This is a genomic window from Flavobacterium sp. BFFFF1 (assembly GCF_002256285.1).
Classification (GTDB): Bacteria; Bacteroidota; Bacteroidia; order Flavobacteriales; family Flavobacteriaceae; genus Flavobacterium.
On sequence record NZ_NKJE01000015.1, the window covers coordinates 1 to 57,671 of the forward strand.

Here is a 57,671-nt window from a genome sequence, read left to right on the forward strand (position 1 = left end):
AAAGCACGAAGAAACCGACGATGCCCAGATTGAGAAAAACATGAACCCGATTATCCCGCGCGTTTCCGGCTATATCACTAAAGTGTATGTTGCTGACAACGCTATGGTTAAAAAAGGAGATACACTTTTCACCATCGATAACAAGGATTACATCGTAAAATTGGAAGATGCCAAGGCAGCATTGGCCGCAGCAGAGGGAAATTTTGAAGTTTCTAAAGCTGATGTCGGCAGCGCGCAGGCAAACGTTTCCGTTTCAGAATCCAACGTGCTTTCCGCCGGTGGCAATATCGAAACAGCAAGAATCAGGCTGTCACGTGCGACAAATGACTTTGAGCGCTACAATAACCTCTACAAAAACCACTCGATCACCAAACAGCAGTTTGAACAGGCTGAAGCTGCGAAACTCGAAGCCGAAAACCAGTTGAAAATACTTCAGCAGCAGCAGCGTGCGAGCAACTACCAAAAATCGGTAACTGTTGCGAAATCGAATGTCACCAACAAACAGACGCAGGTAGCATTGGCCAATATCAAAAGAGCACAGGCACAGCTTGAGGCGGCAAAGCTGAACCTTTCGTATACCGTCGTTACGGCTTCTATTGACGGCCAGATTTCAAAAATTGGAATTCAGCCGGGTCAATTGGTACAACCAGGACAATCCTTATTTTATATCATTAACAATCAGGAAGCCTGGGTGATTGCAAACTTTAAGGAGACCCAATTGAACAAAATGGTAGTCGGACAAAAGGTGACCATCAAAGTAGATGCGTATCCTGATACCGATTTCAAGGGGACCGTGGCGTCATTTTCACCCGCTACCGGAGCCCGTTTTTCAGTCCTGCCTCCGGACAATGCCACAGGTAACTTTGTAAAGACAATCCAAAGGCTTCCGGTGAAAATCACGATCGATGCCGACAATGATCCCGAAAAATTGAAAGTACTGCGTCCAGGCATGAATGTAGATGTGGATGTACACCTGCAATAATTGATAAAATATGGTTCAGGAAGAAAATGATTTAGTAGAATACGGTTTCCGCCGCGTGATCATCACGATTACAGCGGTGCTGTGCGCCCTGCTCGAAATCGTCGATACCACGATTGTCAATGTTGCGCTGACAAATATGCGGGGCAGCCTCGGGGCGACGCTCACCGATGTAGCGTGGGTAATCACGGCATATGCTATCGCCAATGTCATTGTAATTCCGATGACCAGCTGGCTCTCCCAGCAGTTTGGCCGTCGCAATTATTTTGCGGTTTCCATTGTCATTTTTACCGTTGCCTCGTTCCTTTGCGGCAATGCGGACAACATTTGGGAACTCGTGATTTTCCGTTTCATCCAGGGGCTTGGCGGTGGTGCTTTGCTGGTTACGGCACAGACGATTATCACAGAAAGTTATCCCGCTGCAAAACGCGGCATGGCCCAGGCCATTTATGGAATGGGTGTCATTGTGGGCCCCACGCTGGGACCGCCTTTGGGTGGCTATATCGTAGAGAATTATTCATGGCCCTATATCTTTTACATCAATATTCCGATCGGGATCATTGCGGTAATCCTGACCATGAGTTTTGTACGAAGTCCAAAATATGGCGAAAAACTCAAGGCCAACCAAGTGGACTGGATCGGAATCATATTGTTGGCCGCCTTTATTGGCTCGCTTCAATTCGTGCTGGAACATGGGCAACAGGATGATTGGTTTGACAACATCTGGATCACCACGCTTAGCGTTGTCTCGCTGTTTGGGCTAATTCTGTTCATCTGGCGACAGCTCACCTATGCCCACCCTATCGTAAATCTGGGTGTTTTAAAAGACCGGAACCTGCGTGTAGGTACTTTTATGTGTTTTATCCTTGGATTTGGATTGTACGGCTCCACATTGGTCATCCCGATTTATACCCAGCAGATTCTTGGCTGGACTGCCACCGAAGCAGGATTGTTGTTGATTCCCGGATCTATTACCACGGCGTTTATGATGCCAATCGTAGGAAATCTAATCCAAAAAGGCGTACCACAGCCCTATCTTGTGGCAGTAGGGTTCCTTATTTTCTTTTTCTTCACGTTTTGGATGCACAATGCGATGACGCCAGATACTGGTGCGGAACATTTGTTCTGGCCATTGATCCTTCGAGGCATTGGTCTGGGACTGCTTTTCGTCCCCATTACCACGATGGCATTGTCTACTTTGAAAGGGAGAAGTATCGGTGAAGGTGCTGCATTTACGGGAATGATGCGCCAATTGGGGGGCTCGTTTGGCATTGCGATCATTACCACCTTTATCACAAGATATACTCAAAAACACCGCGTTGATATGGTTTCCCATCTTGACGGCAGCCGTATCGAGGTACAGCAAAGGCTTCAAATGACGCAACGTGCGTTCGAATCCAAGGGATTTTCAACGTCGGAGGCCATTGCTAAAGCAAATCAGGCACTTGATTACACTGTCTTGAAACAAAGCACCGTTCTGTCTTATATGGACATCTTTTTGTACCTCGGCATTTTGTTCCTTTGCTGTATTCCGATCATTTTATTTGTCAAAAGGGGAAAAACAAAAGTTGATATGTCTGAAGCGATGCATTAAACTAAAAAAAAGCATTACAAAAAACCGGGTCAATGCCCGGTTTTTTCGTTTCATCAATTGCCGATTTCCCTGATATCCGGAGCCGTATCTTCCCAAAGTTCAATCTTATTGCCTTCAGCGTCCATGATATGCACAAACTTTCCGTATTCATACGTAGTGATTTCGTCCAGAATATTAACCCCGTTTTTTCTGAGGTTCTCGACAAGTGCTTCAATATGCTGGACCCTATAATTCACCATAAATTCTTTTTTCGAAGGTAAAAAGTGACCGTCTGCTGTTTTAAAAGAACACCATTGGAGGGAATTTATTTCTTCCGGCCTGTCAAGATTCCGCGATTCGAAACTGGATGTGCCCCATGCACTGATTTCGAGTCCCAGATTCTTTGCGTACCACTCTTTGATTTCTTTCGGGTTATCCGAATAAAAGAAAATACCCCCAACCCCTGTTACTTTTGGTGTATCATCTGGTGAAAGATTAGCCCTGCCGTTTTCATTTTTTTTGTCTTCCATCATTGTGTTTATTTTTCTATAAGTTGCGTTTCAAAATTAAAGAACTAATCATGGTGACGAATAATTCTACAAGCAAAATTACTGCTCAGGACATGAGCTTATCAAGTTATTTCTTAATTCCCGATAGTTCGCTTCAGGAAGTCGCACGATTTTTATTGGCTAAGGTAAAAAAAGCACGATGCAAAAATGAAGCGGGTGGTACGATATTTTTCAATTTTGCTGCATCTCAGAATCAAAATCCCGCTGTTTACATCGATGTAAACAAAATCCATATCTTAAAACTTATTTAAAACTTTATCCCAATTCATAAAATAATGTAAATTCGCAGGGATTTAGCGGACATCGATAAATCCAGCAAAATCAGTAACTATTTGCAGATGAACAACGAAGATATACGGGGCATCAAGCAGTTGCTTTCCGAACCAAGACGGATCGCCATCATACCCCATAGAAGTCCTGACGGAGATGCCATGGGATCTACACTCGGACTTTGGCATTACCTGATTGGACTGGGGCACCAACCATTTGTTATTGCCCCAAATGAATTTCCCGATTTTCTTGCCTGGCTGCCTGGTTCGGAGCGTGTGATCATCTATGAAAAAGATAAAGAAGCAGGGACAAAATTGCTGCGTGCCGCAGAGATCGTCTTTACACTCGATTTCAATGCGCTGCACCGAACGGGAGAAATGGAACATGTGCTTGCGGCATTAAAAGTGCCTTTCGTTATGATTGACCACCACCAGAAACCCGATGGTTATGCGGAATATAGGTACTCGGACACCGCATTTGGGTCAACCTGCGAAATGTTGTACAATTTTATCGGGATGATGGGTGATGAAACACGCATCGATACAAAAATCGCAACATGCATCTACACTGGAATCGTAACGGATTCGGGGTCATTCAGATATCCATCTACAACAAGTGCGACACACCATATTGTAGCCGACCTGATTTCGAAGGGAATCGACAACAGCGAAATACACACGTTACTTTTCGACAACAATTCGTTTGACAGGCTCCAGCTGATCGGTTGTGCGCTGCAAAATATGAAGGTGTTTCCGGAATATAAAACCGCCTACATCACGCTGTCACAGAAAGAACTTGACCAGCATCACTACGTCAAGGGAGACACTGAGGGAATCGTAAATTATGGCTTGACTATAAAAGGGATTATTTTTGCTGCGATATTCATAGAACATAAGGACGAGAATATCATCAAGATTTCGTTCCGTTCGCAAGGCGACTTCGATGTCAACCAATTTGCCCGTGACCATTTCAATGGAGGCGGACATATCAACGCTGCCGGGGGAAAATCCAATCAGTCGTTGAAGGAAACAATACTTAAATTTGAAACCATAATTAAAGGCCTGTAATATGAAAAAGATACACATGATGGCATTAACGCTGGGGATTTTATTCACAGCATGTTCGCAGCAGCAGGCGCGCAAACCGATTTCAAATTCGTCCGGAACCTTCATGAAGGAATCGGTGGAACGAAATAAAAAACTGGTAGCAGGCGAGGAAGCGCAAATCGATTCCATTATCAAAAGCAATCCCGGAACCAAGTATATTGCCTCCAAAAAAGGGTATTGGTACTACTATATCGCCCAAAATACCAAAGATACCATTCACCCGAAGAAAGGAGATATCGCCTATTTCGACTACGAACTGAAAAGCCTTGATGGCAACGTAATCTACTCCGAAGTCGAGCTGCGCCCGCAGGTTTACCATGTCGACAAACAGAATATTATGATGGGATTGCGCGACGCCATCAAGCTGATGAAAAAAAATGAAACAGTGACATTCCTCTTTCCATCGCACATGGCCTACGGTTATCACGGCGACAATAAAAGCATCGGCCCAAAAACATCTTTGATTTGCACCGTGACACTGAACGACATCAAACCCGACACAGAAGCAAAGGCAAGTCCTACAGCAAAAACCAACAAACCACTCTTAACACCAGATATACCCGTAAAACAAGAATAATCCATGAACAAAAAACTCATTTTAATTTTGCTTGTGATCACAAGCTTTTTTTCGTGCGGAGACGAACACAGCAAACTTCCGGACGGACTTTACGCAGATATTGAAACCGTAAAAGGACACATTATTGTAAAACTTGAATTCGAAAAAACCCCGGTAACGGTCGCAAATTTTGTCTCGCTTGCCGAAGGTAAAAACACCTATGTAAAAGGCGACCTCAAGGGAAAGCCGTTCTATGATGGCTTAAAATTCCATAGGGTCGAGAAAGGATTTGTGATCCAGGGAGGTGATCCCGATGGTAATGGAAGCGGCGGTCCGGGATACCAATTTAAAGATGAAATCACCGATTTGACACATAACCGCGCCGGGACATTGTCGATGGCCAATTCAGGCCCCGCTACAAATGGCAGCCAATTTTTCATCACGCTGAGCGAAACCCCGCATCTTGACGGAAGACACACCGTCTTTGGATATGTCGTGGAGAACGGGATGGACGTTGTGAATAAAGTGGTAAAGGACGACGGAATCATCTCAGTGAAAATTATCCGAAAAGGCGAAAATGCGAAGAAATTCGACGCACCAAAAGTGTTCGCGGAATATTACGCAAAAGAGGCCGAAAACCGGAAGAAACAAGCCGAAATCAACGCCCAGAAACAGCGCGAGTATGAGGCAAAGTACAAAGACGTGATCGCGGCGAAGAAGACCTATTTCGACGGACTGAAAGCTACTGCCCAGAAAACCAGCACGGGATTGCAGTATAAGATCGTTAAGAAAGGAACTGGTGCAAAACCGGCTGCAGGAACGACGATATTTCTTTACTATGCCGGCTATTTTACAACCGGTGTTCCTTTTGACACGAATATTGTCACGGTAGCAAAAGAATTCGGACTGTATGATCAAACCCGAGAAATGCAGGGCGGTTACGGTCCAATGCCATTTCAGGCCGGAAAGAAAACAGGACTGGTACCGGGTTTTATCGAAGGGATTGAAAACATGTCCATCGGTGACAAAGCAGTTTTATATATGCCGTCAATTTTAGGATTTGGCGAGGCCGGTGCCGGTGATGGTTTTATCCCGCCAAATTCGGACCTGATTTTTGAACTGGAAGTTTTAGAAGCCCCAAAAAAATAAATATATCAATGGGACAAACTCCTGAAAATCCCGCAGTTGCAAACAGAGTAAGGAAATTAAACGTTGAAAAATGAAAATCAGATTGATTGCTTTATGCTTTTTGTTAATGTCTGGCGGCATCTTTGCACAGACCAAAAAAACCGTTGCTAAAAAATCCGCAGCAACTACAAAGGTGGTTACAAAAACGCCTTTAAAGGTGGCGGAAAAAACGGCAGTAAAAAAACCGATTGTACCATCGGCGGAATCTGACGGAATCTTTGCCCAAATGGAAACCGCAAAAGGAAAAATCTACCTGAGACTTGAATACCAAAAAGTACCGTTGACTGTAGCGAGTTTTATCTCTTTGGCAGAAGGAACAAACCCATATGTCACCATTGCCGAAAGAAAAGGAAAGCCATTCTTTGACGGATTGAAATTTCACCGCGTGATCCCCGATTTTATGATTCAGGGTGGCGATCCTATGGGTAACGGATCTGGCAGCCCAGGCTATAAATATAAAGACGAAGAAACAACAGACGTATTTGACAAACCGGGTGTACTGGCCATGGCAAACTCAGGCCCTGCAACCAATGGAAGCCAGTTTTTCATCACCCATAAAGAAACGCCGTGGCTGAACCACAAGCACACCATTTTTGGCCATGTCATTACCGGGCAGGATGTCGTAAACGCGATCAGGCAGGACGATGTAATCAACAAAGTAACCATCATCCGAAAAGGTGCTGCCGCAAACGCATTTAACGCTGTCAAAGTTTTTACCGATTATTATGGCGGTAAAGCTGACGAAGAAAAAAAACAAGCTGATTTGGAAGCCCAGGCCAGGAAAAAACAGGAAGAAGAAGCTGCATTGGCTAAAAAAGCTTATCGCGACCAATACAGTAGCGTATTTGCAGCAAAAGTGGCAGAACTGAATGCCTTAAAGGTAAAATCTACAAAAACAGAGAGCGGGCTGCAATATATTCTTACCAAAGGAACTGGTACCAAACCCGCTGACGGGACCAATGTATTCGTTCATTATTCAGGATATTTTGAAGATGGATCATTATTTCAAAGCAGCCATGCAGATGTAAGTAAACGGTACGGCATGTATGAGGAGGCAGCTGCCGCCAATTACCAGCCTTTCCCATTTTCATATGGTGCGAAGCAAGGATTAATACCGGGTTTCCTGGAAGTATTAAATCTGATGTCGTTTGGTGATAAGGTTACTGTTTTTATTCCGGCGAAACTAGGTTATGGTCCCCGGGGCTACGGTGGTGCTATTCCGCCAAATACTAACCTTATATTCGAAATTGAATTGCTGGAGAAGCAAAACTAAATAAAAAAGGGCTTACGTTGGTAAGCCCTTTTTTTAATATTCTAAACTTCCTGAAAAAAAATTAACGGCAAACAGGTTCTATTTCACCGGGAATTTCCAATCGAATTCATCCTTATCATTGATAATGGCACCTATCTCTACTTTAGAGACCACGCCAAATTCCGCCTGTAAAATGAGCCAATGGGTTTCGTCGAAATACTGTTCAGTAAGATCATAATCCTCCCGTTCCCATTTTGCAAATCCATGTGCCTCCAAATTTGACTTCACGTCTTCAATGACTACTCCAACGACTTTTTTTCCAAACAGTTCCGCTGATGGATGGGAACACATGGCATAACCCAGCCTGAAATCTTCATCCTGATAAAAGGTCAGCCTCCATTTCAGCGCATTGTAAATATAAATCACGTTGTCTTCATCATCGCGGAATTCCTTATCGGGTTTGCCACAAATGTCAACAACATTCCCCTGTTTCATCCCAAATAGTAATTTTCCAACGCCAAACTTCGGTGTAATCGTCATAAAATAGTTTTTCACAAAGGTAATCAAGCTTATAGAATTTCAGGAAAGTTTACAGAATTTCCATCTCTAAAAACCGTACGGGCATTTTCACCGTAATTTTAAATAACATATCACTATTAACCTTATAAATTAAGTATTATGCAACAAAAATCCTTTTCTAAAAAATTATGGTTTGGATCGGCGCTACTGCTAAGTTGTTTCTTCATGGAAGCCCAAATCGTTACAAGCGGAGCAGATGACGGTTCTGACGGTACACTGCGGTCAGAAATCGCCGACGCCCCGCCTGGTGGTATCATCACATTTGGACTTACGGTTACAAATGTCACCTTGACCATGGGACAAATCACTATTGACAAATCACTCACCATTACAGGAAATTTGATTTCGAATACTACTATCGATGGCGGTGGCAACAGCAGAATTTTCGAAATTACTTCCGGAAATGTATTGATTAATGACCTTATACTGACCAATGGACTAGCGGACAACGGCGGCGGTATTTATGTATCTGGCGCAACGCTGACAATGAATAATACCACACTGTTGAACAACGTCGCCAATGGCGCGAGTGGGAGCGGCGGCGGAATTTTCGCCGGTACCGGATCAACATTAAACTTAACGGGATGCACGGTTTCCGGAAATCAGGCCAATAGGGCTGGTGGCGGAATCGAAGCTATAGCGGGAACAACCTTAACTTTGAACAATGTCAGTCTGAACACAAACAACGCTGGCGTTGCCCCTGCTACGGCAGCTCCAGGGAATGGTGGCGGATTGCACGTGACAGGAAATGCTACCGTAATGATCACCGGAGGCACGGTGAACAATAATAAATCCGCGGCAGAAGGCGGTGGTTTGTGGAACGGTTCCGGAACGATGGATATCAACGGTACAGCAATTATCGGAAATACCGCGTCGGGTGCGTTATCAGACAACGGCGGTGGCGGAATTTACAACCTCAATGGGGGAACGCTTACGATAGAAAATGCAAATATTGCCGACAATGATGCCGATGGCGCAGCGGGTAGCGGCGGCGGAATCTTAAATGATGTTGGCGCATCGCTGACAATCACCAATTCATTTATTACCGGCAATACGTCCAACCGTGCGGGTGGAGGTATCGAAAATAACGTTGGGACGGTCACCCTGAACAACGTGAACCTAAATGGAAATACGACCAATACATCACCTGGAAACGGAGGAGGGCTGCATGTAACCGGAGCAGGAACCGTGGGAGTTAATGGCGGTACCGTCAATACCAATACTGCTGGAGCTGAAGGTGGCGGCTTGTGGAACGGTACTGGGACAATGACCGTCATCGGCACAACGATTTCAGGAAATTCTGCAGCAGGCGCCGGAGCAGATCAAGGAGGCGGCGGAATTTACAACCTGAACGGAGGAACCTTAATTGTAGAGAATGCTTCTATCAGCAACAACATGGCTACCGGAACCGCAGGCAGCGGCGGTGGAATCTTAAACGACGTTGGCTCGCATCTCACCATTACCGATTCTTCAATCACAGGAAACTCAGCAATTCGAGCCGGTGGTGGAATTGAAGACAATTCAGGATCAGGTACCATCATACTCGACAACGTGAATTTAAATGGAAACAGCGTATCAGGGCCTCCAGGAAATGGCGGTGGACTGCACATCACCGGTGGCGGAAGCGCGATGATTACCGGAGGAACTGTGAATAATAACACCGCTGCGGCTGAAGGCGGAGGTCTGTGGAATGGAACCGGTACGATGACAATTGACGGCACCGTTATCGGCGGAAATACCGCTAGTGGTGCTGGTGCTGACCAGGGCGGTGGCGGCGTTTATAACCTCAATGCCGGAACATTGGTGATCATGAACGCTACAATCAGCGGCAATAATGCCAATGGTACTTTGGGAAGCGGCGGTGGAATCTTAAACGATGTCGGCTCGCAACTATCCATTACCAATTCCGAAATAAGTGGAAATACCGCTGTTCGCGCTGGAGGAGGCATTGAAGACAATTCTGGAAACAGCACCATCATACTTACCAATGTCAGCCTAAATGGAAATACCGTTTCAGGCCCTCCGGGAAATGGTGGGGGCTTACACATCACCGGAGCCGGAAACGCAACGATTACAGGTGGAACCGTAAATGGAAATACGGCGGCGTTAGAAGGCGGCGGCCTATGGAACGGCTCCGGAATTATGACCGTTTCAGGAACCGAAATTAATGGCAATACTTCAACAGGTGCTGCTGCAGACGATGGTGGTGGCGCAATCTTTAATACTGCAGGAACCCTAAATATAACCGATTCCACCATTGCAGGCAATAGGGCGACTGGAACCAGCGGAAGCGGAGGTGCAGTTTTAAGCCTTGCGGGAACGGTAACGATAACAAATACTATTTTTGACACCAACAGCGCAAACCGCGCTGGCGGGGCTATTGAATTGGTTAACGGCACACTGAATGTAACTGATTCCGATTTAACCAACAACGATGTCGATGGTACCGCAGGAACACCAAACCCTGGAAATGGTGGTGCATTGCATATCACAGGCGCAGTGACCGCAACGATCACCGGAGGTACTGTTAATGGCAATGATGCAAGACGTGAAGGCGGCGGTTTATGGAATCAGGCTGGAAGCATCATGACCGTAAATGCAGTGACTATTGATTCCAACACGGCCAGCGGACCTGATGTAAATCACGGCGGCGGAGGTATCTTTAACAACGGAGGTGATCTTGTAGTCAACAATTCTACAATCTCCAATAACGTTGCAGACGGTACACTCGGAAACGGCGGCGGACTTCACGTTAAAGCAGGAGTAGCGACGGTTTTACTCAGCACGTTCTCCGGGAATTCTTCGCTGAACAACGGTGGTGGACTGTACAACAACACCGTATTAACCGTAAATGCCTCAACGATTGCTGATAACAGTGCGGCAGTCAATGGTGGTGGCATCGCAAACAACAGTACGCTTGCGGTAAGCCTTAAAAACAGTATTGTCGCTACAAACACCGCTACAGCCGGTTTTGATATTTCAAATGCTATAGGAACATTCACTTCAAATGGTTATAATTTAATTGGCCAGGATGATACAAACATTTTCCCAAGCCAGTCCACGGACCTCGAAGGGACGGCGACTGTTCTGATTGATCCATTAGTCGGAGCGCTTTCGGACAACGGAGGCAATACCTTCACGCATGCTTTGCTTGCAAACAGTCCGGCTTATAATATGGGCGACCCTGCAGACCTGTTTAATGACCAGAATGATAATGCTGTTTTCGCTGGGCGAAGAGATATCGGTTCGTCTGAAGCACAAACCATGCTGGGAATCGACGATGTGACCTTGAGCAATTCCAAAAGAAGCATGGTGTATCCGAATCCTTCAAACAGTGGCATTATCAACATTGCCCTCGCATCTTTGGGTACGGTTTCTGCATCGATTGTTGAAGTGGGATCCGGAAAAACAGTACGACAGTTGCAATTGAATAATATATCAACCCAGATCAGCGTAAGCGATTTCTCAACAGGCGTGTATATTGTACAGCTGGTTGGAGATGATTTTACCGAAACGCACAGGCTGATTCTCGGAAAATAATATTTGGTTAGTTAGTTTGAAAGGCCCCTGACACAGCAATGTTCAGGGGCTTTTTTACATTTTCAGTTCGAGTGCTTCTCTTACCTCCGGCCATTCGGATTTGAGTATGCTGAGTACGATGCTGTCACGGCGGCCTCCATCCGCTTTTGGCATATTCGAGCGCAACACACCGTCAATTTTACATCCGATACTTTTCATGGCAGCGATACTTCGGTGGTTATCGTTATCTGCACGAAATTCGACGCGTTCCATCCCCAGCTGTTCAAATGCGTAGGACAGCAACAGGTACTTACAATGTTTATTAAGCCCGGTCCCCTGAAAATCCCTGCCATACCAGGTGTACCCCAGTTGTAAAGTAGCCAACTGGAACTGAATATCGTAAAAACGCGTGCTTCCGGCATAACGCTGTGATTGCTTATCAAACACGATGAATGGAAACTCAGTCCTGTTTTCCCTCGCCGCCATAGCGATATTGATATAATTTTCGAGGTTTTTCCGTCCGTTGGCGCGTACCAAAGAAAAATGCCAGATTTCCGGTTCATTTTCCGAAAAACCCAACAGGTTCTCGACGTCATCGTAGCGCAAAGGCCGCAACAGCACACGCTCATCTTCGAGAATCAATTCCTGATTGAAGTCAAAATGGTGATTCATGGGATATTTTTTTAGCCCGGATGGGAGCGGCATCCTTTTTTCCCGTTTTTCAGGGAAAAAAGATACAGCGGACAGCCGGATCAGCTCCTAATATTCGAACGTGCCAAACTCACTTTGTATCGTCAGCTTTTTGTTGTCGGCGGCTTCTACCCTACCCACGACTTTAGCGGCGATATCGAATGATTTCGAAATGGCAATGATGTCATCGGCGATCGCTGCGGGTACATAGAGTTCCATGCGGTGCCCACAGTTGAATACCTGGTACATTTCTTTCCAGTCGGTTGCCGATTGCTGTTGGATTAACCTGAACAATGGCGGAACCTCAAAAAGATTGTCTTTAATGATGTGGAGGTTCTCTACAAAATGCAGGATTTTAGTTTGGGCGCCGCCGCTGCAGTGCACCATGCCGTGAATTTGTGTCGCGTTGTATTGTGAAAGTATTTTTTTGATCACCGGCGCATACGTCCGCGTGGGTGAAAGCACCAGTTTTCCCGCGTCCAAAGGGCTTCCTTCGTCAGCTTCGGTGAGTTTCAAACTTCCGGAATACACTAGTGCTGACGGAACAAGCGCGTCAAAACTCTCGGGATATTTTTCGCTAAGGTATTTGGAAAACACATCGTGGCGTGCGGATGTGAGTCCGTTGCTGCCCATGCCTCCATTGTATTCCTTTTCATAAGTCGCCTTACCAAACGACGCAAGCCCAACGATCACATCGCCTGGCCGGATGTTTGCGTTGTCAATCACATCGCTGCGTTTCATCCTTGCGGTTACGGTTGAGTCCACGATAATTGTCCGGACAAGATCACCGACATCAGCGGTCTCGCCTCCCGTGGAATGGATCGTGACGCCGAATTTCGACAATTCATCGATTAGTGATTGGGTTCCTGTTATGATTGCGGCGATTACTTCCGATGGGATCAGGTTTTTGTTGCGTCCTATGGTGGATGAAAGCAGGATATTGTCAGTAGCGCCTACGCATAGTAAATCGTCGATATTCATGATCAGTGCATCCTGTGCAATGCCTTTCCATACAGAAAGATCTCCTGTTTCCTTCCAATACAGGTACGCCAATGAAGATTTAGTGCCGGCACCATCGGCATGCATGATAATGCAATGGTCGCCATCGTTGGTTAAATAATCAGGGATAATTTTACAGAAAGCTTTCGGGAAAAGGCCTTTGTCGATGTTTTTAATGGCGTTGTGTACGTCTTCCTTGGAAGCGGAAACCCCGCGCATGGCGTAGCGTTTACTGGTATCGGAACTCATCTTGACGGTTGTGTTGTTGTGTGGCAAAGGTAGGTATAAAAAAAAAGCCTTCCAAGCCAGATTGGCTTAAAGGACGCTTTTCATTTCCAGCTTAAATTTCAGGATGGTATTATCCCGCTGCACTTCGAGCAACAACTTCCGTCCGTCATCGGATTTGAGCATTTCGTTAATTTCTTCCAGGGTGTACCGATAGCTTTGGGAATTATTAATCGTGAGCAGCACATCACCCTGCTTTATTCCGACAACATCGGCCGGCGAACCTTTCCGTACGGAAGCAATTTCATACACCGGTTTAAGTTCAAACTGGTACTTGATATCCATTTCGTTGCCGCTGCTAAATTCAATTTTAACGGAACTGGACGTACCATTCCGCTGTTTTTTTTCCTGAACCATTTTCAGCCCCACGTGATGCAATTCAATGCCGCTGGTATTACAGTGAAACGGCAGATCAAAATTGGCATTTTTCCGGAGATAAAACTTACTGTTTTTGTAATCCAAAATCACATGAAACCGTTTGAGCACTTCACCTCCAATGGATCCGAGCCTGTCATCAACCATCTTTACATTGCGCAGCGAAACGGTATCCGGGAATGACACTACCGGCCTGGTAAAATGGAAGTCATCCAGTTTGAAATCGGTAATGCGGGCCTTTTTCCCAAATACCGGACCGCTGAAGCCACGACCCAGAAAGTCATCAAAATTACGCTCCGGAATATTAATTTTATCCGACTTTTTATCAAACAGCCAAATCGCGTCGCTGTTACCGGTATCCAGAAGTAATTTGGCGTTGATCTGATCGTCTCCGGTCTTCACCGACGAAATGACATAGGGCTTATTGCGTTCAATCGTGATATCAAGCGGTGTGTAGTCTTTCGTTAGCTTACCGATATTCGTTTTTGCACGGTTGTATATCACGAGCTTTTTCCGGGCATAATTAATTTTCACGAGATAATCCCTGAAAAACTGATAACCGATAATGCCGTTTACGGGCATCCCAAGACTCGAAGACAAATTCATTAATTCGTCGATGACAATTAATATTTCCTGGTGTTTAAATCCAAGTCCGCCTAACTCAAGTGTATTGTTTTTTGACTTCAGCCCTTCAACGCCTTCCTGGTTTCCAAGACCGCGCAACGTAATTTTCTCCACATCATACAATGGGACTTCGTCTTTTTCATCAAGGCTGAACAATATCGTTTCCTCAACACCCGAGTCAAGCAGGAAACTGAGTTCAACGCCATTTACAGAAACCGGAATGATAACGAGGTTATTGACCAATTTGAAAGGGAGGATCACTTTGTTCTTTTCGGGGAATGTTGAAAATCCTTCCTGAGCCCTCCCGAGGAATGCACAAAAGATGGTGCAGATTATCGCTAAGAAAGTTTTCATCGTAATTTTTTATTAAAATTATAAAATAATTACCGAATACGTATAATCTGACAATTTAAAAACACCTCCAGAAATTGGAAGGCAGTAAAAAAAATTGCAATTTTGCACGCAAATCATTTCATATGCCGAAAGTATCACACAAAGGAAGCAACATGCCGGAATCTCCAATCAGGAAATTGGTTCCCTATTCAGAAATTGCTAAAAAGAAAGGCCACAAGGTGTACCACCTGAACATTGGGCAGCCTGATATCCGCACACCGGAAGTGGCTATGAATTCGATTAAGAATCTCGACATTAAGGTTTTAGAATACAGCCACTCTGCAGGGTTTGAAAGCTATAGAAACAAGCTGTCGCAATATTATAAAAATCATGGCCTTCCTATTGATGTCGCGGACATCATCATTACAACAGGCGGCTCTGAAGCTTTACTTTTTGCTATGGGCAGCACTATGGATGTAGATGATGAGATTATCATTCCTGAACCATTTTATGCCAACTACAATGGCTTTTCCACTGCTTCAGGTGTGAAAGTTGTACCTGTAATTTCGACTATAGAAACTGGGTTTGCGTTGCCTCCGATTGCCGATTTTGAAAAACTGATCACTGCGAAGACTAAGGCAATCCTGATCTGCAATCCAGGAAATCCAACCGGCTATCTCTATTCAAAGGAGGAGATGATGCAATTGGCAGAACTGGTTAAGAAATACGATCTTTTCCTGATTGCTGATGAAGTGTACCGCGAATTTACCTATGACGGCGACACCCACTATTCTGTAATGAACATTCCTGGAATCGAAGAAAATGCCATCATGATTGATTCTGTGTCTAAAAGATACAGTATGTGTGGCGCGAGAATCGGCTGCATTGTCTCAAAGAATAAGGAAGTCATGGCCACCGCAATGAAATTTGCACAGGCAAGACTGAGTCCGCCCACTTTCGCGCAGATTGCCAGTGAAGCCGCTTTAGATACGCCACAGAGTTACTTCGACGAGGTAATCTCTGAATACAGGGAGCGTCGGGACATTCTTATCGCGGAGCTGAATAAGATTGATGGTGTAAAAGTGGCGAAGCCTAAAGGTGCGTTCTATTGCATCGCACAATTGCCTATTGACAACGCGGATAAATTTGCACAATGGCTGTTGGAATCGTTCGATTACAATGGCGAAACCGTGATGGTAGCGCCAGCTGCAGGATTTTATTCTACGCCCGGCGTTGGCTTAAATGAGGTCAGGATCGCTTACGTACTCAAAAAGGAAGACCTTATCAAAAGCGTGCACATCCTTAAAGAAGCATTGCAGGTTTATAACTCCTGATTTTTAGCAGGCACTGGCTTTGTGCCGGAATAGAAATCGTAGCACACGCCACCGAAACTTCCCCAGGAAAAATACCAGATTATTTCAATCCACGGAATAGTGCCGTAACACCGTATGCCTAATTTTGTGTCTGGCAAAAGCCAATATTTGTTCCAATAATCCGGTGCGATCAATTCAAACAGAATGACATAAATCGGAAAGGCAATAGCCAGAAGCAAAATGCCGGATAGTATTGCTTTTTTTAACAAGTCTGGCCTTTGAAAGAGGATAAACAGTGTAAAGCAAATAAAGCTAATAGGGCTTACCAGCATCGAATTGAAGCCCATCGGCGGCAATGACACCATCGCAACGATGCCGATGGCGAACAGAATGTAAAAAGTTCCTTTGCGGGTCGGCGTTGCTTCAATTTCGTTTTGCCTGAAGACAAAATTATAAATCGACATCGAAATACCGATAATCACAAAACCAACTAAAAAATCTTCAACTGATATTACGGCGTTTCCCAACACCGTGGGCGGCCTCCAATAGTCCCTTAAATACCAGTATTCTGCAATAAATCCCGAGAACCCACCGATAAGGCTGGACTTTAGCATTTTACGCCTTAGGTCTTTCTTATGGAAATATATTATCAGCCACAATACAGCTAAAAACAACCCTAAAAACAAATAGATATATTGCTCCATGAAGCCAGCTAAAAATTTTGACGAAAATAAATAAAAAAAGAGCTCCAAAATATATGAAGCTCTTTTTTGTTGTATTTGAATTAATTTACCTTTTTAAGGCAAAATTTGCCCTGAATTCCTTGTTTACTCCTTGTTCAACGTACTTTACAACAAACCAATAGTCATCTGCCATCATCTGTTGGCCGTTGTAAGTTCCATCCCAGCCACCCGGATTTGTTGTGCTGATCTGCTTCAACAATTTTCCGAACCGGTCAAATATATAAATTTTTGCGTTAGGTTGATTACTTAATACAGAAATATTCCAAGTATCATGGATTCCGTCACCATTTGGTGTAAAATACTTAGGATAGTCAATCACCTTGACATCATAAGACAGTTCATCACAAGCCTTAAGATCCCTTACATAAACGGTGTGATCACCTGAGTTTGTTAAGGAGATAATGGTCCTGACCCCATTGAAAATATTGTCTGTCTGCCATGGGCCGTCATCAAGCCTGTATTCATATTGGCCCGCTGGAGTAGCGGTAACCTCGATGGTGGCGTTATCTGCGAAGAATTCCGTATCCACCTGTGCCGTAATGGTCAGCGGTGGCGTAGAAGTGACAATCGGTGCTGTAGCAGACTGTGTACAGCCTGCCACTACATCGGTTACAACCACCTTATACATTCCAGGCTCCGTCGCATTCAGCGAACCTTCGCTGGCGCCAACAATTTCATCCCCATCAAGCGACCATACGAATGAGTAGCCATCGGCGGTTGTAAGTCCCGTATTGAGCTCATAGAAAGATCCTGCGGCAGTGGTGCCGGTAGCTGCATCAAGACAAATGTAACCGTCCTGATCCAGTTCCGGATCCGGCACTACGGTTACGGTAACCACCGCTACCGAGTTTGGAGCTCCTGTAAGATCCTTAGGACATGGTGGGTTATCGTTTGCCGACACGCTTACCAGCTCATAGCTCGTTGTGCCCGAAAGCGGTCCGGTAAGCAGTCTTGCCGAGCCGGAAGGATTCAATGTAATGGTTTCTTCGTTACCGCCATTTACAGTATAGGTAACAATGGCATTTGGCGTTCCTGTGATGATTACATCGGTCGCCGTGTCTGCGCAAATCGTCGTATCCGCACCATTTGCTATGGTCGCATCAGGAAGCGGTCTCACGATCACATTGACTGCATTGGTGTAAATATCAGGACATGGAAAGTTACTGATTACACAACGGTAAACTCCTGAGTCACTTAATTGGGCTATGTCAACGTGGTATAACGCATCAGTACCTACATCCACACCATCATGCTGCCAACGATAAGTTACATCGCCGGTAACGGCTACTATCAGATTAATCGGTTCCCCAACACAAACCGTTTGGGAAACAGGCTGCTGTGTAATGACAGCAGCGTCTTTAATGACCACTTCGACTGGATCAGTAGTTATAGGTGGACAAGTCGGATTGCTGATGACACAAACGTAAATTCCTTTATCGATACCAGACACAGAACTGACACTATATGTAGGTGAATTTGTTCCCACAACTACCCCATCGCGCTTCCATTGGTACTGGGTAATGTCACCAGACGCCACAACGCTAAGCGTTAATGGAAATCCCAGACAAAGATCTGTTGGCGGAGCGACCGGCTGCGTCAAAATCTGTGGTGATTCATCAATCGTCACAGTAGCAACTGTCGACACCTGAGGCGCACCACAAGTGCCTGACACCGTGACCTGATAATCGCCGGCATCGACATCTGGATCTGCATTATTAACAACGTACATATTAGAAGGACCTGACTGTACCACTTGGGTACCACGTCTCCATTCGTATGAAAGCGCCTGTCCTGTAGCTGCTACACTTAAGCTAAATCCACCTCCGGAACATACTGGTACTGGAGGTACTGGCTGACTTGTAATGACCACCGGAGCAAAAACGTTTACCGTGGTCGCTGTTGAAGTAATAGCAGGACAACCGGGGTTCGTCACTAAGACATCATATATTGTGCCGTTATCGGCGGAAGTTACCCCAAAAATTTCAAGTGTGCTGCTGCTGGGCGCACCAAATGGTTGTCCATTCTTCCGCCAGGTATAATTCGTTGAACCGTCGGTGCCGGTTGTAGTAACATTAAGTGTAACATCATCTGTCTCACAATAATACGGCAACGCGGCTGGACCTGTTACAAAATGCGGGCCTTCATTTACTACGGCCTGCACGGTTGCTGAGATGGCATCAGGCACACATTTTCCATGAACGATGACCTGATAGGCTCCTGCATCAGCAAGTGACGCATTGGTTTTGGTGTACGTATTTGAAGTGGTATTTTGTACTGTAGTAGCGCCATGCTTAAACTCGTAGGTCAAATCTGTACCTGTCGCTTGTACACTAATCGTAAAGGATTCCTGTTCACAAATGGCTGCCGGCGCTGTGGGTTCAGCAGTAATTACAGGTTTCAAGTCGGCACCCACCGTAGCGGAAAGCGTCAACGGACTCACACAGCCATCAGTACTGGTCACATTGTCCAGCGTGTAAGTGCCAGCCGGACGCTGGATCTGACCATTTCCGGAAGTGGGTATAATGTAACTAAACGTAGCATTATTACTGTCATGGTAGTTTACGGTGGCATTTGCAGTTCCCGCAATATCAAAAAGTGCATCAGTGCCTTCACAAACCGTTGCTGTCGTAGCAGTAAATGATGTTACAACGGGCAGCGGGTTTACGACAATCGTGATGCTTTGCCCGGTAATCGGTGCCGACTGGGCACAGCCCGGAACGCTGATATCTGTTAAAGTAAAAATCGTAGTGGTACCTAAGCCCTGCGTATCAAAAAAACCAAATCCGCTGGTAGCGTCTAACTGAACTGATCCTCCTCCTGAAGGTCCGCCTGTATAATTTATCACACCGCCAGCAGTACCGGAAACATTAATATTCGTTGAGCCGCCAGGACAGAAGTCCGTATCATCAGCACCTATGATTATCGCCGTTGGCGGATCAAAAGAAAATGTAATCGTAGTTCCAGCGGGAAAAATATACTCACAGGACGGAGTCGTATTGGTACCTACTTTTTGCAGTTCAAAAACGGTCTCCTCATTGATTGTAGGGTTTATTGTTGCAAAACCGTCCGAACCGACTGTGGTATTTTCATTTACCGTACCATCAGTTGCATTCGTTTTCGAATAGTATATGATCGCATCGGGTGTTCCTGAAAATGTCACTGCAGTACTTGTACTAGGGCAAATAATCTGGCTACCGGTGACAAACGCCGCTGTGGGCGTGGCCACAATGGTAATCGGAGCAGATATCTTAAAATCCGGACATTCGGTAGTAGGGAAATAGTCAACCACGTAGCTTCCAGCTATACTCTGGATCAAATCGACCGTTCCCGTAACCGAATTAATTACCAAATCAGGGGAAGAAGCAACATATTCTCCTCCCGGTGTCAGGTCGGTGGTCATCACATCAAAAGATCCTGCTGAATCCTTACAAATGGGAAGTGTGCCATAGGAAATAGTGCCCCCTGGCAGCGTTTTATTTAACGTGAAATTTTTAAAGACCTTACAATCCGTGCCACTGATATCTTTGATGACCGCATAAATCGTTAGGGGAAGATCGGATGCATTTACCTGATAAGCCGTGGTATTTTGGATATAATTCAAGCCTTCGTCCTGAGCACTCTGGGGATCTAAATAATAGTATATCTCATAGTTTAACGGATTAGTAACCCCTGCCAGAAACACATCATCCTGGTTGATATTAAACTCATAAGGCCCATCATTTCCAGGACAGACCACTTTATTCTTATTCTCAGCATCAGGAAGTAACGGGAGATCTGAGACGGTCAGATCAGTTGAAAAAACGCTTTGGACATTTCCATTATTATAGGTCACCTCTGCAGTGATAATATCACCCGGCGATGTGTTGGGAATATCAATAACAGTGGTATTTCCCGATGCGACTGGAGATCCGTTAAGCAACCAGTTTACGGTGGCAGTCGGAGGACCGGCCGGTGTAAAACGATATGCCTTTCCAATCGCTGTAAATGCCGTTCCATTGCATCCTGGGGCAGAAATACTCTGGGTACCTGCGTTATTGATCAGCCCAATAACACCCCTGCCACCATTCCAGCCATTAAAGGGAACCCGTCGTTTGACATATACATCAATAATGTTTGTGGTTTCATACAATACCATTTGGTAGGTTTGGACGCCGGCAACATTGGTATCGGGATCAATGCCGTCGCCAAATTGCAGTACCTTATTTACGTTAAAGATAAAAACCCTCCCCGGTGCCGCATTAGCGCCCTGGTCATATACATAATAATTAATTGTCGTTTCAGGATAAGGCAAATCAGTAAAATTGATATCCTGCAATATACCGAAAATGGCATTCCTTATGGTAGTACAATTCGGCAATCCACCTGGAGCTATAGGCCATGGACAGACTTGGTTCGGCGCATAGGCACCGGTGGTATTGAAACAAAGTACGCCATTGGAACCAATTGACATTGTATTGTAGTTGTTTCCATAAAAGCTAAATGAAAAAGGCAGTGTAAACAACTGAGGCGCCCAAAAATCGTCCTGGTTGCCGTTCGTAGGTATTGGAATAAGCGTCGATCCCGGGATGGGATCAAACGAATACGGAGGGTTGTATGGTATTTCAGCTACACTATACGCGGTGGTTGAATTTCCCGGCGTAAATTGGATACTCGCTGTAGACGTTCCATTACAAAAGCCAGCGTTATTCCCGTTTACTCCAGAAACACTTGGAGACGCTAACTGACTGTAATTTAATTGTATAAAACCCAAAAAGGTCAGCAGCAAAAGTATTTTATTTTTCATTTTCCCCATTTTTTTGAAGCGTAAATTTAAAGATTTAATAAAGATAAAATCCAAAAATAATCCAATTATTTCTAAATATAACAGGCTTGGCTATTTTTACCCTAATCATATTTATTATTATTTTATCTTTGCCCGAGTAAAAAATTGCCGCTGACTTACAAAAATTATGAGCAAAGAAGAAGATTTTTCAGACGAAATCGGAAATGACCACATCGCTACAAGCGCTACGAATCCAATCAGGAGCGACGCTTTTGAACTAACAGACGATCAGAAAATCGAGTCAATTAAAAAAGACGTGGAAAACATGCTGTTAACTTTGGGTATGGATCTTACCGATGACAGTCTTAAAGGCACGCCAAACCGCGTGGCCAAGATGTTTGTAAAAGAGATTTTCGGCGGGCTTAATCCCAATAAAAAGCCCGGTGCGTCAACCTTTTCGAATAATTACAAATACGGCGAAATGCTGGTGGAAAAAAACATCACCCTTTATTCGACCTGCGAACACCATCTATTACCCATAATTGGGCGTGCCCATATCGCTTACATCTCCAACGGAACCGTAGTCGGGCTTTCCAAAATGAACCGCATCGTGGACTATTTTGCCAAAAGACCACAGGTACAGGAAAGGCTTACGATGCAGATCGTACAGGAGCTACAAAAAGTCCTTAACACACAAGATGTAGCGTGCGTAATCGATGCCAAGCATTTGTGTGTCAACTCCCGTGGGATCCGCGATATCGAAAGCAGTACTGTCACTTCAGAATTTGGCGGGAAATTTAAAGAAGCACAAAGCAGGCGTGAATTCCTCGATTACATCAAGCTCGATACAAAATTCTAAAGCTATTATTTTAAATTTTGAATTCGAAATTTTAAATGATCACAGACGTCATTTAAAATTTAGAATTTAGAATTTATAATTCCTATTTTTGGAATTCATCATTTAAATAATAAAAGAATGCCACTTTACAACCAGCATCCCCTAAAAATTTACAATTCCCTGAGTGGGGAAAAAGAAGTTTTCACGCCGATTCACGAAGGCAATGTGGGCATGTATGTCTGTGGCCCCACGGTGTACAGTAATGTGCACCTTGGCAATGTCCGGACGTTCATGTCGTTTGATATGATTTTCCGGTATTTTAAGCATTTGGATTATAAGGTCAGGTATGTGCGAAATATCACCGATGTCGGCCACATGGTCGATGACGCGGACGAGGGTGAAGACAAGATCGCCAAAAAAGCCAGGCTCGAACAACTCGAACCGATGGAGATCGTACAACGGTACACCGTAGACTTCCACGACATCCTCGACAAGTTTAATTTCCTGCCACCGAGTATTGAGCCCACGGCTACCGGCCACATCATCGAACAGATTGAAATCGTCAAAGTAATCCTCGAGAAAGGCCTTGCCTACGAATCCAACGGATCTGTGTATTTCGACGTCGTGAAGTTCAATGAAACGAACCACTACGGGAGACTGAGCGGCCGCAATATTGAGGACATGATGGCCAACTCCCGCGAACTTGACGGGCAATCCGACAAAAAGAACCCCCAGGATTTCGCGCTATGGAAAAAAGCCGAACCGGAGCATATCATGCGCTGGCCTTCGCCATGGAGTGAGGGTTTCCCTGGCTGGCATCTGGAATGTACCGCCATGAGCACGAAATATCTTGGAAACCATTTTGACATCCACGGCGGCGGAATGGACCTAAAGTTTCCGCACCATGAATGTGAGATCGCACAAAACGAAGCCGCGACCGGTCATACACCGGTAAATTATTGGATGCATGCGAACATGCTGACATTAAATGGCAAAAAAATGGCGAAATCGACCGGCAACAATATCCTTCCCGGCGAAATCCTGAATGGTGAAAACGAATTCCTGAGCAAAGCGTTTTCAGCTTCTGTTGCAAGATTTTTTATGATGCAGGCACACTACCGAAGCATATTGGATTTTTCTGACGACGCGATCATTGCCGCTGAAAAAGGCTTCAACCGCCTGATGGAAGCGATCGATAACTTAGTGGAAATTGAAGCAGCCGATCATTCTACACTAAATATTTCAGAATGGGAGTCAGCGTGCTATGACGCGATGAACGACGACTTTAATACGCCCATATTGATTGCGCAGTTATTCGAAGGGGTACGGTTTATCAACCTCTTAAAAGACGGAAGCGCCAAGCTGAACGCAGACGATTTAAAGCAGTTTACAAAATTGATGCATGCCTTTGTATTCGATGTGCTGGGCCTTGAAAATGAAAAGCTGCTCGGCGCGAATAACGACAAGCTGGAAGGTGTCGTGAACATGCTTATCGACATGCGGAACCAGGCCCGCGTAAATAAGGATTTCGCATTATCGGACCAGATTCGGAACCAATTGAGCGCACTGGGCATCCAACTGAAAGATGGAAAAGAAGGCACTACCTTTACGTTTTGATATGAATGTAAAGCAGGCAGCCATATTGCCCTTTGTGTTTTTGGTACGCGTTTACCAGACCGTACTCTCTCCCCTCCTGCCCTCAGCCTGCCGTTTCCAGCCAACCTGTTCCACATATATGATCCAGGCGTTGCAGATACACGGGGTATTCAAAGGGTTGTACCTGGGTACAAAACGGATCCTGAGCTGCCACCCGTGGGGAAAATCAGGTTATGATCCGGTGCCCGAAAAAAACGTTACCCACAAACATTAACCATAAATTTAGAAATCTGTACGTTGTAAATCCTATTTTTACGACGCTAAAATTCAAACCAAAATATGACACATTCTTTGTCCATCATCTGGAACCAATCAGAAGGCATCGACCTTGGCTTTTTTACGGTCCGCTATTACAGCCTGATGTTTGTAATCGCCTTCGGCCTGGGCTGGTATATCATGAAAAAGATATTCGAGCGCGAGAACGAATCCATTGAAAAACTGGATAGTATTTTTATCTGGACGGCACTGGCTACTTTGGTGGGTGCACGGCTCGGACAGGTATTCTTTTATGACTGGCCTTATTTCAAAGAACATCCCGAAGAGATTTTCCTGCCTTTTAAATTCAACCCCTTCCGTTTTACCGGTTTCAGCGGATTGGCAAGCCATGGTGCGGCCATTGTCATCATCATCTGCATGTATTTTTTCAGCAAAAAAGTAATGAAACGTCCCTTCCTATGGGTTTTAGACCGTGTGGTCATTCCGGTGGCGAGCGGTGCGATCTTCGTTCGGATTGGGAATTTCTTCAATTCCGAGATTTACGGACACAAGACTTCAGGCGATCAATTCTATGCCGTGAAGTTTGTGCGTGAAAGTGAGTTTTGGAAGGGCCGCGATGTTCAGGTTATTACGAACAGTGCTAACGATCACGAAGGCTTTAATAAAATCACCGCCGATCCCGCATTCAGTAAGTTGCTGAACGAGATTCCATACCGCCATCCATCCCAATTGTATGAGGCGTTCGGTTACATTTTTGTATTCCTGATCTTATTCTATGCTTACTGGCGTACCGATGCGCGCCAAAGGCCGGGACTGTTGTTCGGCTTATTCCTGATCATGCTGTTTACGGTGCGTTTCATCGTGGAATATGTCAAAGAAAGCCAGGGCGGTTTCGAAGGAGACAATCCCATCCTTTCCACAGGACAGTGGCTGAGTATTCCTTTTATACTGGTAGGGCTGTTCTTTGTGTTTCGGTCAAAGAAATACCCTGATGGCGTATTGTAAGGAATAAAAATGATACCCATGCCCGGAGTGTAAAGCTTCGGGCTTTTTTTTGCGCCATGATTTCGCTGTTTATACAAAGGTGTAAATGGAACAAGGCCATGTCGAAGCGACCTGTATCCGGATGAAAGCGCCGCCTTTCCCGACGGAAGCCCGCCATTGCCCGCTGGAACCAGCCGATTGTCACCCGGAAGCATTACATTTGTTGACGGAAGCAAAAGATTGGCTTACGGAAGCTTTAAAATACCATACGGAAGTATTGCACTGGTCCGCGGAAGCATTAAAATGCCCTACGGAAGCATTAAATTGCCACACGGAAGCATTCGATTTTGACCCGGAAGCATTCATCAGGGCATGATTAAGGCTTCCGTGCCTCAATCCGAAGCTTCCTTAAAAGAATCATCCGTAAATGCCATGCCGGCAGCAAAACCCATGACGATGCCCCGATTTTTACATGGGCAGCCTAAAAACAAAATGCCCCGACTTTCGTCAGGGCATTTCTATATGTAATCTAAAGTTGATTAAGAGTTGTGCTCTTCTTCAATCCTGTCGTGTTCCGCTTTTGAGATGGTGTCACATAATACCGGTGTCGCGATAAACAGCGAAGAGTATGTTCCTACGATGATACCCACAAGCATGGCAAAGATGAAGCCCCTGATGGATTCCCCACCGAAGATAAACATGATCGACAGTACAAAGATCATCGTCAACGACGTGTTCACGGTTCTTGACATGGTCGTATTAATCGATTTGTTTACGATATCATTAAAACTACCTTTCGTCTTACCGCCAAGGAATTCCCTTACCCTGTCAAATACGATTACGGTATCGTTCATCGAATATCCAATTACCGTCAGGATTGCCGCAATGAAGTGCTGGTCGATTTCCATACCGAAAGGCATGTATTTCCAAAGCAACGAATAGATACCCAACACGAAGATCACGTCATGCGCCACAGCAGCAATCGCTCCAAGGCTGTATTGCCATTTCCTGAAACTGATGAACAGGTAAAGGAATACAATCGCCATCGCGCCCAAAACCGCCCAGTAAGCATTAGTCTTGATATCGGCAGCAACCGTTGGTCCTACTTTAGAAGACTGTACGACACCGAGTTTCTTACCTTCGTAAACGTTGGTGAATTTATCATAAGTCATGTCTGCACCATAATGTTTCTTCAGGCCTTCGAAAAGCATTTTATTTACTTCTTCGTCAACGCCGGTACCGTGCTCTGCGACTTTATATTTAGTAGTAATCTTCAACTGCGTTGGATCGCCGAAAACTTTTGCTTCAGCACTGCCGAAGATGGTTTTCATTTCAGCAGCCACTTCTTCAGCTTTTAATACTTTATCAAAACGCACCTGGAATGTCCTTCCTCCAAGGAAATCCGTACCGTAGTTTACACCATTTGTCGCCAATGAAGCCACACTTACGATCACTACAGACGCTGAGAAAATGTAAGTCCATTTTTTAATGCCAAGGAAATCAAAGTGGAAGTTGGTAAACCAGTTTTTTGACAAAGGCGTCACAAACGTCAGGTTGTTTTTTCTTGCTGTACTCCAGTCCAGTAAAATCCTTGTAATGAATACTGAAGTAAACAATGACGTGATAATACCAATCAACAATGTAATCGCGAAACCTTTAATAGGTCCTGTTCCAAAAACAACCAGAACGATACCGGTCAGGATGTGTGTTACGTTCGCATCAACGATAGAACGCATCGCACCTTTCCATCCAAATGATGTCTTAATGGCGTCTTCCAGTGATTTTCCGGAACGCAGTTCTTCTTTCGCGCGTTCATAGATGATGATGTTCGCATCAACCGCTGTACCCATCGTCAAAACGATACCGGCAATACCCGGTAATGTCAATACAAATCCAAAACTTACCATCACACCGAAAAGGAACAATAAGTTCACCGCAAGCGCGATGTTAGCATACCAACCGGCTTTTCCGTAGTACACAATCATCCAAAGTGAAACGAGTAACAATCCAACAATCGATGACATGATTCCGTTATCAATAGCTTCCTGTCCAAGGGATGGACCTACCACTTCTGACTGGATAATGTCTGCGGAAGCGGGAAGTTTACCTGCCCTCAATACATTCGCTAAATCTTTTGTTTCCGTAACATCAAAGTTTCCTGTAATTGAAGAGTTTCCTCCGGAGATCTTGCCGGTGGTTACACCAGGAGCAGAATATACGATGTTGTCCAGTACGATAGCGATATTTCCTTTTTCAAGGAATGCGGTATTGGTCATTTCCTCCCATTTCTTAGCGCCACTGAAGTTCATCTGCATGTTTACAGACGGGTGGTTGAATTGGTCAAATGTATCTTCGGCATTTACAATAACACCACCACTCATCGGTGGTACGTTGTTGTAGGTTCCTTTTAATGCGTATAAAGCGAAAGTAATGTTCTCAGTTTTCGTTTTCTCGTCAACTTCAGTCTCAGGCTTACCCCATACAAATTTTGCAAAATGCAGGTTGCCCGGAAGCAATACTTTAATATCCGGTCTTCTCAGGTACTCATTTACCGCAGCCGTATCTTTTTTAAGGTACTTTCCTAGTGTAGGAGAATACGAAGGGATCATTTTGCTAAACAGCGGACCGGCAGCTTTCGCTGTGTTGGCTGTATCCTTGGATTGTGCCAGCATCTTCGCTACATCATCTTTAGGTTTTGCTGTAGTATCCGTTGTGGCGGCAGTCTTAGTGGTTTCGGTTTTTTTCAAAACTTCATTTACAGTCTGTAGGTAAGGCATTACCTCTTCTGCTTTGAAAGTCGCCCAGAATTCCAATTGTGCTGTTCCAGCCAATAATTTCTTGATACGGTCCTGGTCTTTTGCACCAGGCAGCTCGATAAGGATTCTTCCTGACTCACCCAATTTCTGGATGTTTGGTTGTGTTACACCAAATTGGTCAATACGCTTTCTCAAAACGTCGAAAGCACTATCCACAGACTCGTCTACTTTTTTGCGAATGACTTTCTCTGCTTCTTTGTCGGTCATTTCAAAATTAATGCCGTCTTTACCTTCAAGATTCTTGTTGGCAAAAATATCAGGCGAGGCCAGTTTTACAGTTCCGTTTGAATTGTTTTTAAACGCATCAAAGAACGCATCGATATACGTTTGATTTCCCTGTTGGTTTTTAGAGGCATCATCCAGCGACTTGTTAAAAACCGGGTTTTTAGAGTAGTTTGAAAGGCCTTTCAGGATGTCTTTTACAGAAATCTGAAGCTGAACGTTCATTCCGCCCTCAAGGTCAAGACCTTTATTAATTTTTTTACCCTTTACATCATTATAGGTGTAAAATAAAAAAACTTTCTCTTTCCCGATGGAATCAAGATACTTAAGTTCTTTCTTAGAATCACCTTTAGCATACTCTTTTGCCTTGGATTCAACGCTGTCTGCCACAAATGTGAAAGAAAGTTGGTAAATACTTACCAATGCAAATATGATTGCAAAAAATTTAACGAGTCCTCTATTCTGCATTATTATTGAAATTAATTAATTTTTGTTGTATAATTTTATTGTTATCTGTTAAAAATAAATTCAAAATTTATTGGATTAAGAAAATACGTTCATAGTTGGATTTACGGATTTTTTTAAACCGAGCAAATATATAATTAACCGTAGGATTAACCAATTTATTTCTTAATAAATCTCAAAAAAAAGACTGCAAGATTGCAGCCTTCTCTATAATTGTATTAAAATGATTATGCCAGCACAGATTTAAGGTCGGCATTCATATTTCTCACCGCGTCTGAACTTTTTGCAAAAGCAGCCTTTTCGCTCTCGTTGAGATTGATGGAAACGATTTCCTCAATACCATTTTTCCCGATAATACACGGCACACCCATACAGATATCCGTTTGTCCGTATTCACCTTCCAGGAATACAGAACACGCGATCATCTTCCTTTGGTTATTCAATATGCTGTCCACAAGATACGCTACGGAAGCTCCCGGCGCATACCAGGCTGACGTCCCTAAAAGCCCGGTCAATGTAGCACCTCCCACCATGGTGTCTGCAGCTACTTTCTCCAACTCGGCAGCAGAAAGGAATTCTGAAACCGGGATACCATTATAGGACGCCAATCTCGTCAACGGAATCATTGTGGTATCGCCATGGCCTCCAATCACCATCGCCGAAATATCATTGGCGGGTGTATTCAGTGCTTTTGAAAGGTAATACCTGAAGCGGGAACTGTCCAACGCGCCGCCCATACCGATAATCCTGTTTTTCGGCAGACCTGTGGCTTTTAAAGTCAGGTATGTCATCGTATCCATCGGATTTGAAACCACGACAATGATTGCGTTCGGCGAGTGTGCCAGCACGTTCTCAGCCACTGATTTTACAATCCCGGCGTTAATCCCAATCAGTTCTTCACGGGTCATTCCTGGTTTCCTCGGAATTCCGGAAGTAATGACCACTACATCACTGTTTGCGGTTTTGGTATAATCATTCGTCACGCCACTCAATTGGGTGTTAAATCCAGTATTGGTGGCACATTGCATAATATCCATTGCTTTTCCTTCAGCAAATCCTTCTTTAATATCAAGCAGGACTACTTCAGAAGCGATGCCGCGGTAGGAAATTACATCTGCACAAGACGCGCCTACATTTCCGGCGCCAACTATGGTAACTTTCATATTAGATGGTGTTTGTTATTTAAATTTATATTGTAGCGAAATATTTGAATTCACAAATTTACCAAAAGCAACTGAGGTTTGCAGGAAAAACCGGCGAAATTGATAGCGCGCCGAAAGTTCACCGATTGCGTTGGACTTGGTTTTATAAATCTCACGCAGCCTCTCGTTAACAATGGAATGCAATGGCACAATGGCTTCTACCGCCCCTTTTTCACCCTGGATTTCGTATTGAAAATCGCTGGTGTTTAATATCAGGCCCGCAGACAATTCAAGCCGGGCAAACTCCTTGGCCGCATTGAGCTGAAACTGCCAGGTATCAATCAGGCTGTTTAATGCCGTAAAGCCAAGGTTACCATATGCCGTCTCCACATCGAGGAATTCCACGGTAATGTCTTCCTTAGAATAGGCAGCAAGCGCGGCAATGCTGAACTTGTGTGCATCCAGCCCTTTGAAATACTGGCTTAAGTTGTGCTTCACCCCTACACCGTACACCTGGTAATTCACATGCTTGAGCGTAATCTGAGGAGAAAACTTCGCAATAACCTCTGTTCCTTTCCACAACCCTAATGCGGTTTGTATGTAGGGATAAATGATTGTTTCCCGATTGACACCTTCAGGCGATTTAACCACCACCGGTTCATCGTTTAATGTTCCTGTTAAAGTAACGAAGGCATCATTTCCCAATGCAGAAGGCGTTAATGCAGAATCTGTACCCTCAATCGTAAAGAACGAAAAATCGCTATTCGACAACCTAAACTGCCGGTCAGACTCAGGGACAAGAAATGAATTGACATACAATCCTGCCGTAAAATCCCAAAGATTGCTTTTCTTAGGAGTAGAAATCCAGCCGGATGCTGCCTGATATACCGCTGCATCGGTAGCCGGAGTAATGTATTTGTCGGTAAAGAATATGGCATCGTCAATCAGGTTGTTTAATTCCTGAACGGTCTGTTCGGTTTGCGCGCTTGCACTACAAACCGATAGAAAAATGGCGATGATGCCGCTCCTGACCCACACTGATCTACGCATCAATCTTCGCGTAAACTGCGTTTTTCTCGATAAATTCCCTTCTTGGCGGTACTTCGTCTCCCATCAGCATGGAAAACACCTGATCGGCTTCCGCAAGACTGTCGATATTAACCTGCCGCAAAGTCCTGAAATTAGGATCCATAGTAGTCTCCCATAATTGCTCGGCGTTCATTTCACCAAGACCTTTATATCGTTGTATCGACGCACTGCCTCCCATTCTTTCATTCGCCTGGTCGCGTTGCACGTCGTTCCATGCATACTCTTTTTTGGTGCCTTTCTTCACCTGATACAGCGGTGGTGCCGCAATATAAACGTGCCCCTGCTCGATCAGTTCTTTCATAAAACGGAAGAAAAACGTCAGGATTAATGTAGAAATGTGGCTTCCATCGACATCGGCATCACACATGATAATCACTTTGTGATAGCGAAGCTTTTCAAGGTTCAATGCTTTTGAATCTTCACTCGTCCCAACCGTTACGCCAAGTGCCGTGAAAATATTACGGATCTCCTCATTCTCGAAAACCTTGTGGTGCATCGCCTTCTCCACGTTCAGGATTTTTCCCCTTAATGGTAAAATGGCCTGGAAGTTACGGTCGCGCCCTTGTTTTGCAGTTCCACCCGCCGAATCTCCCTCGACAAGGTATACTTCACATTTTGCAGGATCCTGTTCAGAGCAATCCGAAAGTTTTCCGGGAAGGCCGCCTCCACCCATGACAGTCTTGCGCTGCACCATTTCACGCGCTTTTTTAGCAGCATGACGTGCCTGTGCCGCAAGGATTACCTTTTGGATAATGATCCTGGCATCGTTAGGGTTTTCCTCGAGATAATTTTCAAGCATCTCCCCTACAGCCTGGCTTACAGGAGATACCACCTCCCTGTTCCCCAGTTTGGTTTTGGTTTGTCCCTCGAATTGCGGCTCAGCCACTTTTACCGAAATAATGGCTGTCAGTCCCTCACGGAAGTCGTCTCCTGAAATTTCAAATTTCAGTTTGTCCAGCAATCCCGAAGCATCTGCATATTTCTTAAGCGTACGCGTCAGTCCACTCCGGAAACCCTGAAGGTGCGTTCCTCCCTCGTGGGTATTGATATTATTGACATAAGAGAAAATATTCTCTGTATAACTCGTATTATAGATCAACGCGACTTCAACCGGGACTTCGCCTTTTTCGTGATCCATGCTGATCACATGGGAAATGATCGGCTCGCGGTTTCCATCAAGGTAACGGATGTATTCCTTCAATCCTTCGTCAGAATGAAATACCTCCACCTTGAAATTGCCATCGGTGTCTTTTTCGCGCTTGTCCGTAAACGTGATGGTAATGCCTTTATTCAGGAAAGACAGCTCACGCATACGCGCGGACAAGGTATCGTATGAAAACTCCGTTGTTTGCGTAAAAATCGTATCATCCGGGTAAAACGTCTGCATCGTACCACGTTTGGTGGTCTCGCCAATTTGTTTGACCGGATACATTGCCTTACCCCGTTCGTATTCCTGTTCGTATATTTTACCTTCCCGGAAAACGGTCGATTTCATATGCACGGAGAGCGCATTCACCACCGATACCCCCACACCGTGAAGTCCACCGGAAACTTTATAGGAATCTTTATCAAATTTACCGCCCGCACCGATTTTGGTCATTACAACCTCCAATGCCGAAACACCTTCTTTTTTATGCATGTCGACAGGGATTCCCCTACCATTATCCTCAACCGTTACCGAACCATCCTCGTTAATTGCTACCCCAATCGTATCACAATGGCCTCCCATCGCCTCATCAATCGAGTTGTCTACTACTTCGTAAACCAAATGGTGAAGCCCGCGAACGCCCACATCACCGATATACATGGAAGGACGCATCCTTACGTGCTCCATTCCCTCTAATGCCTGAATACTGTCTGCCGAGTAATTATTTTTCTTGTTTTCGTCGCTCATATTTTAATTGTATTCTGAGATTTTTTGTTTAACGGACAAATATATGGAAATGAGTGTAATTTTGCCTTAAAAAGGCTTGTGTAAAGCCGGAAGTTATCAACATTTAGTTGTCGAAAATTGCTGCATTTTCTGAATTTTCGAAAAACAAAAAAAAAGCGCCGGAAAAAAATTCGGCGCTTCTTAACAAACAAACTATCTAACAACCTCACTAAACTACGACTCCGGTTTTGGAAATTTCGGTATCCGCTTTTACGTGGGCCGAATTCGCCCTTCCGCTCGGATCCTGGTTTTCCTGCCATTTCGGTATCCACTTACGAACCGTTTGCGCAGCACTCAACTGCGGATAATACTTGTGAAAAATAGACCTATAATAAAATGCCTCTTTTGTAGTCGGTGTGTTATATGGGAACAAATCAGGAGCGGCATCCATCTGCTCATCGGTCACCTTCGATGCCGCATATTCGATAAGCTTATCGATCCAGCTGTACCCCACACCGTCCGAAAATTGTTCCTTTTGCCTCCACAAAACTTCTTGTGGTAAGTACGGCTGTTCCGGCGTGTCAAACGCTTTCCTTAAAATATACTTCTCTACGCCATCATACGTTTTTGGCTGCTTCTCCTCTGACTGGATCGTCATTGCGACGTCCAGGAAGGCTTTGTCCAGAAACGGAACCCGTGCTTCGAGTCCATGAGCCATCGTTGATTTGTCGGCTCTCAATAAATCCGCCGTAAACAACTTCTGGACCCTTTCAATCGTCTCTTTCTGGAATTCTTCGGTCGATGGTGCATTCCTGAAATACAGGTAACCGCCAAATACTTCATCCGCCCCTTCGCCGGAAAGCACGACTTTGATGCCCATATCGGTAATCGCTTTTGAAAGGAAATACATCGGGGTACTGGCCCGTACTGAAGTCACATCATAGGTCTCCAGGTGCCAGATTAACTTGTCCAGGATTTCAATTCCCTGTTCAATGGTGAAATGGATCTCATGGTGCTCTGTTTCTAAAAATTCAGCGACTTTGCGTGCCGCCTTGGCATCCGGTGCATCGGCATCAAGCCCGATGGAAAACGAATGAAGCTTTTTGCCCTTCTCCTTCAACAATCGCGCCGCAATGGAGGATGTTAGTGACGAATCGAGTCCTCCGGAGAGCAAGACGCCAATCGGCACATCACTCATCAGCCTTTTTCTCGTGGCTTCAGTCAGCGCTTCCCGAATTTGGACCAAATCGAGCGGCTTATCCGCTTTTTTGTAATCTTCATATTCTGGCCGGTAGTATTTGATAAATCCGGTCTTTGGTGTGTAAAAATGACCTGGAGGAAAAGTGGAAAATGTCTTGCATTGGTCTGCAATCGGTTTCATTTCGGACGAAAAATAAATCCGCCCCCTTTCGTCCAATCCGTAGTACAAAGGTTTTACCCCTAATGGATCGCGGCCCGCAATAAAATCGTCACCGTCAATGACCACAAATGCAAAATCCCCATCGAGCTTGTCCAGAAAGTCGTATCCAAATTCTTCGTACAAATGCACAATCACCTCTGAATCCGACTTCGTTTTAAACGTGTGGTGTTTTAATAGGCCATCGCGCAGTTCCTGGTGGTTGTAAATTTCACCATTATGCACCATGTAAGCAGATTTTGTGCCTTTTATCGGCTGTTTCCCTGAGTGCAAATCAATGATGGAAAGACGCTCATGGCTCAGGATATGGCCATTTTCAGTAATATGCAGATCACTTTCGTCCGGGCCGCGGTGCGACATCCGTTTTGACAATGTTTTTACTAACGCTTCATCCTTTCCTTTTCCTATAATGGCTAAAATCCCACACATAATCTTCTTTGTTATCGGTTATTTATTTTGACAAGGCAAAGATGGATGATGACTTACGATTATGAAACCAAATCCAATATATCGGTTTCAAATAAAAACAATTAGGATGCCTTTTAAGTAAATTTATAAGCCGAGGTAATAGAAATGCAAAATATGGTTGAAATCTGTAACTTTAGACTACAATATACTTTCAATCGTGTATGTGCTTTCATTCAATTTAAACGAATGGCCGACGGCGTTCCCCATCAGTTTTTCCCCGAGCGGAGACTGTGGAGACAAGGCAAAAATGGTTGTTCCGTCAACAGTAATTTTTGGCAATGCAGTACAAACATAAAGGAGCAAACCATTTGCCGTCACCAGGCTTCCGGGAATAACTTTCTCGGAGTTCACTTTGGGATCAATCCGGTCTAAAACGGCTTTCTGCTCCAGATTTTCAGCGAGCTTGTAGTTCAGCTTTTCCTGCTCGATGTGCATCATGGACAATGCGGTTTCGTGCTTATCACCCGCGGAGCCTTTCGCATCATTCCGCGAGTCCTCTGCCAACGCGGAGATCATATCCCGAAACACGTCAATCTTATCCTGGACCAACTGGCAGTAATGCGAATGAATTTTTTGTTTCATTTTGAATGATACATTCTAAATCTTAAATGGCGTCGTGACCCATTTATAAATTAAAATTTATAATACGTATCAGAAGTCAAATTTGTAGTTAGCCCCCAACATCACCTGGAACTGCTGCACCGGATAATTCAGCCATTTTTCATACGCCTGGTTCGCAATGTTGTTCAGTTTAAGGAAAGCGGTCCACCGCTCATTGTATTTGAACCCTACATGTGCGTTCGCATCCAAATAACTGTCGAGCGTCGCAATGTCTGTCCCTCCAATGCCATATTGGATCAAATCTTTCCGCTCTCCAACAAAAAACAACGAGGCGCCGGCATACCATTTCGGTGTAATATTGACATCAACCGTGGTGGCGAGTTTCAACGCGGGTAAATTCCAGGCTTCCTGCTGTGCATCCGTTTTGTAACTGTTAAATGTTGCATTCACGCCAAACGCTACGTTCTTCGTAAAATCGGCTTTAAGCTCACCGAAAAAGCTAATGGTTTTGACATCGTCGTAGGCCAATTGGAAAGAATTGCCCAATTGATAGCCTTTGAAATCACTTAAAAATCCTACGCCCACATCCGGCAATTGATTGACGAGGAACAAGGCCTTGTTCTTCTCGCTGGTGTAAGAACCCCTTACATTGTAGCTCACCGCACTTGATAATTTCCCTTTAAGTCCGGCAAAAATATCATACTGCCTGTCTGTTGGTGCTATAGATAATGTCGGGGAAACGAACGGGTTTTGGTTCGACAAATCCCGGTATGAATTCTGATCCAGGCCGCCTTCAGCCCCAGCATAGAAAATCATCAGGTCGCCAACCACTTTGAGTGACGCATTGATTTCCGGATAGACAAAAAATTTATTGTTGCTGTTTTCAAGGTCAAGACTGTAAAAAGCCGCCGCACCCAGATCGATGGTCCAGTCAGAACGGTTGATCACAAAACTTGGATGCACCCCAAAATTAGTATAACCGTATTTAATCGCACCAGTATCATCGTAATTATTGCTAAAATCCCCGCCCACATAATCCACAATCAGATCCGTCTTGATCTTGGTATCATTGATCGTGAAATCAAATGAAGGCTTGATGTAGAAACGGTTTTCTGCCGAATCAAATGAATCCCAGAAACGGTTGAATTTAAAGCTGGCTTCTTTGAAGAAACTGTCATTCAGGGCCAACTTCGAACCCAAATAAAAGTTATGGAACGTGTGCTGGGCATCTACGCCATTATACTTTGCCGGATCTGGTACGCCGAAATAATCCTGTTGGACACCATACCAGTAATAAATCTGGTGCTGGTAACCCAAATCAGCGGTCCATGAAAGGTTGCTTTGCTTGTATCCATATGTCAAATCCAATGCGGAATTCGAAAACTTGTCTTCGAGTACCAGGTCCTTAATGCCGCCCTGTGAGGAGAAATGACGCAGCATGCCCCCTATATAGCCGCTTTCGCCCACATTCTCCGTAACGAACAACTCGGCATTGGCATTGCCATAATTTCCTATAGCCAGCGTCACATAATTCTTAAACAACCGCTCCTGCGCTGTTTTATCGACCGCAGCGGCCCTTCCTTTCGAAGGGGTAAAGGTTGACGCTACGGGAAATGAAAATATGTTGTACTTGATCTCTTCTTTTTTGGAATTGTCTTCATCTTCCAGTGAAGGCGTTTCCTTGATTTTAAACGCATCTGAAATGGTCGGTGCGTAAGGCTTCACGACATTCACGACCTCGTTACCCAAATCTTCCCCTTCTTTTTGTGCCGATGAAAACTGGAACGTCGCGAGTAATAAAATAAGTGCGGTATATTGGAAATTGATTTTCATAATTTTTCGGTTTCTTGCTGCTGTTTACTTCTGGATTGAGGAATTGGTTTTGGCTTCTTCGGCCTGGATCGCGTCGCGTTCCTTTGTAGCTTCTTCCACTACATCCGGAAAATCAGTGAAATTCTTAACCACACTGTCCAGGATATAATTGGCCTGGAAAGCATCTTTTAATCCGTAAAAGTTTTTGGCCATTACCACAAGTCCTTTGGCGCCAAAATATTTATAGCCTGAATAATCTTTCGTCAGTTTCTGGATCACAGCGTTCGATGCTTCAAATTTGCCATCCTTATTTTTGAAATAAGCATCATAATACAATGCTTCCGCAGCGACTTCTCCTTTGGCCATCGTCAAAAGTTTCGCATAAGCGGTCCTTGCTTTCGCTTCGTCATTTGATTTAATCGCTGATCTCGCCACGATAATCTGGGCATCGCTGCGCACTTTATCGTCTGTCTTTGGATTCGCCAACACTTTCTCAGCGGATGTCACTGCCGATGGATAATCTTCTTTTTCATAAAACGACTTCATCAGGTTGGCCTGTGCAAAGGTGATGTTTTGCGGATAATCCGCTTCCATTTCAAGGCGTTGCAACACCGGGATGGCTTTGTCGTATTGCTTCGCTTTCAAATGAATCTGCGACAACCGGACAAGTGCCTGCTCGGTAAATTCGTTTTTCGGCGCCGCAGCCACGTATTCATATTTTGGCGTGGCATTTTCTTCCAATCCATCCGCGTAGTACAGTTGCGCTAGGTAAAAATTAGCATTCAACGCATGGATCCCGTTTGGAAACTTCGCTGTATAGCCTGAGAAACCGGCAATTGCCTGCTTCGTGTTGTTCTGCAGGTATTGCTTTTCTGCGGCTTCATAAGTATCGTTGTCCAACTCAGCATCAGAAACTTCTACAAACGACAGTGTTTTCACCCAGGTAGCATATTCATCAACCTGGCCATTGTCGACGTAAATGAGCCTGGCCGTCGAAACCGCTTCCAACGCTTCAGGCGTGTTCGGGTAATCCGCAGCTACTTTTTTAAATTTTGTCAAAGCCAATTGGTCCTTATCCGCATTGTAATACACCAACCCTTGCTTCAATACCGACTTCGCCGCGTAAATTCCGTTCTTAAATTCCGCAACCAATTTATCAAACGTCTTCACCGCATCATCCGTTTTCTTTTCCGCTACATAAGTATTTCCCAATTCATACAGCGCATCATCACGGTATTGCGATTTTGGAAAAGCCTGCAGGAATTTATTCAGGTCATCAATCTTGCTCTGGTTCCTGCCGGTTACAAATCCGTAACTGATGGCTTTCTGGAACGCAGCATAATCCGCATCTACCCCTTTCATTTCAATGGCTTTGTTGTAAGCATCCATCGCCGGCCAGTATTTGGTGCTCACAAAATAACTGTCGCCCAACCGCAGGTAAGCGTCATTCAGGCGCACTTTGTCATCCTTTACCGAAGTGACATAATTTTGGAAATTGGCCGCAGCCTGGTCATATTCCTTCAACTTGAAATACGCATAACCTAAGTTATAACTGATGTTTTTATTTTCCGGAGTGGATTTTGCTTCGGCATAACCCGTAAACTGCTTGAAACTGATCAACGATTCAGAGAAATTGTCGAGTACATATTCCGTTTCCCCTTTCCAGAATGTCGCTCTTGCCGTAAATTTCGGGTCACGTGGTTCGCCAAGCGATTTCTTAAACATCGCCAATGCCTCCTGGTAGCTTCCATCGGTGTACAGTTCAAGCCCACGGTAAAAAGTGACTTTCTGGTACGCCTGTTTGTTTGCAAAACTTTTATTCTTCTCCAGCAATGCCAGCGCACCTTTATAATTCTTTGACGTGATAAACGAATTGATCAACAGCGTTTCAATCTCCGGTTTGTTTGGGTTCGACGGATATTTATCCAAAAAAGCCGAAAGCACATCCGGTACCGTTTGGTAAGAATTCCCAATATCGTAACTCAGTTTGGCATAATTCAAAAAGGCATCTTCCTGTATCTTGGCGTCAAAAGCCATTTCCGATGCGTTTTTAAACGCATTTAGCGCCTGCTGCTTCCGGTCGGTTTTCAGGTAGCTTTCGCCTAGGTGGTAATAGGCATTCTGCGCCACAAAGTCATTCCCGTCGATAATCTTGTTGAATTGCGCAATCGCATTTTCAAAATCATTTTGCTGGTAGTAGGAATACCCTAAAAGATAAAAATCGGTGTTGTTCCACTTGCCCTTTTTTCCCTTGTATTCCTTTAGGTAAGGAATCGCCTTTTCATATTGCTTCAGGTTGAAATAACTCTCCCCGATGATCTTATTCAGCTCCGATTTTTCCAACGCATTGGATTTGGCCATGGCGGTATTTCCATCATCGATGGCTTTCTGGAAATTTCCAAGCTTGAAATTCATGTCGGCCTGGAAATACGACATTTTTTCTTTGTATTTGTCCTGATCCGCTACCTGTTCAAATTGCTTGCTGGCTTCTTTATAATCATCGGCTTCATAAGCCATGAAACCCAGATAATATTTCGCCTGTGAGCCATAAGTCTTTGAATTGGCTACCGTATTGAAGTACTTTGTCGCTTCCTTTTTATTTTTTGCCGTAAAATAGCTGTACCCTTTCTGGAAGTTGAATTTTTCAGTGTCATCAGCACTCAATTGGCTTTCATCCACCTTGTCAAACCATTCCAACGCGTCAGGATATTGCCCCTGTTCGAAATAATATTCCGCCACTTCGATATACGCCTGGTTTTGCTTGCTGCTGGTCGGATAATTGGTTACGAAATCCTCCATCAGCCTGTCCGCACCGCCCTGATTTAGCCTGATGGCACAATTCGCGATGTAATACGCACAGTCCGCTTCAATATCCTGGGCCGCAGCCTTTCCGGAAACTTCCTGTTTCACTTTCTCGAAAATAATTTGGGCAGACTGGTACTGTTTGTCCCTATAGAGCTCCACCGCGCGGTTGAAAGCGGCAAGGTCATTCGTGTAAACAGCTGATTTTTGTGCGGAAAGGCTTGTGGACAAAGCGAGTAAAGACAATAAGAGTAGCTTTTGAAGTCTGTGCATCTTGGTGTTGGTTTAATTTTCAAATATATCATTCCTCGCCGGGATAACGAACTGAAAAGTGGATTTAGTATTAACACAGTTGTCAACGATGGGGATTATAACAAAATATTAAGAATTCCAGAAATGGGCTTCAGTAGACCAGAACATGCGTTAGATCCATCAAAAATCGATTTAAAACAGTCCGAAATATCTAATACCCTTCAGAAACCATTTCTTATGCTTCAGAAACCATTTCTTATGCTTCAGAAACTACTTCTTATCCTTCAGAAATTACTCCTTAACCGTCAGAAACTATTTCTTATGCTTCAGAAATGGCCCACAGCCAATGCGGCGTTTACAGTTGGGAAAATTTATTTTGAATACGAGCGTTATCTTAGTACTTTTACCACCACTAACAAAACCGGAACCATGTCACAGCCTGTCGTACTGCTTAAAAATGTCAATATCTACCAGGAAAAAAACCTGATCCTGTCTGATGTAAACCTCGAGGTGAACCAAGGCGAATTTATTTACATCATCGGAAAATCCGGAACAGGAAAGAGCAGCCTTGTAAAAACGCTTTACGCAGACCTGGAAATCGATGAAGGCGAAGCCCATATCGTAGGGTACGATTTGATGAAGATGAAAGAATCACAGATTCCGTTCCTGCGCCGCAAAATTGGGATTGTTTTCCAGGATTTTAAATTACTGCCGGACAGGAGCATCAATGACAACATGTTGTTTGTGCTGAAAGCGACCGGCTGGAAAGACAATGCCGCGATGCAGGAAAAAATTGACGAGGTCCTGGAGAAAGTAGACATGAAAAAACTGGTTCACAAGATGCCGCACCAGCTTTCCGGCGGGGAGCAGCAGCGTGTGGCAATTGCCCGTGCCCTATTAAACGATCCCGAATTGATTCTTGCCGACGAGCCCACAGGAAACCTGGATCCTCAGACCAGTGTAGAGGTTCTGGAAGTGTTGCGTAAAATCAACGGGAATGGAAAAACCGTGATCATGGCAACACACGATTATGCATTGCTGTTGAAATTCCCTTCCAAAACATTAAAATGCGAAAGCGGTACGATTTTTGAAGTTGTACAGAAAACGGTATAACGTCAATGAAGCCAAAACCGTCCACCTGATTTTGGACAAAATCAAAGAAGCGGAATTAACGGACAATATTTCAAAAGAGATTATCCTTGTCGACGACTACTCCACCGACGGCACCGAAAAATACATCGCTGAAAACCCTGAAGCTGCTTCAGTCACTGAACCTGAAAGAAAACTGGTTCGGATTTGAACCGGAAGTCACTGCCAAAATTTCGAGAATTCCAAAAGTACGCATATACGAAGTCGGGACTTCCTATTACGACCGAACGTATGAAGAGGGCAAAAAAATCAATTGGAAAGACGGATTTCGCGCAATCTATTGCATTTTCAGGTACAACCTTTAAGCCGGTACTTTGGCTATTGTTTCCGACAGAATCTGATCAATCAATAAGGCATTGGCGCCATCATCAAGGTGTGTTTTGAGCACCTGTTGCCTCCTTTCATAATCATCAAAAGGAACCGCTTTCAAACGATTTACAGCATTGATGAGTTGCTTCCTGTCTTTGGCGGTAATACAGAGGTCGCTCACCGCTGGGTCATCGATAATATTGTTGTTGATAATACAAAACCTTCCGTTAAAAAGTGCATTGACTACTTTAAGCTTTGTTCCCGATTTCTGGAATGACCAACTGATGTTGATGTGCGCGGCCATCATCAGCGATTTGAGGTGGTTAAAATCAACCAATGGAACAAATTCAACGTTCGCTTGCTGCCTGATGACGCCCCTTACAAACGATTCCCCTGACCCGGAAGCAATCACCAGTTTAAAGCCGGGAATATCGGCAAATGCATCGATTAAAAAACGTACCGCTTTCCTGTTGTCGGCGGTATTCAGATCGCCGTGGTATAACGCATACGTGCCGCTACCCCCTAATTCAGCCACCGATTCGTTGCCATGAAAAACCGGCACGTAGCTGGCATTTCCAAATTTTCTATTGATGTATTGCTCCTCAAACCGAGACAAAGCTAAGACGTGATTAAACGACCGGATGGTTTGCTCATAAGACTGGTATTTCAATTGTTCAAAAGCAAATGCAATCTTTTTCACCAGCGATTTTTCCGATTTTGAAACGCCCTTGTAATAATCCTGCTCGATGTTGTGCAGCCGCAGGATTTTTTTAAATCCTTCCAGTTGTTTCTTATTTACCAGATACGTGGTCTTGAGCGCTTCAAACAGGATCGGCGCATCGATTGATTTTAAATTGTTGAGCAGCGTACTGTCATTTCTTGACATCACGGAATATGGAATTCCGGAAAAAAACAACAGCGGGTTGTATGAAAACCGATAGTAAAATACCCGTTCGGTAACAGCTTCCAGTTCAGGACACGATTTTGGGATTTCTTCTGAAAAAGTGTGGAGGTAAATCTTATACCCTATTTTGTGTAACGCCTTAATTTTAAAAAATACATCGATGATTCCGCCAAAATCCGGCGGGTAAGGATAATCAAAACTAACGATGTGGAGTCTTTTTTCAGGCATAACAATGGCACAAAAATAGCATTTTTAGGTATGCAAAACCGATTTGATTATATTTGAACAAAATAATGCCCATGCCTTTTTTTTCAGTCGTCATACCGCTTTACAATAAGGAGCGTTTTATTGAAAACACGCTCCGAAGTGTATTGGCACAAACCTTTGGTGATTTTGAAATCCTGGTCATCGACAATGGCTCAACCGATGGCAGCGCTGAAAAAGCAAAAACCATCATCGATTCCAGAGTCCGTTATTTTTCAAAACCCAACGATGGGGTTTCTGCCGCGCGTAATTTTGGTATCGATCATGCCGCATCTGACTTTATTTCGTTCCTCGATGCCGACGATTACTGGTATCCGGAATTTCTGCAAACGATGCGGGACAACATCGCTCAATTCCCGGACCAAAGTGTTTTTGCTGCGGCGATAGAAATTGAAACGCCGAAAACGGTCATCCCCGCCGTGTATTCAATAGAAAAAAAGGAAACGCAGGTGGTCAATTATTTTGCTGCCAGCCAAAAGGAAACGATTATCTGTACTTCATGCGCTGCGTTCCATAAAAGTGTGTTTGAAAGCGCCGGTGTTTTCGATACAACCATGTCGAACAGCGAGGATATCGATTTATGGATGCGGATGGGATTGGAATTTCCCGTCGTATTCAGCAATAAAATTCTGGCGCGGTATGTTTATGACCCAAGAAGCCTCTCCCGAAACCAAAACACCCGGGTTGATTTTTCAAAATTTTCCGAAGCGGAAAAAACGAACCCAGTACTAAAGAAGTTCCTGGACCTGAACCGGTTTTCTCTGGCCGTTAAATCAAAATTGAATGGCGATTATGATAGTTTCCTGAAGTTTTACAGCGCAATAGACCAAAATAATTTAAGTCCGAAAAAGAAAATGGTGCTAACGCTCCCGCCTTTTGCTTTAAGGATTGCGATTGGTTTACGCGAACAATTGGTCCGTTACGGATTAGCCTCTTCGGTTTTTAAATGATACGAAATCGTCGTATTCGCGAATGTAATCGTCTTCGGTAAACAAATCCGAAGCAATCACGAGGCAAACGGAACCCGATGAAAAATTCTGAAGTTCCCGCCAAATTCCTGTCGGAATCAACAATCCCTGGCTGGGTTTGTTCAGCATGATCGTTTTGGCAGTTGTACCATCTTTCAGCACCACATCAAAACTGCCGCTGAGCGCAATGACGACGGCCTGGTTGTCAATATGCGCGTGCCCGCCCCTTTCCTCGCCGCCGGGAACATCGTAGAGGTAGTAAATTCTGTTCATCTTAAACGGAATCGTATTGCCTTCGACCACGGAGAGATTACCGCGTACGTCATGTACTTTCGGGATGTCAATCAGCCGTGCATCGTCGATGGTTGTGTTTATTTTTTCAGGATTTTGTTCCATTCGTTTAAGATATTTTCAGCCGATAAATGGGCGATACTCGTTTGGGCATTGGTTTTACAAATATGGTATAAATTCTGGTCTTCCGCAAGGCGATTCATGGCTTGGGCCAATGCTTCCGGATTGTAATTTTCGACTAAAATTCCGTTGTGCTCATTCATAATGATTTCCTTCGGCCCGGAACTGCAATCCACTGAAACTACCGGAGTGCCGATGGCAAGCGATTCAATTACCACCCTTGGAAATCCTTCATAACGGCTGCTCAAAACGGTAAACAACGCTGATTTTACGTAAGGAAACGGATTATGCTGCTTCGGTACAAAAATGATGCTATCCGATAATTGTAAAGCCTGGACCTTATCCTTCAGCATCTCGAGATCATCGCCATCGCCAAGAATATAAAGCAGTATCTTTTTTTGGTGCAGGCTGGATTTCGCATACGATTCAATTAAAAGTGACAGGTTTTTACTCTCGTCATGCAACCGACCATAAGACAGGATGAACTGACCCGAAATCTGCTGCTCATTAGCCATTTCTATGATCTTTTCATTGGCGGCAGGATTGTAGATTGTGATGACATTTTTGTAGCCATAAATTTTACGGATATTTTCAGCGGCTTCTTTTGAAACTGCAACGATATACGGCGACAGTTGGTATATCTTTTTCGCTATAAATGTATTGGAAGGAAAATAAAGGTCGGCCCTGAAATTCCTGACGACATATATCGTCTTTTTAGCCGGATAGATCCATCGTGATATTACCCATTCTGACCATGAAACAGTACGCGTACGGTTGTCAATCACCCAGTCGAATTGTTGTTCCCTCAGGTATTTCCGCAGTACCAACAGCCTATTCAACCTTCCCAAAGTAGAATGATCTGCACTTTTCAACAAGCCCAGGTTCAGTAATTTCCCTTTATAATCATATTGGATATCATCGAGAACACTGACAATGTGTACATCATATCCTGCGTCTGAAAGCAGTATTGAAAGCAGTGCTGCGGAACGTTCAGCGCCACCGCCGCCAAGGGAAGCCGTTACAATAAGGACTTTAACTGCAGACATTATTTACTTTCATATATTTGTCAAATATACTAATATATGAACATCTTACTCGTAGGAGAATACAGCCGATTGCACAATTCCCTGAAGGAAGGATTGCTGCAACAAGGGCATCAGGTAAAGATTGCCGGTTTCAATGACGGGTTTAAAAATTTTCCGGTAGACGTCAGGATTACCAAGCGTTGGGATTCGGGGATAGCAAAGAAAATCAAAGTGCTCCTCTTCAAATTAACGGGCTTTGACCTCACCTCGCATCTCACTTTTCGACAGTTTTACCAAAACCGCGATTTATTTTCCGGTTACGATGTAGTGCAGCTTATCAATGAAAACAGCTTCCAGTGCGGATATGCCTATGAAAGTAAGATACTCGATTACATTTTTAATAACAATAAAAAAGTATTTCTGCTTTCCTGCGGCACAGATTACGCCAATGTCAACTATTACTTCGACCATCCCGACACGAAATCGGTAGTGCAGCCGTACCGCGATGGAAAAATTGGGAACAGACAATTCCAGTCCGTTTTGAAGTTCCGAACCAATGAATTCCAACAGCTACATCAATTCCTCTACACACGCATTTCCGGCGTGATCGCGTCGGATCTTGATTATCACCTGCCACTTGTCGGCAATCCAAAATACCTGGGCATCATTCCGAATCCTGTCAATACCGACAAACTAAAAAGCGAACCCCTTCCGGGAATTGAAAAAGTGGTGATCTTCTTAGGCATCAACAAGGACAATTATTATCAAAAAGGATGCGATTTTTTTGAAGAGGCATTGAAAATTATCAGCGAAAAATACGCAGACAAGACGGAGATTATTGTTACGAAGAGCATCCCTTACGATGAATATATAAAAGCGTACAATAGCGCCCACATCCTGTTAGACCAATGTTATGCTATTGACCAGGGTTACAACGCGCTCGAAGCGATGGCACGTGGCAAAGTCGTCTTTACCGGTGCCGGACCAGCATTTCTTGATTACTACGGATTGGATGGCGTGGTCGCAGTTGATGCGTTGCCGGATGTCCGTTATCTTGTCAGCGAACTTTCTTATTTGATCGAAAATCGGGAAGCAATAAAAGCGATTGGAAAACGCGCGGCAGCGTTTGTAGCGAAAGAACACCATTATCTTGAAATTGCAGGCAAATATGTTCAGGCATGGCAGTCATAAATACGATAAAATACAACACCCTGTGGGGTGGTTTACCTGTTTTTATCATTCCGGCATTGGCATCAGTATACTTTGCGGTGATTATGCCTGTTTCGTATGACGAGGCCTGGACATTCGTCCATTTTACACACGAAGGCTTTACCACATCGGTTACGCATTACCCAGCACCCAATAACCACATTCTACATTCGGTAATAACCAATGTTACAAAATATATCCCTTTACTATCCGATTTGTTGAAGCTGCGGATTTCCAGCATTATCGCCAACGTCATCGGGATGGCGGTACTGTACCGTTTTATTTCAAAGCACTTTAACCAGAACATGGCGTTGGCTGTTGTGGCGCTATCATCGATGATCTTCATGAATGTATATTACAGCTACATGTCACGTGGGTATGGGCTTTACAACCTTTTTTTCATCGCTGCACTCTTTATGGCCTTTAATATTGCGAGAAACATCAGTACCAGAAAGAGCTGGTTTTTTTTCAGTATGTACTGTATTCTGGGATTTTATGCGATCCCCACATTCGTTTATGCTTTCGTGATGCTCCATGCGTTCCTCCTGTTTTCTTTAAAGAAAATGACACGCCCGCAGTTGATTTCGGGCGCAGTCGTTTGTGCTGTGGTTTTGCTGTTGTATACGCCCATTATCCTGACGGACGGCATCCAGGCCCTCACACACATTTCGATAGAGCGGAAAATGACTTTTTTCAATGCGGCCAAAGCGATACCTGGCTATTATCTCATTATTTTAAGGGAAATGACCAGTTTCCATTGGTTGGTAATGCTGTTGCCGCTCATCACGTCAATAATCCTATTGATAAAAAGACGCCAAAAGAGAGACGTGTATTTTTCTTTGCTTTTTTTAGTGATGCCGGCCCTATTGCTGCCACTTCATCATGTAATCCCATTTGTCCGCGTGTTTAATTACTATAGTGCCCTATTTGTAATCATCATTTTGCTACCCTATAAGGACCAAATTGCCGGCATGAGGAAATGGATATTAATTACGGCACTACTGGCCGCTCAAATCATTTTATTGGTTCACTTCAACAATCAGGTCTACCGGTATGAGGAACGCGACCTCGCCGTTAATATTACGGCCGATAAAATCATACCCGACATCATTGGCAATCGGCGCTACTTTTTTGACGGCGTTCTATTGCGTACAAATTTAGAATTCCACCTCATCACTGGCGGATATCAGCGTTACACCATATTCGACCGTCATGCCTTTTTGGCCAGCGCAGATACCTTACAGGCTTATGATTTTGCTTTCATCCGGAAGGACATGGACAAAACGGTCAAAACACCCTTATACGGAAAGACAGCCTATTACAATATCTACAAATTAAGCCGAAATGAAGAGCATTAGGTACCACCGAAATAAACTGCTGCTATTCTTGATTGTAGCGGTATCTGTTTTCAAAATCACACTGGTAAATCAAGGGTTTCTGGCTTTCCCTGACGAAGACCGCTATCGTGCATCCGGACAGGTTTTAAAGTGTCTGGCTGAGGGTGATCTCCATACTGCCATACAATTCTTGTTTTCCACAAAGGGCAGGCCTGGCGATACCGTGGTAAAGGTGCTGCCGACCATCGGTCAATATATTTCAGCGCAAATCTTTGGTATGGAAATTTATGAATCCAAAAATGCGTTTCCTGTTTTTATTTACAATTACATTATTTACTGCCTGCTTTTGTTACTGCATTACAAAGTTTCACTGTACTATCTGAAGGACAGATTCCTGAGTCTGTTTAGCGTATTAATTTTATCGACGATGGTGGTTTCTTACATTTCTTTGCGCCACGCCGATCCTTACGACGGCAGCCTTGTAATTTTGTATTACGTGTTTTATAAAATTATCAAAACCGAAAATACCCCGATCGGTTACCGAAAAATCTTTTCCCTTGGAATGCTTGCATTTTTTGGCTATTTGTGCTATCCTGGATACATCCTGCTGTTCTTGTCATTGCCGTTTTTTTGTTTTGTGACCGAAAAAGACGCCGCCTACAGGTTTTCCGGTTTTAAAAGAATGGTCGTATTTATATCGGGCAGTTTGGGATGCCTGCTGATTTTTGAAGGCATATCAAGATGCGGTGGTGTTTCGTTTATTGAAACATCTATGCGCTTGTCGGGAACAATAACACAGGGCTCTTTTGATGAATGTTTTTCGTTCATTTTTAAATACCTTTTTGAAGCTGAAGGTGCCGTTGGCCTTTTTCTTACTGCTGGCCTGTGTACATTCGTAGGTATTGTCGTATGGGATCTCATGCGTCATCGGAAACTCCGTATTCCTGATATTTATGTGACTTTTGTGATACTTTGCTTTTTCTTCCTGGTCTATTCAACCATGGGCTACTATTTTCATAAGGTCGTCTGGTATGCGCGGCTCATCAAGCAATTTATCCCGTTTATTGTCATTTTTACAGTGTACGCCGTGCAACGTTTTAAAATGCGGCATTCCGTTGTGACGGCTGTCGTTTTAGGTCTCAGCATCAGTTTAAGTGTGGGTTGCTGCCTGAAAATTCAGGAATACAAACGATACGTTTATCCGAAGGACATGGCCTGGGATTGTTTTAACCAGTGTCGTTTTAAAAAAGCAATTGAAGTGTTCGAATACAGTAAAAGCAGGTCATTTATGCCGAATTTTTCGATTAACAAAAAGAAATTTCCAGAACCCAATGCGCCTGAACTTGTCTTTATCAATAGCGGTGGATTTTACCCGTTCGATGATCTGATGGATTACCGCAAATACCGTAATCAGGATAATTACAAATTGCTCAAAAGCGGGCCAAGCTGTCTTCATTTTAAGGCTTACCAATATGAAGGATACAACATCCGGGCACGGAAAAATATCGATGCTGCTGATTTACAGGTTCAGGTGTATGCGCGGGATGTCAAATAAGTTGCATCACTTTCGCTCCAGAACTTTTTCCGGTTTTTTGGAAAGGCTGTGCTGCCGGATGTGGTAGGCGTCATCTTTTTCAAGATGCTGCAGTAAAGTGTTATCCTGCGCAAGATACGCAAATAATATCCTGAAGATGTTTACATTGGAACGCAAATAGGCATCATACTTTGTATGGGACGGATCATTCCAGCGGATGGCGATCAGGTTGCTGAAAATCGACCGAAGCAATATCGGATCTTTTGTTGTAAACATTTCATCAATATTCTCAATTCCAACCCAGCCGCCGTGGTCGCTAACGATCAGCACGAGGGCATTTGGATCATTCTGATCAATCAGGTCGATTGTTTTGCGAATAAATTCGTTCGATTTTTCGATATTTCGCAAATAAGTAACACGCTCTTTTTCAACACCGGAGCCATCAAAGGCAATATGGTGCGGCAGCAATTTTTCAATAAAGTAGAATGCGGGAGCCGATTGTTTATGGCGGGCTGAAATACATTTTTTTAAATCCTCATAAACGTCTTTCTTAACACTGTTGTCGTCACTGAAATATGGAATTTCGCTGTTGTGTATGTTGTAAAAGTCGTATTCGCCACCCGAAAAATTCTTCTGGAAATATTCATCTTCAACAATAAAATGGGTTTTGTATTGATTGCGCTTAAAAATTTCGACTACGGGATTGTTTCCACATATAATATCACGCGCATTTTCCATTTCGAATGGCGATTCCAGGATTTTCCCAAGGTAGTGGTGCTTCATCCCGAACATCGAAGCGTTCGATGCCAGGCTGGCAGGATAATTGCTGATGGTATTGCTGTAAATCGTAAAAGATTTAGACTTAAGGTAATCAAACATCGTGTCGTTGTATGCGTATGGTTTTTCGCCCATAGCATCCTGACCTGCATAACCATCGGGCTCGATGAAGTACACATTTGGGGTTTTTGTAAATTTTATGCTACGGATTTCGTCACTTTGAGCCATCCAACGATCCGGGTTACGGACTTGCTTCGACACAAAAGTATAAATCACCTTCGCTGCTGGGAAAATACACAACAGCATCAGGAATATGACGACCTTTCTATATTGGTTGTGAAACTTTTTTGAAATCACCACCAGGACAATCAACAGTCCAAGCAGCAATTTCTTTTTAAGCGTCAGGTAGTGAACCTGCGATAAAAACGTGGCCGTCACCTCGATAACGAGTACAAAAAGCAGATGCCGTTTGTAATGCGCCGTTTTCCGGAAATACGCAGCGGTTTTGTATGCGGTATAAAAAAATACCATCGGCAAAACCAAAAACAGTCCGATGAAAAAACAAAGGTGCGCTATTGAATTAATCGACTCATAATTCCCCGAATAAAAAAACAACAATGGATAAAGGCCGGACATAAAACCGGTCAGGAGCGGATAATCCCGATCGCTGTTGACGAAGCTGTTGACCCACCTTAGCAGATTCATATTATTTTCTTTTCATCGTGTATAAAATCCTGTGTGAGGCGCGTATCGGAACTTTGCTTACGATGTCGAAGTAATTGCTGTATTCTTTTTCGAAATTGTCTTCGTTGTAAAAGTCAAAATGGGCCTTGAAATCCCTTTTACTGTTTAGCAGGAATTCCACCCAGGAGTCTTCGCGGTTTGGAAATTCAATCAGCAGGTGTTCTGAAATTCCGGCAAAAAGCCTGGCCGACATGTCAAACGGAATATTGCCGGACAGCGTAATATGATGGATTACAGCAAGCGCGAGACATCCGTCGGCCTGCCATTCTTTTAGTCGCCCAAGAAAGGAAAAGCGTTCTGTATTGTTAAATCCTATTCCGGGAAACGGATTGAGGATGTCAGCAACAATGGGTAGGATGTTGCGTTCCTTGTTTTTCAGTATTTTGCTGTAGTTCTGTCCCACAGCGTTAGCATCGACATCGGCGACGATAATCGATTCCACACTTTCCGGCAGTTCCCTGGAAAATGTGCCGTCATTTCCCCCCAGGTCGAGTATCCTCCTGGCTTTGATGGCCGTGGCCCAGGTGTTTGTAAATTGCTTTTTCTGTTCGTACGCCTCCGTTTCGTAATTGGTTTGATTGTAGTAATCATCCCACTCTGTCTGCTGCCTGACGGCCAACGATTCGATATAGGCATACAGCGCGTCGAGCAGTTTTATCTGGGCATTTTTTGAAAGCCTGGCCTTGTCTGTAGCTGATTTTGAAGCATGCTTTTGCTCGTATTTCGCAGCCAGATGGATGTTGGTATACAATATCGGACTTAAATAACTTTTCAGCGGAAGCAGCGCCGAAAGCTTCCCGAGGCTGATGCCGTCAATATCGACTGACAATGTTTTAAGGTAATCCAAACCATAATAATGGGCAAGCACCAACGGGCCGAGAAAATGCGTCAAAAACTGTTTGTATGCATGCCATGGCGTATCTTCTTCATAAAAATCAAAGGAAAGGCTATCGATAAATACCGGCTTGCCGTTGTGGAAAGTAATATTGAATGCAGAAGCATCCTTTAAAATAAAGTCGCGCTCCAAAGCGTATTTCTGGATTTTCAGCGTCAGCAGCGCGGCATGCTTGTATTGTAGGAAACTCCACTCGTATGGATAGGTAATAAACGGAATGGTTTCAGGTTGTATGATGACATGTTCCGCGGTACGGTCCACTTCAAGATGTGGTATCAGGTAGTGTTTTTGGAACAGTGATTTGTAAAAACCGCTTTGGGTGAGCGCTTCATACTGCCTCAGGTACAACGGGCCAATCCATCTTTTTATGACTTCGCCATCACGAAAGACAAATCCTGACGGATCGCGGAACGAAGCGGGAACTCTATCGGGCACCATTATTTTTCGTTCTCTTTTTCGTTCTCTTCATCCATAAAATCCTCCTGTTTCTTTTCTTTAATCCCAAAGATTGACTTTACTTTTGATTTTACCGATTTATAAAACAATAATACTCCGGCAGCGGCAGCGGCAAAAAATTGCACAATTAATGCTCCAGTTCCCGGATCGAAATATAATGGGGTCATTTTTATAATTTTTTCAAAACTAATTAATTTATTTTCAATTGGCCGTTCTAAACAAAACTTTCCTGAAAAACACCAAAAGGATTGCCGCGTAAACCACATAGGTAAGGAAATGCGCCATCACCACACCCTCGATACCATATTTTGCGACGAAAAGGCCTGTCCCAAAATACATGATTCCCATCGAAATGAATTCGGTGACAATAAATGCGACGGTATACCTTTTTGCAACCAGCGCATAACCCAGAATTACCGTAAAAGCCTTCAAAAGATCTCCGGCAAGCTGCCAGAAAAACAAGGATTCGACTGGTTGAAAAGCTTTGGTGAGGATGATGTTGATTGCGAAATGCCGAAGGAAATACAATACAATAAGCCCCACTGAAAATAGCGGAATGATGTACTTCCAATAGCTGAAGATTGTGTATCTGGTATCTCCATCCGTTTTAGCACTGGCCAATTTGGGCAGGTAATATACGGATACTATGGTTGCGATAAACAACATGTAAAATCCGGAAATCCGGCTTATCGCCTCCCAATACCCCGCATTGGCAATACCAGAAACCGCGATAATGTGGTTTCTTATGACTACAAATACCAATGGCGAAATTACCGCAGACACCAACGCCATCAGTGAAAATGAGGATAGTTTTTTTACGATTTTCAGCGAAAACACTTTCCTGTCCAGGTACTTCCAGACCTGAAATTCTTTTGGCATGAAACCGATGGCAGCAAAAAACATTGCGGCAGGCGAAATGATGATGGACAGTAGCGCCCCGAAAGTGTGGAATTGCCAGATTAATATTACTGAAAGGATAAGTCCCATTATATTGCCAATAATGTTGACGTACACCACCTCCCGAAACCTGCCAAACCCATTAATTACCGAAATAAGGATTAAAGAGGCAATATACCACGGCATCGCTGCAGCCAATACCTTAAACAAAACGGCATAACCGTTTGCCTTTCCAAAAACAGTATCGTTCCAAAAATCCGCGAGGAAAAACAATAAACCACTCAGCACAAAGGCGACGGCTGCAAGGCTGATGAAAATGGTGGACAATATCTTTTTTAATTCGGTGTCGTTGCCTTTATTCTCAGCGGTATATTTTACAATGCCGTTCTGGAATCCAAGGGTACCAACTGTCTCCAGCGACGCCATAAAATTGCGCAGGTTACCCGTCAATGCCATTCCGGAAGGCCCTACGAAGATGGCGATAATCTTTGAAGTGACTAAGCCAATCGCGATTTTTAAAGCCACACTCACCGCATTCAGCGACGTTGCTTTGAACAATGGTTTTGCTAATATGGTTTTAAAAAAGTGCAATTAGTATCGGTTTAAGGCTGCAATCACTAAACGCACCTCGTTATCGGTCATGACAGGAGAAATGGGCAGGCTCAAAACCTCTCCATGAATTTTCTCAGTAATGGGTAAAGGACTATCAAACCAGCCTTCCAAAGCCTTTTGTTGGTGTGGGGCAACGGGATAATGGACCTGGGTGCTGATACCCTGCGACATTAGATATTGCTGTAAGCCATCCCTGTCGGCGGTTCGGATAACATATAGATGAAATACGTGGCTTTCTCCCGGCCCAAACTCCGGCAGCGAAATCTTTGGGTTAGAAATTTCAGCAGCATACATCCCTGCAATACCAATCCTTCTTCTATTTGATGCATCCAGTTTTTCCAACTTAATGTTTAGAAAAGCAGCCTGAATCTCGTCCAGCCTTGAATTAACTCCGATGAAATCATGTTTATATTTGGTGGTACTGCCGTAATTGTGTAACGCATGAATTACTTTGGCCAAATCATCGTCATTAGTAGTGATGGCACCGGCATCGCCGATAGCGCCGAGATTTTTGGCCGGATAAAAGCTAAAGGACGCAGCATCGGAAAGACTGCCAGCCCTATTACCGGCAGCGTCTTTTGCGCCATGCGCTTGCGCGGCATCTTCAATCAGCAGCAAGTTGTGTTTTTTTGCGATTGTAGATAAAGCCGCCATATCTGCCAGTTGGCCATACAAGTGAACGGCAATAATGGCTTTTGTATTTTTGGTGACACTCGATGCTGTTTGTTTCGGATCCAGATTAAACGTAGCAGCATCCGGCTCCACGGGAACAGGCACCAGCCCCGCCTCCAGTACGGCCAGTATGGTGGCGATAAAAGTGTTCGCCGGAACAATTACCGCATCGCCTTTGGTCAGTCTTCCGAGATGGATGTATCCTTTGAGAATCAATACCAGCGCATCGAGTCCGTTAGCCACACCGATACAGTGTTTTGTCCCGCAATAGCCCGCATAATTGCTTTCAAATGCCTGCACCTCATCCCCTAAAATAAACCAGCCCTTTTGAAGGATCACATCCATCTTTTCGCGGAAGGCAACTTCATAAGGCGCATTTATTTTCTTCAGGTCTAAAAAAGAGATCATAAGCAACTGCTATTAAATGATTGCGTTATCCAGCAAGCGATAATTTCCTGTCGGTATTTCATAAAAATCCTGCACTACTGCTGAAGCGCCAAAACTTTCCTTCCAATAGGACAGCCCGGCGTTTAGTTTGGTCCCCTGTTCCTCGTTCGAAATCCCAAAATCAAAGTATCTTTTTTCCCTGAATACCTTCTGAATCAGTTCATTGAACAAAAAATCAAGGCTTCCCAGACCGGAACGGGTTTCATTGGCCGCAATATATTGTGCATGAGCAACATGAGGCGTAACAAATATCGTAGTTCCTGCCACGATTTCATCATTATGGTACACATTAAATTGCCTGATATTTTTCGGAAACCGGCTTGCCAGCAATTCAATCTCTTCGACCGTATGCACCGGGCTTGCCTGATGCCGGCTTTCGAGATTTGGAATCAATATTTTATCCCAGAAAGTCGCAAAATCACCGTCTTCGACAATTGCCAATTGGTTTTTTTCTCCTTTTTTGATGCCGCGTTTGCGAACCTCCGACAGGTCGTTTTTGAGCGAAAGGTCGAGCACAGCAAGCACATCTCTTCGGGTATGATCGGCCTTTGCCAGGAATATAGCGTATTCCATTTCCTGCGATGGCTTCTCAGAATAAATTTCGGGAAGGGTCTTATAAACCAATTTTGTAATGCCTTCATGATGAAGGAACTTCAGGATTTGCTGAAAAACCGCGATGACATCAGCCAATTTCAGTGTACTGTAGACCAATCCTCCATAAGTCAGTCCCTGATGCGAATAAAACACATCCGCTTTCCTGTTGGCGGGCATCAAGGCTACCAATTGTCCGGATTCAAATACCATTATTGAAAAGTCTGAAAAACGATCCGAATGGTAATCCATGAAACGGCGATCAAAAAGAAAAGTGGCATTTCTCGCAGTGGGGAGAAAATCGTTCCATGCGTTCGAATCTGCGTTTTTAAATCGTGTTACGGTATAGTTTTTCAAGCGTTTCTATTAACTCCGCGAAAATTACTGATTTTTTTTGGTTTGCTGCGGCTGCGTTTTATGAAAAAGCCATCCAAATAAAATATTTGTATCTTTAAACTCAAAATTACACTGTGAAACTGAGATTACGCCATCTATATGGCCTGGCGATTGTATTGTTGTGCTGTGCTGTGCGGGCACAGAATATTTCGCTTTACCACCAGTACAACGGGCGGTACGATTTCACCTTTTTTGGCAACACACTAAACACCCAGGAAAACAACAACGTTGACGGCGAACCCGCGCCACCCTGCAATATCCTTACTTCCTCCGCTGCTGATTTGAACCTCGCTCCTGACGATGTCATCCAAAGTGCCTATTTGTATTGGGCCGGATCCGGCACAGGCGATTTTGATGTATCCCTAAACGGCCAGGCCATTACGGCGCAACGGACGTTCAGCATTACCAATTCTGCAGGATTTCCCTGCTTCAGCGCCTTCGCAGACATTACCAATCTCGTTACCGCCACCGGGAATGCAAATTATGATTTCACCGGACTTGACCTTACTGCTATTATAGATCCTTATTGCCCTTCAGGAGGCAATTTCGGGGGCTGGGCGGTAATCGTTGTGTATGAAAATGCCGCGCTGCCCTTAAACCAACTGAACATATACGACGGAATGCAGGCCGTGCCCAGCGTAATCAACATTACCTTGGACAGCCTAAACGTTATCGATGACCAGGATGCCAAAATTGGGTTCTTAGCCTGGGAAGGCGATAAAAATATTTCAATGAATGAATCCCTGCGCATCAATGGGAATCTGTTAAGCAACGCGTTAAACCCTGCCAGCAATGCTTTTAATGGGACAAACAGCTTTACAAATTCCAGTGAATTGTACAACATGGATCTCGACGTGTATACCATTGAAGGCAATATTAATATTGGCGACACCAGCGCCCTGATCCAGCTAACCTCGAGCCAGGACTTTGTAATGATTAATGCGATTGTGACCAAGCTCAACAGCCAGCTTCCCGACGCAGTAATAGCCATCAACAACGTTGAAAAATCCTGTAATTCACGATTTATTACGGTAGATTATACCGTTTCTAATCCGAACAGCACCGACCCACTTCCCCCAAATACGAAGATTGCTGTTTTTGCTGATGGCATTTTCGTTGGATCAGCCACGACGGTAAATGAGCTTCCAATCAACGGCAGTGAAAACGGAACCATAACGGTCGAATTACCGGAAAACATCCCAATAGATTTTACGCTCGAATTAGTAATCGACAGCGACGAATTGGGTGTGGGAAGCATTACCGAAATCAATGAAAATAACAACAGTGATGCATTGCCAGTCACCTTGGATGTCTCTCCGCCATTCAATCCATTACCGGACCTGATTTCCTGCAATGAACGTCTTGGCCGCGGAACCTTTGATTTTACATCCTATGTTGACCTTGTAAAAGTAAATCCTGATTACACCGCTGCTTTTTTTAGTACCCAGGAAGACGCCGAATCCAATATAAATGAAATTACATCACCGGAAAACTATGTTACTGTGGCACCCGACCAGGTTTTTGTACGGATTAGCGACGGGATATGCCATAGTGTTGCGGCTTTCAACCTGCTCACAAGAAACTGTCCACCGAAAGTCTATAATCTGGTGGAGCCATTTCCCAATGACTTCTACGACACCTTCCTGATTGACGGACTACGCGATATTTTCCTGAAATTCCAGCTTTCCATTTACAACCGTTGGGGAAAACTGGTCTGGACGGGCAACAACAATACTGAAGACTGGA

General features: G+C 44.2%; 45 protein-coding genes (1 of these 45 running past the window's edge). 21 read left to right on the forward strand and 24 right to left on the reverse strand.

Features of this window, described 5'->3' with window-relative positions; genetic code table 11:
- Both CFE23_RS10340 and CFE23_RS10345 read left to right on the forward strand, forming a co-directional pair.
- The coding region (locus CFE23_RS10340) for an HlyD family secretion protein (RefSeq protein ID WP_291087500.1) at positions 1–982 on the forward strand (982 nt) is incomplete at its 5' end.
- Between the two features lie 10 nt (positions 983–992).
- A complete protein-coding gene (locus CFE23_RS10345) occupies positions 993–2,573 on the forward strand; it encodes an MDR family MFS transporter (RefSeq protein ID WP_291087504.1) in 1,581 nt (526 codons plus the stop codon).
- A 53-nt stretch (positions 2,574–2,626) separates the two neighbouring features.
- On the opposite strand, the gene CFE23_RS10350 is transcribed toward CFE23_RS10345, so the two are convergent.
- Positions 2,627–3,085, reverse strand: coding sequence for a VOC family protein (locus CFE23_RS10350; RefSeq protein ID WP_363331584.1), 459 nt, complete (start codon positions 3,083–3,085; stop codon positions 2,627–2,629).
- A gap of 47 nt (positions 3,086–3,132) precedes the next feature.
- On the opposite strand from CFE23_RS10350, the gene CFE23_RS10355 reads away from it, so the two are divergent.
- From CFE23_RS10355 to CFE23_RS10375, 5 genes are all read left to right on the forward strand, one after another.
- Positions 3,133–3,372, forward strand: a complete 240-nt coding sequence (locus CFE23_RS10355) for a hypothetical protein (protein WP_291087506.1) — start codon at positions 3,133–3,135, stop codon at positions 3,370–3,372.
- 87 nt (positions 3,373–3,459) lie between these two features.
- Complete coding sequence (locus CFE23_RS10360; protein WP_291087509.1) at positions 3,460–4,458, forward strand: bifunctional oligoribonuclease/PAP phosphatase NrnA; 999 nt, start codon at positions 3,460–3,462, stop codon at positions 4,456–4,458.
- A 1-nt stretch (position 4,459) separates the two neighbouring features.
- Positions 4,460–5,074: a gliding motility-associated peptidyl-prolyl isomerase GldI gene (gene gldI, locus CFE23_RS10365; RefSeq protein WP_291087512.1), complete on the forward strand. Its 615-nt coding sequence runs from the start codon at positions 4,460–4,462 to the stop codon at positions 5,072–5,074.
- Between the two features lie 3 nt (positions 5,075–5,077).
- Positions 5,078–6,202 carry a peptidylprolyl isomerase gene (locus CFE23_RS10370; protein ID WP_291087515.1) on the forward strand — a complete coding sequence of 375 codons (1,125 nt, stop codon included), beginning with the start codon at positions 5,078–5,080 and terminating at the stop codon, positions 6,200–6,202.
- Positions 6,203–6,272: 70 nt separating this feature from the next.
- On the forward strand, positions 6,273–7,514 hold the full coding sequence (locus CFE23_RS10375; protein ID WP_291087518.1) for a peptidylprolyl isomerase: 1,242 nt from the start codon (positions 6,273–6,275) through the stop codon (positions 7,512–7,514).
- A gap of 78 nt (positions 7,515–7,592) precedes the next feature.
- Here the strand turns inward: CFE23_RS10375 and CFE23_RS10380 are convergent, their stop codons facing one another.
- The gene (locus CFE23_RS10380; RefSeq protein WP_291087521.1) at positions 7,593–8,033 is read right to left on the reverse strand and encodes a hypothetical protein; all 441 of its coding nucleotides are present in this window, start codon (positions 8,031–8,033) and stop codon (positions 7,593–7,595) included.
- A gap of 138 nt (positions 8,034–8,171) precedes the next feature.
- On the opposite strand from CFE23_RS10380, the gene CFE23_RS10385 reads away from it, so the two are divergent.
- Positions 8,172–11,612, forward strand: coding sequence for a choice-of-anchor Q domain-containing protein (locus tag CFE23_RS10385; RefSeq protein ID WP_291087524.1), 3,441 nt, complete (start codon positions 8,172–8,174; stop codon positions 11,610–11,612).
- A gap of 54 nt (positions 11,613–11,666) precedes the next feature.
- Here CFE23_RS10385 and CFE23_RS10390 read toward each other — a convergent pair whose 3' ends face one another.
- The 3 genes from CFE23_RS10390 to CFE23_RS10400 form a co-directional block, all read right to left on the reverse strand.
- The gene (locus CFE23_RS10390; RefSeq protein ID WP_291087529.1) at positions 11,667–12,263 is read right to left on the reverse strand and encodes a GNAT family protein; all 597 of its coding nucleotides are present in this window, start codon (positions 12,261–12,263) and stop codon (positions 11,667–11,669) included.
- 87 nt (positions 12,264–12,350) lie between these two features.
- Positions 12,351–13,529: an AIR synthase related protein gene (locus CFE23_RS10395; RefSeq protein WP_291087533.1), complete on the reverse strand. Its 1,179-nt coding sequence runs from the start codon at positions 13,527–13,529 to the stop codon at positions 12,351–12,353.
- Positions 13,530–13,595: 66 nt separating this feature from the next.
- A complete protein-coding gene (locus tag CFE23_RS10400) occupies positions 13,596–14,918 on the reverse strand; it encodes an aspartyl protease family protein (protein WP_291087536.1) in 1,323 nt (440 codons plus the stop codon).
- A 122-nt stretch (positions 14,919–15,040) separates the two neighbouring features.
- On the opposite strand from CFE23_RS10400, the gene CFE23_RS10405 reads away from it, so the two are divergent.
- A complete protein-coding gene (locus tag CFE23_RS10405; protein WP_291087539.1) occupies positions 15,041–16,231 on the forward strand; it encodes a pyridoxal phosphate-dependent aminotransferase in 1,191 nt (396 codons plus the stop codon).
- Here CFE23_RS10405 and CFE23_RS10410 read toward each other — a convergent pair.
- Both CFE23_RS10410 and CFE23_RS10415 read right to left on the reverse strand, forming a co-directional pair.
- Complete coding sequence (locus tag CFE23_RS10410; RefSeq protein WP_291087542.1) at positions 16,219–16,914, reverse strand: lycopene cyclase domain-containing protein; 696 nt, start codon at positions 16,912–16,914, stop codon at positions 16,219–16,221. The genes CFE23_RS10405 and CFE23_RS10410 overlap by 13 nt on opposite strands.
- Before the next feature lie 85 nt (positions 16,915–16,999).
- Positions 17,000–21,736, reverse strand: a complete 4,737-nt coding sequence (locus CFE23_RS10415; RefSeq protein WP_291087545.1) for a T9SS type B sorting domain-containing protein — start codon at positions 21,734–21,736, stop codon at positions 17,000–17,002.
- 166 nt (positions 21,737–21,902) lie between these two features.
- Here CFE23_RS10415 and folE point away from each other — a divergent pair, with 166 nt between their 5' ends.
- From folE to CFE23_RS10440, 5 genes are all read left to right on the forward strand, one after another.
- Positions 21,903–22,574, forward strand: coding sequence for a GTP cyclohydrolase I FolE (gene folE, locus CFE23_RS10420; RefSeq protein WP_291087548.1), 672 nt, complete (start codon positions 21,903–21,905; stop codon positions 22,572–22,574).
- Between the two features lie 117 nt (positions 22,575–22,691).
- Positions 22,692–24,170 (forward strand): cysteine--tRNA ligase, encoded by a 1,479-nt coding sequence (gene cysS / locus CFE23_RS10425; protein WP_291087551.1) that lies wholly within the window; start codon positions 22,692–22,694, stop codon positions 24,168–24,170.
- A 1-nt stretch (position 24,171) separates the two neighbouring features.
- Positions 24,172–24,423: a membrane protein insertion efficiency factor YidD gene (gene yidD / locus CFE23_RS10430; protein ID WP_291087754.1), complete on the forward strand. Its 252-nt coding sequence runs from the start codon at positions 24,172–24,174 to the stop codon at positions 24,421–24,423.
- A gap of 65 nt (positions 24,424–24,488) precedes the next feature.
- The gene (gene lgt / locus CFE23_RS10435) at positions 24,489–25,430 is read left to right on the forward strand and encodes a prolipoprotein diacylglyceryl transferase (RefSeq protein WP_291087554.1); all 942 of its coding nucleotides are present in this window, start codon (positions 24,489–24,491) and stop codon (positions 25,428–25,430) included.
- An 85-nt stretch (positions 25,431–25,515) separates the two neighbouring features.
- A complete protein-coding gene (locus CFE23_RS10440) occupies positions 25,516–25,785 on the forward strand; it encodes a hypothetical protein (protein ID WP_291087557.1) in 270 nt (89 codons plus the stop codon).
- A gap of 163 nt (positions 25,786–25,948) precedes the next feature.
- On the opposite strand, the gene secDF is transcribed toward CFE23_RS10440, so the two are convergent.
- The 8 genes from secDF to CFE23_RS10480 form a co-directional block, all read right to left on the reverse strand.
- Positions 25,949–28,915 (reverse strand): protein translocase subunit SecDF, encoded by a 2,967-nt coding sequence (gene secDF, locus CFE23_RS10445; RefSeq protein WP_291087562.1) that lies wholly within the window; start codon positions 28,913–28,915, stop codon positions 25,949–25,951.
- 224 nt (positions 28,916–29,139) lie between these two features.
- Positions 29,140–30,075 (reverse strand): malate dehydrogenase, encoded by a 936-nt coding sequence (locus CFE23_RS10450; protein WP_291087565.1) that lies wholly within the window; start codon positions 30,073–30,075, stop codon positions 29,140–29,142.
- Positions 30,076–30,090: 15 nt separating this feature from the next.
- The gene (locus tag CFE23_RS10455) at positions 30,091–31,104 is read right to left on the reverse strand and encodes a DUF6588 family protein (protein WP_291087567.1); all 1,014 of its coding nucleotides are present in this window, start codon (positions 31,102–31,104) and stop codon (positions 30,091–30,093) included.
- Positions 31,097–33,037, reverse strand: coding sequence for a DNA topoisomerase (ATP-hydrolyzing) subunit B (gene gyrB / locus CFE23_RS10460; RefSeq protein ID WP_291087570.1), 1,941 nt, complete (start codon positions 33,035–33,037; stop codon positions 31,097–31,099). Before gyrB ends, CFE23_RS10455 begins: the two co-directional genes overlap by 8 nt.
- Positions 33,038–33,245: 208 nt before the next feature.
- Positions 33,246–34,862, reverse strand: a complete 1,617-nt coding sequence (gene asnB / locus CFE23_RS10465) for an asparagine synthase B (protein WP_291087573.1) — start codon at positions 34,860–34,862, stop codon at positions 33,246–33,248.
- 177 nt (positions 34,863–35,039) lie between these two features.
- The gene (locus CFE23_RS10470) at positions 35,040–35,483 is read right to left on the reverse strand and encodes a hypothetical protein (protein WP_291087575.1); all 444 of its coding nucleotides are present in this window, start codon (positions 35,481–35,483) and stop codon (positions 35,040–35,042) included.
- Positions 35,484–35,552: 69 nt separating this feature from the next.
- Positions 35,553–37,295: a TonB-dependent receptor gene (locus CFE23_RS10475; protein WP_291087578.1), complete on the reverse strand. Its 1,743-nt coding sequence runs from the start codon at positions 37,293–37,295 to the stop codon at positions 35,553–35,555.
- Between the two features lie 24 nt (positions 37,296–37,319).
- A complete protein-coding gene (locus CFE23_RS10480) occupies positions 37,320–40,349 on the reverse strand; it encodes a tetratricopeptide repeat protein (protein ID WP_291087581.1) in 3,030 nt (1,009 codons plus the stop codon).
- A 408-nt stretch (positions 40,350–40,757) separates the two neighbouring features.
- Here CFE23_RS10480 and CFE23_RS10485 point away from each other — a divergent pair, with 408 nt between their 5' ends.
- Together CFE23_RS10485 and CFE23_RS10490 are read left to right on the forward strand one after the other, a co-directional pair.
- On the forward strand, positions 40,758–41,441 hold the full coding sequence (locus CFE23_RS10485; protein WP_291087757.1) for an ATP-binding cassette domain-containing protein: 684 nt from the start codon (positions 40,758–40,760) through the stop codon (positions 41,439–41,441).
- A 31-nt stretch (positions 41,442–41,472) separates the two neighbouring features.
- Complete coding sequence (locus tag CFE23_RS10490; protein WP_291087584.1) at positions 41,473–41,628, forward strand: hypothetical protein; 156 nt, start codon at positions 41,473–41,475, stop codon at positions 41,626–41,628.
- 150 nt (positions 41,629–41,778) lie between these two features.
- Here CFE23_RS10490 and CFE23_RS10495 read toward each other — a convergent pair whose 3' ends face one another.
- Positions 41,779–42,918, reverse strand: coding sequence for a glycosyltransferase (locus CFE23_RS10495; protein WP_291087588.1), 1,140 nt, complete (start codon positions 42,916–42,918; stop codon positions 41,779–41,781).
- A 71-nt stretch (positions 42,919–42,989) separates the two neighbouring features.
- On the opposite strand from CFE23_RS10495, the gene CFE23_RS10500 reads away from it, so the two are divergent.
- On the forward strand, positions 42,990–43,904 hold the full coding sequence (locus CFE23_RS10500; RefSeq protein ID WP_291087591.1) for a glycosyltransferase: 915 nt from the start codon (positions 42,990–42,992) through the stop codon (positions 43,902–43,904).
- Here the strand turns inward: CFE23_RS10500 and CFE23_RS10505 are convergent.
- Entirely contained in the window at positions 43,881–44,318 is a 438-nt protein-coding gene (locus CFE23_RS10505; RefSeq protein WP_291087594.1) for an FdtA/QdtA family cupin domain-containing protein, read from the reverse strand. The genes CFE23_RS10500 and CFE23_RS10505 overlap by 24 nt on opposite strands.
- Positions 44,294–45,379, reverse strand: coding sequence for a glycosyltransferase (locus tag CFE23_RS10510; RefSeq protein ID WP_291087596.1), 1,086 nt, complete (start codon positions 45,377–45,379; stop codon positions 44,294–44,296). Before CFE23_RS10510 ends, CFE23_RS10505 begins: the two co-directional genes overlap by 25 nt.
- 36 nt (positions 45,380–45,415) lie before the next feature.
- Between CFE23_RS10510 and CFE23_RS10515 the strand changes: the two genes are divergently transcribed.
- Genes CFE23_RS10515 through CFE23_RS10525 form a run of 3 tightly spaced genes read left to right on the forward strand, consistent with a single transcriptional unit; the run spans position 45,416 to position 49,459 of the window.
- Entirely contained in the window at positions 45,416–46,549 is a 1,134-nt protein-coding gene (locus CFE23_RS10515) for a glycosyltransferase (RefSeq protein WP_291087598.1), read from the forward strand.
- Positions 46,537–47,925 carry a hypothetical protein gene (locus CFE23_RS10520; protein ID WP_291087601.1) on the forward strand — a complete coding sequence of 463 codons (1,389 nt, stop codon included), beginning with the start codon at positions 46,537–46,539 and terminating at the stop codon, positions 47,923–47,925. The genes CFE23_RS10515 and CFE23_RS10520 overlap by 13 nt, the downstream gene beginning before the upstream one ends.
- Positions 47,912–49,459 (forward strand): hypothetical protein, encoded by a 1,548-nt coding sequence (locus CFE23_RS10525; RefSeq protein WP_291087603.1) that lies wholly within the window; start codon positions 47,912–47,914, stop codon positions 49,457–49,459. Before CFE23_RS10520 ends, CFE23_RS10525 begins: the two co-directional genes overlap by 14 nt.
- Before the next feature lie 6 nt (positions 49,460–49,465).
- On the opposite strand, the gene CFE23_RS10530 is transcribed toward CFE23_RS10525, so the two are convergent.
- The 6 genes from CFE23_RS10530 to CFE23_RS10555 are packed head-to-tail and all read right to left on the reverse strand — an operon-like array spanning position 49,466 to position 55,886.
- Positions 49,466–50,920: a sulfatase-like hydrolase/transferase gene (locus tag CFE23_RS10530; RefSeq protein WP_291087605.1), complete on the reverse strand. Its 1,455-nt coding sequence runs from the start codon at positions 50,918–50,920 to the stop codon at positions 49,466–49,468.
- Position 50,921: 1 nt separating this feature from the next.
- Positions 50,922–52,292 (reverse strand): class I SAM-dependent methyltransferase, encoded by a 1,371-nt coding sequence (locus CFE23_RS10535; RefSeq protein ID WP_291087608.1) that lies wholly within the window; start codon positions 52,290–52,292, stop codon positions 50,922–50,924.
- Complete coding sequence (locus CFE23_RS10540; RefSeq protein WP_291087610.1) at positions 52,292–52,477, reverse strand: hypothetical protein; 186 nt, start codon at positions 52,475–52,477, stop codon at positions 52,292–52,294. Before CFE23_RS10540 ends, CFE23_RS10535 begins: the two co-directional genes overlap by 1 nt.
- A 34-nt stretch (positions 52,478–52,511) precedes the next feature.
- Positions 52,512–53,798, reverse strand: coding sequence for an O-antigen translocase (locus CFE23_RS10545; RefSeq protein WP_291087613.1), 1,287 nt, complete (start codon positions 53,796–53,798; stop codon positions 52,512–52,514).
- Positions 53,799–54,899, reverse strand: a complete 1,101-nt coding sequence (locus CFE23_RS10550; RefSeq protein WP_291087616.1) for a DegT/DnrJ/EryC1/StrS family aminotransferase — start codon at positions 54,897–54,899, stop codon at positions 53,799–53,801. It abuts the gene before it with no gap.
- Between the two features lie 12 nt (positions 54,900–54,911).
- Positions 54,912–55,886, reverse strand: coding sequence for a GNAT family N-acetyltransferase (locus tag CFE23_RS10555; protein ID WP_291087618.1), 975 nt, complete (start codon positions 55,884–55,886; stop codon positions 54,912–54,914).
- A 113-nt stretch (positions 55,887–55,999) separates the two neighbouring features.
- Between CFE23_RS10555 and CFE23_RS10560 the strand changes: the two genes are divergently transcribed.
- Positions 56,000–57,671, forward strand: partial view of a gliding motility-associated C-terminal domain-containing protein gene (locus tag CFE23_RS10560; protein ID WP_291087621.1) — the 5' portion only. It continues 131 nt past the right edge of the window; only the first 1,672 of its 1,803 coding nucleotides appear in the window; it begins with the start codon at positions 56,000–56,002; the stop codon falls past the right edge of the window.

Excerpts from the sequence above, each read along its gene's own strand:
- CFE23_RS10395 (WP_291087533.1), bottom strand. The coding sequence starts at position 13,529 with ATGAGTTCCGATACCAGTAAACGCTACGCCATGCGCGGGGTTTCCGCT.
- CFE23_RS10405 (WP_291087539.1), top strand. The coding sequence starts at position 15,041 with ATGCCGAAAGTATCACACAAAGGAAGCAACATGCCGGAATCTCCAATC.
- lgt (WP_291087554.1), top strand. The coding sequence starts at position 24,489 with ATGACACATTCTTTGTCCATCATCTGGAACCAATCAGAAGGCATCGAC.
- asnB (WP_291087573.1), bottom strand. The coding sequence starts at position 34,862 with ATGTGTGGGATTTTAGCCATTATAGGAAAAGGAAAGGATGAAGCGTTA.
- CFE23_RS10535 (WP_291087608.1), bottom strand. The coding sequence starts at position 52,292 with ATGGTGCCCGATAGAGTTCCCGCTTCGTTCCGCGATCCGTCAGGATTT.
- CFE23_RS10530 (WP_291087605.1), bottom strand. The coding sequence starts at position 50,920 with ATGAATCTGCTAAGGTGGGTCAACAGCTTCGTCAACAGCGATCGGGAT.
- CFE23_RS10410 (WP_291087542.1), bottom strand. The coding sequence starts at position 16,914 with ATGGAGCAATATATCTATTTGTTTTTAGGGTTGTTTTTAGCTGTATTG.
- CFE23_RS10350 (WP_363331584.1), bottom strand. The coding sequence starts at position 3,085 with ATGATGGAAGACAAAAAAAATGAAAACGGCAGGGCTAATCTTTCACCA.
- CFE23_RS10375 (WP_291087518.1), top strand. The coding sequence starts at position 6,273 with ATGAAAATCAGATTGATTGCTTTATGCTTTTTGTTAATGTCTGGCGGC.
- CFE23_RS10400 (WP_291087536.1), bottom strand. The coding sequence starts at position 14,918 with ATGAAAACTTTCTTAGCGATAATCTGCACCATCTTTTGTGCATTCCTC.
- CFE23_RS10510 (WP_291087596.1), bottom strand. The coding sequence starts at position 45,379 with ATGTCTGCAGTTAAAGTCCTTATTGTAACGGCTTCCCTTGGCGGCGGT.
- CFE23_RS10475 (WP_291087578.1), bottom strand. The coding sequence starts at position 37,295 with ATGAAAATCAATTTCCAATATACCGCACTTATTTTATTACTCGCGACG.
- yidD (WP_291087754.1), top strand. The coding sequence starts at position 24,172 with ATGAATGTAAAGCAGGCAGCCATATTGCCCTTTGTGTTTTTGGTACGC.
- CFE23_RS10495 (WP_291087588.1), bottom strand. The coding sequence starts at position 42,918 with ATGCCTGAAAAAAGACTCCACATCGTTAGTTTTGATTATCCTTACCCG.
- CFE23_RS10520 (WP_291087601.1), top strand. The coding sequence starts at position 46,537 with ATGGCAGTCATAAATACGATAAAATACAACACCCTGTGGGGTGGTTTA.
- CFE23_RS10390 (WP_291087529.1), bottom strand. The coding sequence starts at position 12,263 with ATGAATCACCATTTTGACTTCAATCAGGAATTGATTCTCGAAGATGAG.
- CFE23_RS10470 (WP_291087575.1), bottom strand. The coding sequence starts at position 35,483 with ATGAAACAAAAAATTCATTCGCATTACTGCCAGTTGGTCCAGGATAAG.
- CFE23_RS10505 (WP_291087594.1), bottom strand. The coding sequence starts at position 44,318 with ATGGAACAAAATCCTGAAAAAATAAACACAACCATCGACGATGCACGG.
- folE (WP_291087548.1), top strand. The coding sequence starts at position 21,903 with ATGAGCAAAGAAGAAGATTTTTCAGACGAAATCGGAAATGACCACATC.
- CFE23_RS10540 (WP_291087610.1), bottom strand. The coding sequence starts at position 52,477 with ATGACCCCATTATATTTCGATCCGGGAACTGGAGCATTAATTGTGCAA.
- CFE23_RS10515 (WP_291087598.1), top strand. The coding sequence starts at position 45,416 with ATGAACATCTTACTCGTAGGAGAATACAGCCGATTGCACAATTCCCTG.
- CFE23_RS10485 (WP_291087757.1), top strand. The coding sequence starts at position 40,758 with ATGTCACAGCCTGTCGTACTGCTTAAAAATGTCAATATCTACCAGGAA.
- secDF (WP_291087562.1), bottom strand. The coding sequence starts at position 28,915 with ATGCAGAATAGAGGACTCGTTAAATTTTTTGCAATCATATTTGCATTG.
- cysS (WP_291087551.1), top strand. The coding sequence starts at position 22,692 with ATGCCACTTTACAACCAGCATCCCCTAAAAATTTACAATTCCCTGAGT.
- CFE23_RS10450 (WP_291087565.1), bottom strand. The coding sequence starts at position 30,075 with ATGAAAGTTACCATAGTTGGCGCCGGAAATGTAGGCGCGTCTTGTGCA.
- CFE23_RS10370 (WP_291087515.1), top strand. The coding sequence starts at position 5,078 with ATGAACAAAAAACTCATTTTAATTTTGCTTGTGATCACAAGCTTTTTT.
- CFE23_RS10415 (WP_291087545.1), bottom strand. The coding sequence starts at position 21,736 with ATGAAAAATAAAATACTTTTGCTGCTGACCTTTTTGGGTTTTATACAA.
- gldI (WP_291087512.1), top strand. The coding sequence starts at position 4,460 with ATGAAAAAGATACACATGATGGCATTAACGCTGGGGATTTTATTCACA.
- CFE23_RS10525 (WP_291087603.1), top strand. The coding sequence starts at position 47,912 with ATGAAGAGCATTAGGTACCACCGAAATAAACTGCTGCTATTCTTGATT.
- CFE23_RS10440 (WP_291087557.1), top strand. The coding sequence starts at position 25,516 with ATGGAACAAGGCCATGTCGAAGCGACCTGTATCCGGATGAAAGCGCCG.
- CFE23_RS10480 (WP_291087581.1), bottom strand. The coding sequence starts at position 40,349 with ATGCACAGACTTCAAAAGCTACTCTTATTGTCTTTACTCGCTTTGTCC.
- gyrB (WP_291087570.1), bottom strand. The coding sequence starts at position 33,037 with ATGAGCGACGAAAACAAGAAAAATAATTACTCGGCAGACAGTATTCAG.
- CFE23_RS10500 (WP_291087591.1), top strand. The coding sequence starts at position 42,990 with ATGCCTTTTTTTTCAGTCGTCATACCGCTTTACAATAAGGAGCGTTTT.
- CFE23_RS10345 (WP_291087504.1), top strand. The coding sequence starts at position 993 with ATGGTTCAGGAAGAAAATGATTTAGTAGAATACGGTTTCCGCCGCGTG.
- CFE23_RS10455 (WP_291087567.1), bottom strand. The coding sequence starts at position 31,104 with ATGCGTAGATCAGTGTGGGTCAGGAGCGGCATCATCGCCATTTTTCTA.
- CFE23_RS10550 (WP_291087616.1), bottom strand. The coding sequence starts at position 54,899 with ATGATCTCTTTTTTAGACCTGAAGAAAATAAATGCGCCTTATGAAGTT.
- CFE23_RS10385 (WP_291087524.1), top strand. The coding sequence starts at position 8,172 with ATGCAACAAAAATCCTTTTCTAAAAAATTATGGTTTGGATCGGCGCTA.
- CFE23_RS10380 (WP_291087521.1), bottom strand. The coding sequence starts at position 8,033 with ATGACGATTACACCGAAGTTTGGCGTTGGAAAATTACTATTTGGGATG.
- CFE23_RS10355 (WP_291087506.1), top strand. The coding sequence starts at position 3,133 with ATGGTGACGAATAATTCTACAAGCAAAATTACTGCTCAGGACATGAGC.
- CFE23_RS10360 (WP_291087509.1), top strand. The coding sequence starts at position 3,460 with ATGAACAACGAAGATATACGGGGCATCAAGCAGTTGCTTTCCGAACCA.